A 55,168-nucleotide genomic window follows, 5' to 3' on the forward strand; every position below is an offset into this window, starting at 1 on the left:
GGATGAGACCGTGACCTGCGCCACCGCCTCGCCGCCGCACTCCACATCGAACGCCCTGGATAATCCAGCCGCCGAAACGAAGGCGAATGCCAACCCGATGAACCAGCGCGTCAGGCGACGCGGACGGTTCCCGGCCCGTGCTGACTTGGCACGTTTTTGCTTGCAGCGCGCATAGGTTGCACCTCCTATCTGACCTTAGCCTTTTTGGGCCTCGGGACAAGGGTGCCGCTCGCTCGCGCAGCGGGCCCGCCCGGCCCGTGAAATAAATGGGTCCAGCCGCCAAACAGGAACCTGAAACAGAGAGGGTTACGGCTAGCTTCATCTCATCGGAACGGTCGGGCCTGACCACTGCAGAGGTACGTTGCCGCCCATTCTGCGCGGATGAGACCGTGACCTGCGCCACCGCCTCGCCGCCGCACTCCACATCGAACGCCCTGGATAATCCAGCCGCCGAAATGAAGGCGAATGCTCAGACGCAACGTATCTCACAAGCCGCCGATGTTCTTCAAGTGTTCTTGTGGAGACATGGGTCACTATCCACAACCATAAGAGAACTCAGCTTCAACTCGCTACTTGGCGTTTCCGCCATGAGTCCCCCCGCTGTCGCATCTTTGTCGTTCCGGATCGCTGCGGTTTCGGACACGCGGATACCTCGAAGCTCACGATAAGACCCCTTTGGGGGAGTTCCAACGACCCTCGGAATGACCGCAATGGGGTCGGTTGCTGAACGGCGGCTATCTTCGCAGAGGCCCCAAGAGCCAATAGTTCTGGTCTGTGCGAGAATCCGTGGCGCTGTGTCGAACGCAATTTTCCCTTGTCAAGCATCAAGCCTCAAGCGCGCAGACGCCCTGCAAGAGACCCGCGCGATCAGGCCTTTGCCGTTGTCGGCGGCGGCGGCAGCAGCTTGCCGCGGGCCAGGAGATAGAGGCTGCCCACCGCCAGTAGGCCGATGACGATATTGGCGATGGCGAACAGGAAGGGCGCGAGCAATTGCGCCGGGGGGCTGGTGCCTTCCGCGGCCAGGCGGATCACGGCGGTCGGCAGGGCGGCGACGCCGAAGCTGAAGCCCCAATAGCCGGGCGAGAAGGGCTGCGCCATGATCCAGGGCAGCAGGCGCAGCAGGATCAGGCCCTGCAGGATGGCATAGCCGATCAGCGCCATCGCGAAGACATCGCCATGCCCGCCGCTGACGTTGAGATAGGCCACCGCGCCCACCGCCGGCGGCGCGAGCTGGATGCCGAGCGTGGGGCGCAGCCGTTCCGGCAGGGCCGGCCCGTGCAGCAGGCGGTTGATCAAGACCGATTCCAGCGCCAGCCAGGAGAACGCACCGCCGCCGAAGGCGAGCTGGCCCCATTCCGGCCAGCCGAGGGCCGACAGCGTCGAGGCTGATACGAAGCTGGCGGCGACGGTCGGCAGATAGAGCACGGCCGTCGCCGTGCCGATGTCCCGCTCGCCGCGCCACAGGCCTCCCGAGCGGTAGACGGCGAAGGCGATGGCGCCGAGGGTGCCGATGAGCGCCAGCACGAGGCCGCCCGTGCGGGAATAGGGCAGCAGGGCCTGGGCGGTCAGCATCGTCGTCACCGGCGCGAGGCCGATGAAGCAACACTGGATCGCATCGGCGAATTCGGCGCGCGCATCGCCCGGTGCAAACAGCCATTTGCCGGCGAACAGCACGATCAGCAGCGCCCAGACCAGGGCGCCGACGGCGAGGATCGCCTCGGAGATGCCGGCCGGCAGGAGCCAGAGGCGCTCCGCCCCGCGCCAGAGCAGCCCTAGCGCCAGCAGGCCGAGCGGAATGCCGAAGAAGGCGGCGGGCGGAAAGCGAAAACCGGAGGGCGTCATGGCCTGTGTCCCACGAGGTGGCGATTCAAAGGATGGGGGTCTGGTATCAACACAGAATAGGTGGCCCGTTATCCCCGGCCATATCCTCGCAAGCTCTGCCTGCGAGTGGTAGCGGGGGAAGGAGAACCAGGAGCTACAGCGTTTTGCGGCTGGGTGGAATCGCCAAAAATCGCAAGGACGTGCCGAACCAGAGAGCCGGAGAAAATCGGTGTTTGCGCCCAAACACGCTCTGCTTTTGCGGGCGCAGTTTCTGGCCCTGGATTCCCTTCCCGCCGCCTTCGGCGGAGGCCGTGCGGTGGCGGTGACAAGCGAGGCCATTGAAATCCCGTCACACTTGTAACTCTCGCAGGGCCCACCGGCCGGGATAACGTCTTCGCATCGCAACGCCGGAAACGGCAAATGTCGGAGGAGCGGAAATGACGATGTCTGCATCAGCAGGGATGGTCGCTTCGTTGCGAGGGCCCGCGACCGACATGGCCGGTTGGCTCGGGCTCGCCGCTGCCCCGACTTTCGCCTTGATGGCCGGGATTTCTGCCGCGGGCTCGCCGGCCATGGCGATGTGCTCCACCGTCTCGACCTTCGTGCCGATCAACGACATGGCCCTGATGTATCTGCTGATGAGCCTTTTTCACGGTTCGGCGTGGCTGAAATTCCTTTCCGCCCGTTTGCAGCGCCGCAACCTCCCCACCCCCCAAACCGAAGGAGACTGACGATGCAGAACGCTGTCGTTTCACACGGTGAATGGCTGACCGCCCGCCGGAATTTCCTGAAGGCCGAAAAGGAGCTCACCCATCTTCGCGACAAGGTCGCCAGGGAGCGGCTCGCCCTCCCATGGGTGCGCATCGACAAGGAATACGTGTTCGACACGCCGGATGGCCCGCGCACGCTGGCCGATCTCTTCGACGGCCGATCGCAGCTCCTGGTGCAGCATTTCATGTTCGCGCCGGGATGGAAGGAAGGCTGCCCGAGCTGTTCCTACATGGCCGATCACACCGACGGCATGAACAGGCATCTGGCGCATCACGACGTCACCATGATCGCCGTCTCGCGTGCGCCGCTCGCCGAGATCGAGCGCTACCGCACACGCATGGGCTGGCAGTTCAAATGGGTCTCGTCTTTCGGCAGCGACTTCAACCATGACTTCCGCGTCAGCTTCACACCCGAGGAGGTCGCCAGCGGACATATCGACTACAATTTCGGGGAATGGCGGGAAACCGGCGGGGAATGGCCCGGCGTCAGCGCCTTCTACAAGAACGAGGCGGGCGAGGTCTTCCGCACCTACTCCACCTATGGGCGCGGCGTCGAGGTGATGATGGGCACCTACGCCATGCTCGATCTCGCACCGAAAGGCCGTAACGAGGCCGAGGGAATGGACTGGGTGCGCCGCCACGATCGCTACGAGTAGCCTCCCCGGAGGGCCGCGGCACGATGACCCGCTAGAGAAAGTGCGATTTCTCTCAATCGCACTTTCTCACCAACTCCTTGTTGTGACGCGTTTTCTCAATCGAAAAGCCCGGTTCATTTCTGCACCGGCGTGCAGTCCATCACCTTCCTGCCATTGGCGGAATTCGTGACCTCCAGGCGCTGCTTTCCGCTTTTCTCGTCCTTGCCGAGATAATAGTGCAGCGTGACGGGTGCCTTGCGTTGTCCGCCGACCTGCTGGGCCGGAAAGAATTTCTCGTAGGCCTGCTTGTCCTTCCTGAGCCTGGCGACATTGTCCATCGAGACGAGCGCCAGGTAGGTTTCGAGATCCGAGGCGACGACGAGCTTGTCGCCCTTGGCGCCATAGAGCGCCACCAATTGCTGGGTGACCTTCATCGCCGGAAGATGGGTGCAGGAGAAGGTCATGTAGTCGTCCGGCCGGTCCTGGGCCATTGCCGGCCCGGCCACCAGGGCCGCCAGCGCTGCGGCTAGGATATGCCTCATTCCCCTCATACCGGATCGGCTGGCAGGAAGGCCCAGCTCATGGTGTGCTCGCCCTCCGGCAGGGTCATCACGATCTGCACGCTGCGGCGCGGCCCCTCGGGGTTGGCGAGATGCGCGGTTTCCGCCAGCGTGAACGGCACGTCGGCCAGGAACAGCCATTCCTTGCCGCTCGGCAGGGTGATGACGATCTGGGTGTCGCCATTGGCGGGCCGGGCGGCGACGGCGGGATGGAGGTGGAAGCGCAGCAGCACCGGCTCCTTGCCCTTCCAGGGCTCGGCCTTGTGGTCGAGGAAGCTGTCGCGGCCCTCCAGCGCGCCGGTGATCTGGCTCAGCGTCAGCTCGCGCTGGTGGATCAGGCCGAAGTCGTGGCGGTAGCCGTCATGGGAGGCGGTGATGGTGCTGGCCGCCGGCGAGTTCTCGCGCTGCACCGGCACATGCTTGGGGCCGGAGAGGATGGCCCGGCCGCCCAGGCTCGGGGCGGTCGCGCCGGGTTTTCGCGTGCCGCCGGCGAAATGGCTGGAGGAGGCGTCGGCCACGATGGCGGTGGAATGGGCGCCGGTGGAACGGGCGAGGTGGCGCCAGTTCTCGCGGCCCGGGGCGGGCGCGCCGCAATTGACCACGATGCGGAAATTGTCGGCCGAGAACTCGAAGGCCAGCGTGCCGGCATGGGCATCCTGCGAGACGTTCACCGGCGGCGGCTTGCCGGTGTCGACCAGCAGCACGGCGCCATTGGCCTCCAGGCGCTGATAGCCGCCATGGGGGGCGTTCTGCACCGGCTTGCCGCGGGCGTCGTCATAGGCGAGCAGCGTCGCGATCAGATGGCTCTGGGTGTAGCCCATGCCGTTGAAGGCGGCGAAGGCGCCGTCGGCATGGCGGAAGAAGCGCAGCATCGGCATCATGCGGTCGATGGCGCCGATCAGCTCGGGCGGGGCGACGGCATTGCGGGCGGCGAAGGATTGGCGCAGCGGCAAGAGGTCGAGCAGCAGCTCGATATTGGCCTGCGGGTTGCGGGAGACATGGATGCCGTCGGCCAGGATCTGGCGATTGAGCTCAGCCGTGAGCCAGCGCAAGGCAGGGCGGCGCAGGCCCGCCTTGTTGGAGAGGCACAGGCTCACCTGCATCACCGCGATGGCGCAGAGCAGGCGCGGCATGCCGTCGGTGGTGGAGCGGCCGGCATGCAGGAGATAGGAGGTCTGCCAGGCGACCGAGCGCAGGAAGGCGCGGTAGAAGCCGCGGTCGGCGCCGTCGAGGATCATCGGCGCCATCGAGACCCAGGCGAGCAGGCGCCGCGCCGTCAGCAGCGGGTCGAGGGCCTCGGGCTGGAAGCGCAGGTTCGAGCGCACGAAATCGCCGACCAGCCGGCGCGCCACCTGCTTGCCGGCGGTGCCGTCGGCGGCTCTGAGATGCCTCAGCCAGGTGAAGCCGAGCAGCGTCTCGCGCCAGGCCGGCGAGGGCGGGGCGATGGCGAAGGGGGAGACCTCGTTGAGCACGATCGTCTTGGCGACGAAGGTGAAGCGGCCGAGCACCAGCTCGGCGGCGCGGGTGGGGTCGGCGGCCCTGAGGTCCTGCGGGGCCAGCACCAGCTTTTCGGGATCGCCGCGGCCGAAGCGCCAGCGCATGAAGGGCAGGAGGTAAAGGCGCGTCAGCACGGCGCGGCCGGATTGGCCGGCAGCAGTGAGGGAGAGACGGAGCTTGGGGCCCAGAGTGCCTCGGCTCATTCCTGACGCAGACCTCCAGAGAAGGGAACGAAGGGACGGGCGCCCGAAGCGGCCATGCCGACGTCGACGCTAGGCTCCTTGTGGCCATTGCGTGAGCTTCGCGCAAGCCTCGGGCCGGTGTTTTCAGCGACATGGCCCCAGTTTTAAACGAGGGAGGGGCGGCGGATACGGATGTTGCGGGTTGTTTCGGCGTTTGGGCGTAGGGCGCGGGAATCCTTCCCCGGTTTCGGGGAAGGTGTCATTTCGCAGAAATGACGGAAGGGGCAGAGTGGCACAGCGTTGACAATCATACCGCAAAGTCGCGCCACCCGCCCCCATCCGGCCCGGCTTCGCCGGTCCACCTTCCCCGAAGCCGGGGAAGGATTCTGGTGCCCTATTCGGTGCCCGTTTCCTACCCCTTCCGCCGCATGCGTGCGGCGAAGAAGCCGTCCATGCCCGCCATTACCGGATCGGCATCGGGCAGCAGGCTCGGCAAGGTGCGCAGGAAGCCCTGCGGCGTGATCGCCCCCTCGATGCCGCCGACCTCCTCGGGCCGCACCGGCTCCAGGGCGAAATCCGCATTGCCCTGGAGGAAGCGGGTGATCTGCTCCTCGCCCTCTTCCCGCTCCAGCGAGCAGGTGCAGTAGACCAGCAGCCCGCCGGGCTTCACCAGCCCGGCCATGCGGCCGAGCAGGCGGCGCTGCAGGTCGGCCACCGCGCCGATGTCGCGGGCGGATTTGCTCCAGGCGACGTCGGGGTGGCGGCGGATGGTGCCGGTGGCGCTGCAGGGGGCGTCGAGGATGACGGCGTCGAAAGGCTCGGCCTTCCAAGCCTGCAAGTCAATGGCCAGGATGTCGGCCGTCACCACCTCTGCCTGGAGGCCGAGGCGCTTGAGGTTCTCGGTGAGGCGCTGCAGCCGCGCCGCCGAGCGGTCGACGGCGGTGACCGTGGCGCCGGCGGCGGCGACCTGGGCGGTCTTGCCGCCCGGGGCGGCGCAGAGATCGGCGACCCGGAGCCCCGCGACATCGCCGAGCAGGCGGGCAGGCAGGGCGGCGGCGGCATCCTGCACCCACCATGCCCCGGCCTCGTAGCCCTCCAGCGCCCTGATGGGGCCGTTATGGGCGAGGCGCACCGAACCGGTCGGCAGGAGGCGGCCGCCGAGGCGCTCGGCCCAGCCGGCGGCATCCGCCTTGACGGTGAGGTCGAGCGAGGGCTCGACGCGCTGGGCGGCGGCCATGGCCGCGGCGGTCGCCTCGCCATACTGGGCCGACCAGCGCTTGTAGAGCCAGGAGGGCGTATCCGCCTCGGGCGGGATGGCGGCGAGCAGCTCCTCCTTGCCGGCCGAGATCTTGCGCAGCACGGCATTGGCGAGGCCCGAAAAGGCCTGGGCGCGATCGTCCCCGCGCGCGAGGCGCACCGCAAGGTCGACGGCGGCGCGGTCGGGCACGTCGAGGAAGAGGATCTGGGCGGCCGCCGTGATCAGGATGGCTTCCAGCGGGCCGGATTTGCGCGGCATGCCCTTGGCGAGCAGCTTTTCGAGCAGGGTGCCGATGGTGCCGTAACGCCGCATCGATACGCCGGCGATCATGCGGGCAAGCGCGAGATCGCGGGCTTCAAGCGAGGCGTCGTCGAAGGCGTCTTCGAGCGCCTGGTCCTGGCCGAGGACGCCCGCCACGGCCTTCACCGCGAGGGCACGGGCGGCAAGGCCGGGAACGCCGGGCCCGGAAGACGGGCGGCGAGCGGGAGAGGGAGGCTTGTTCAAGGGGCTTTGATCCGATTTGCCGCCTCAATAGAGGATTTGGCCGCGGCGCGGAACCCCCGCCGGGCCATGGCAGCCCCGCAAAACCCTCCTATTCGGCCGTCCTTGCCGCCCGCCTTGCCTCATCCGGCAATCCGTATCATCAAGGGCGTGCCGGATGGGCAGGTCGGTGGGCGAGCAGGGAGGCGCTTTTGCGCAATATCGATTTCACCTCCTGGCAGAGCCTGCTGGCAACCGTGATCGGCCTTGCGCTCTTCACGTTGATCGGCGTTGCCATCCGCCTGCTGGCGATGTTCACCATCCAGCAGCGGCGCGAACGCCTGAACCGGCAGATCAACGAGCGGGTGCGCACGCTGATCGCCGCCTATCGCACGCTGGGCGGCTCCTTCACCGGCGATCTCACCGTGGATCCGATGCATCTGCGCGACCTGCGCCAGGCCGCCCCTCCCGCCGGAGGAGGGGCGGAAGGAGAGGTGCCGCCCCTGGACCTCAGCGCCGGCAAGGTGGCGCGTTCCGATCGGGCACGCCGCATCCGCGACGCTGTCGAAGCGGCGCTGTCGGACATCATCCTGCTCGGCACCGAGGAGCATGTCCGCCTCGCCAGCCGGGCCGCGCGCGAACTGGTCGCCGGTCATCCCGTCCACACGCAGGCGCTCGTGATCTCCCTGCGCGCCTTCATCCGCGAGGCCCTCGACCTCGCCCCGATCCCCGCCGACATCGAGCTGCCGGCGCAGGGGCCGGCCCGCCCCTCCGCCTCGGGTGGCGGCGGCAAGGGCGAGCGCGGCAAGGGGGAGCGCGGCAAGGAGGAGGGCCGCCAGGGCGGAGGTGGAGGAAGCGGCATGGGTGGCGGAATGGGAGCCGGCATGGGCGGAGGCATGGGAATGGGGCTGGGGTCCCTCGGACATGAGGACGACCCTTCGTCGGGCCATGGTGCCTGAAGGCGCGCTCGCAAAAGCGTGTTCTCACCAAAACACGCTTTGCCCTGGGGCCTGAAAGGCTATATCGCCTCACCATGCCTATCGAGATCTTCGTCGACGCCGATGCCTGCCCCGTCAAGGAGGAGGTGTTCCGCGTGGCTGGGCGGCACGGGCTCAAGACCCATGTCGTCGCCAACAGCTTCATGCGCCTGCCGCGCGACCCGCTGATCGACTTCGTGCTGGTGCAGACCGGTCCCGATGCGGCGGATGATTGGATCGCCGAGCGGGCGACGTCCGAGGCGGTGGTCGTCACCAACGACATCCCGCTCGCCAGCCGCTGCATCGCGGTCGGGGCCCAGGTGATCGGTGCCACCGGCAAGCCCTTCACCGAAGCCTCCATCGGCATGGCGCTCGCCACCCGCAATCTGATGGAGCATCTGCGCTCCACCGGCGAGATGACCGGAGGCCCAAGGCCCTTCTCCGCCAAGGATCGCTCGGCCTTCCTGCAGGCTCTGGACACGGCGATCATGCGGCTGAAGCGCAACGCTCGATAGCCCCTCTCCCTGGCGCAGGAGAGGAATTTGCGTCCTCTCCTGCGCCAGTCTGTCGCTTGGCGCTTCGACGGTGTGCGCCTATCTAGTGTGGGGCAGCCAGGAGACTTTCATGTCCGAGCATGATGACGAGGCGAACCGGCTTTCGGCCAGGGCCAGGCGCTATGCCAGGGTCGGCGTCAATGTCGGAGGGGTGGCGGCCCGAATGGCCGGATCGCGGCTGATGGGGGGCGGCGCTTCCTCGAGCTCCAATGCGGCGGCACTGGCCAAGGCGCTCGGCGGGCTGAAGGGGCCGCTGATGAAGGTCGGCCAGCTGCTCTCCACCATTCCCGATGCGCTGCCGCCCGATTATGCCGCCGAACTCTCCAAGCTGCAGAGCCAGGCCCCGCCCATGGGCTGGGCCTTCGTCAAGCGGCGCATGATGGCCGAGCTCGGACCGGACTGGGCCGGGCGCTTCGGCAGTTTCGAGCATGAGCCGGCGGCCGCCGCTTCGCTTGGCCAGGTGCATCGGGCCACCGCCAAGGACGGCACGGCGCTCGCCTGCAAGCTGCAATATGCTGACATGCAATCGGCCGTGGAGGCCGATCTTTCGCAACTGCAGGTGCTGTTCGCCCTGCACCGGCGCTTCGATCCGGCCATCGACACCCGCGAGATCTACCAGGAGATCGGCGAACGGGTGCGCGAGGAGCTCGACTATCGCCGCGAGGCCAAGCACACCGCGCTCTACCGCAACGCCTTCGCCACGCTCGGCATCTCCGACGTGCGGGCGCCGCGGGTGTGGCCCGAGCTTTCCACTGGTCGCTTGCTCACCATGGACTGGCTCACTGGCGAGCGCATCCTTGCCTTCAAGGAAGCCGAGCTGCCGGTTCGCAACCGGCTGGCGGCGGCGATGTTCGCGGCCTGGTGGCAGCCCTATGCCCATATCGGCATCATCCACGGCGATCCGCATCTGGGCAATTACACCGTGTTCAGCGAGGGGGGCGAGCCGGCGGGCATCAACCTGCTCGATTATGGCTGTATCCGCATCTTCCCGCCGGCCTTCGTCGGCGGGGTGGTCGAGCTCTATCGCGGCCTGCTGCAGGGCGAGGCCGAGCGCGTCGTTCACGCCTACGAGACCTGGGGCTTCAAAAAGCTGAGCAAGGACCTGATCGAGACGCTGAACCTGTGGGCGCGCTTCATTTTCGGGCCGCTGCTGGAGGACCGGGTGCGCACCATCGCCGATGGCGTCGCTCCGTCCGAATATGGCCGCAGGGAAGCCTATGCCGTGCACCAGGCGCTCAAGCAGAAGGGCCCGGTCACGGTGCCGCGCGAATTCGTGTTCATGGATCGCGCCGCCATCGGGCTCGGCGGCGTGTTCCTGCACCTGCGCGCCGAGCTGAATTTCCACCGCCTGTTTGAGGCGGCGATCGAGGATTTCTCGGTTGAGACGGTGGCGGCCCGCCAACAGGCCGCGCTCGCCGAGGTCGGCTTATAGGGCACAACGCCATGCCCGGGACAAGCCCGGGCATGGCAGAGTTGGAGCCTCTTTTGGCGAAGGCTGTCGAAAATATGGGCGGGCCTCGACTAGGAAGCGGGAGCCTCGGTCCGGTGATGCAGCGGATGCCGCACGGCGGCGTGATGCACCCGGCGCGGCGTCGTCGGGGCTGCGGGAGCCTCCGCGCCCGGCGCCGTCTCCACTGCCGGGTCGACACCCTGGCCGGCATTGGCGTTCCACAGGGGCATGGCCGCCGGTGCGACGGGGGACTTGGCTTCGTCATAGCCGAAACCGCGCTGGATTGAATAGAAGTCGGTGATGCCATCGGCCTGGGCGCAGGAAGCTGCTGCCGCCAGTCCACATGCGGCCAAGACGGAAGTGATCAAAACTCTCATCGTGTTTACCCTTTGGAATATTGCGGTGCTCTCATGTCATCGCGATGTCAGAAGTAGAGCATAGCATTGCCATAAGTATGGCCTAATCACAGTGTTCGCGGAGTTGTGACGTTTGTTTCTGCCGTGTTGCTGAAATCATTATCAATGATTGCCAGGTTTTGTTATCACAACTTTTCATTGAAGATTTGATACTATTTGTAGTTGTGTCGGTCTGTAAGGTTCAACATATCGGCGGTGGTGGCGTGTGCAAAGCCGATGCCTGTCGTCGGACGGGTGGTTGCCATCCCTGACCCATCCGCCTATGACAGTCCTCCCGCCTTCAATGCCCCGAATGCTACCATGACCCCGATGCAACCGGCCGCCGACCTCGCCGATCTCCGCAAAGAAATAGATCGCATCGATGCCGCCATGCATGGGCTGTTGATGGAGCGTGGCGAGATCATCGACCAGCTCATCGCCATCAAGCGCTCGCAGGCCTCCGGCTCGGCCTTCCGGCCCGGGCGGGAAGCCTCGATGATGCGTGAGATCGTCGGACGCCATCACGGCATCCTGCCGGTCGACATCGTCGAATCGATCTGGCGGGTGATCATCGCCACCTTCACCCATGTGCAGGCGCCCTATACGGTGCATGGCGACATTTCGCTGGGCAATGCGGCGATGCGCGACGTTGCCCGCTTTCATTTCGGTTTCGTGGTGCCCTATGAGACGCATGACGATGCCGGCGACGTCATCCACGCGCTGAGCCATTCGCGCGGCGATCTCGGCCTGGTGCCGGTGGCTGCTCCCGGGGCCTGGTGGCGAGCCCTAGAAGGCGAGACGGCGCCCAAGATCATCGCCAGGCTTCCCTTCGTCGAGCGGGCCGATCACCCGGCTGCGCTGCCGACCTATGTGCTGTCCAAGCCGATCGACGAGCCGCCGTCCTCCAGCGAGGTCAGGCTGGTCTCGGCCGTACTGCCATCAGCCCTGTCCAAGTTGCCTCAAGGCTGGACCATTCCCGCCCATGCCGGTGCGGCGCTGCTGGTTGCCCTGCATCCAGGACAGACTATCGTCGCGCTCGCCGAGGCCCTGCCGTCGGGCACCAGCTTCGAGACTGTCGGCTCCCATGCGCCGGCTTTCGTCCTGCCTCTCAAGTAACCTTCGGAATCCCTAGACATGAACGGTCCCGTTCCCCGGAAAGGCATCCTCGACATCGATGCCTATGTGCCCGGCAAGTCGGCGGCGCCCGCCGGCGTCAAGCTTTGGAAATTATCGTCCAACGAGACACCACTTGGTCCGAGCGCCCAGGCCAAGACAGCCTATGCCGCTGCCAGCGAGAAGCTCGAGTTCTATCCCGACGGCGCCTCTTCCGCCCTTCGTGCGGCCATCGCGGGGCGCTATGGCCTCGATCCCGCGCGGCTGATCTGCGGCGCCGGTTCGGACGAACTTCTCTCGCTACTGGCCTATACCTATCTCGGGCCGGGAGACGAGGCCGTTTACAGCGAGCACGGCTTCCTGGTCTACAAGATCGCCACGCTCGCGGCCGGCGCAACGCCGGTGGTGGCGCCCGAAAAGAACTATACCGCCGATGTCGATGCCCTGCTGGCACGGGTGACGGCCAAGACGAAGATCGTCTTCCTGGCCAATCCCAACAATCCGACCGGCACCTATCTGCCCTTCGACGAAGTCAAGCGCCTGCATGCCGGCCTGCGTTCCGACATTCTCCTGGTGCTCGATGCCGCCTATGCCGAATATGTGCGGGCGAACGACTATGAATCCGGCCTCGAACTGGTGGCCACCAGCCCCAATGTGGTGATGGCCCGCACTTTCTCGAAGATCTACGGCCTGGCCAATCTGCGCCTGGGCTGGATGGTGGGTCCGCCGGCGGTGATCGATGCTGTCAACCGCATCCGTGGTCCCTTCAACGTCTCCGGCCCTGCCATGGCGGCTGGCATCGCCGCCATCCAGGATGACGCGCATGTAGCCGATGCCATCGCCCATAACGACAAGTGGCTCGCCTTCCTCACGAAGGAACTCACCGGCCTCGGCCTCGGCGTGACGCCCTCGGTCGGCAATTTCCTGCTGGTGCATTTCCCCAAGGATGCCGGCAAGAGCGCCAGGGATGCCGACGCCTTCCTGACCGAGCGCGGCTTGATTCTGCGGCGTGTCGATGCCTATGGCCTGCCTGATGCCTTGCGCCTGACCATCGGCTCGGAGGAAGCCAATCGCCTGGTGGTCGAAACGCTGCGGGCGTTTCTGGGCCAGTAAAGCGGATTCCTCTTCACTCCACCCCCTTTCCCGAGCTGGGAAAGGGGAGCCAGTCTGGAGCCTTCATGTCCGATCTTTCCACCTTCCCGATCACCAAGCGCTGGCCCGCCCAGCATCCCGACCGCATCCAGCTCTATTCGCTGCCCACGCCCAATGGTGTGAAGGTATCGATCATGCTGGAGGAGACCGGGCTCGCCTATGAGCCGCATCTCATCGACATCGGCAAGAACGAGACCTGGGGTCCCGAATTCCTCTCGCTCAATCCCAATGGCAAGATCCCGGCTATCATCGATCCCGATGGCCCGGGCGGTAAGCCACTCGGCCTGTTCGAATCCGGCGCCATCCTGCTCTATCTCGCCGAGAAGACTGGAAAGTTCCTGCCCGTGAATGCCGTTGCCCGCTACGAGACCATCCAATGGGTGTTCTTCCAGATGGCGGCGATCGGACCGATGTTCGGCCAGGTCGGCTTTTTCCACAAATTTGCTGGCCGTGAGATCGAGGACAAGCGTCCGCTCGAACGCTACCGGGTCGAATCCAAGCGCCTGCTCGGCGTGCTCGAAACACGCCTGGAGGGCCGCGACTGGCTGATGGGCGCCGACTACACCATCGCCGACATCGCCACGCTCGGCTGGGTACGCAACCTCGTCGGCTTCTATGGCGCGGGCGAACTGGTCGATTATGCCAGCCTGAAGCGCGTGCCGGCTTGGCTCGAGCGCGGCCTTGCCCGCCCGGCCATGCAGCGCGGGTTGGAGATCCCGAAGAGAGGCTGAAGTCTCCGACTGGGGTGGTCTTCCGCCGTCTCTTCGCAGCCGATGATACGAAAAATGCGACGCGGCCGCTTCCGGCCGCGTCGCATTTCTTTTTGGACGTCCAGCTTGGAGGCTCAGTGAGGAGCGCAGTGCCAGGTAGGATTTGCCTTCCCCCGCCTCATCGTGCACAGAAGGCGAAAATTTCCAGGGTTCCCATGTCTGACGCTCCCTTCCTCTTCGATCGGCTCTGCGTGATCGGAATCGGCCTGATCGGCTCCTCCATCCTGCGGGCGGCGCTCAGCTACGGGCTTGCTCGTACGTTGGTGGCGGCGGACCTTTCGCAGAAGGTGATCGGTCGCGTCGAGGAGCTTGGCATCGCCGATGTCGCCACGACGGATTTCGCCGTCGCCGTCGCAGACGCCGATTGCGTCATTCTCTGCGTGCCCTCGGGCGCGTTCGGCGTGGTGACCGAGATCATTGCTCCGCATCTCAAACAAGGCGCCATCATCTCCGACTCCGGTTCGGTGAAGGGTGCCGTGGTGGCGCAGATGTCGCCCTTCCTGCCGGCAGGCGTGCATTTCATTCCCGCCCATCCCGTGGCCGGCACCGAGCATTCGGGTCCCGATGCCGGCTTTGCCGAATTGTTTGACAACCGCTGGTGCATCTTCACGCCGGCCGAGGACATCGATACCGCGGCGCTGGCGCGCTACCGTGCCTTCTGGGAGAGGTTGGGTTCCAAGGTGGAGTGCATGACGCCCGAGCACCACGACCTCGTGCTCGCCGTCACCAGTCATGTCCCGCACCTCATCGCCTATAACATCGTCGGCACCGCCGACGATCTGGAGGCGGTGACGCAGTCGGAGGTGATCAAGTTCTCCGCTGGTGGCTTCCGCGATTTCACGCGCATCGCCGCCTCCGATCCCACCATGTGGCGCGACGTCTTCCTCAACAACAAGAAGGCGGTGCTGGAAGTGCTCGGCCGCTTTTCTGAGGATCTGGCCTATCTGCAGCGGGCGATCCGCTGGGGAGAAGGCGACAAATTGTTCGAGCTGTTCACCCGCACCCGGGCGGTGCGCCGCTCGATCATTGACCAAGGGCAGGAGACCGCTGCTCCCGATTTCGGTCGTCCGCACGGCAAGCAGTGAAGCCCGTCGCTGACTAGGCCTGTCGTATGGCCGCCATCAGCCTCGTCAGGGCCGCCAAATCCTGTCGTTTGCAGGCTAGCGGCTGGCCCCGTTGCGACCTTAATTAGCAGCGACTTCTCTCCAAGGCGGAACGGAAAGACCATGACCGAAACGGTTATTACTTCGGAAAAGCAAAAGGTCGTGCTGGGCTTCGACAAGCGCTTCGTCATGATCGGCGAACGCATCAACCCGACGGGCCGCAAGCTGCTCGCCGCGGAGATGGCGGCCGGCGACTATTCGCGTGTCGTCTCCGACGCGATCGCGCAGGTCGAGGCCGGCGCTCAGATGTTGGACGTGAATGCGGGCATCCCGCTTGCCGATGAGCCGAAGATCCTGGCCGAATGCGTCAAGCTGGTGCAGGACACCGTGCCGGTGCCGCTCTCGATCGACTCGTCTATCGTGGAAGCGCTGGAAGCCGGCCTTTCCGTCTACAAGGGCAAGCCGCTGGTTAATTCCGTCACCGGCGAGGAAGAGCGCCTCGAACGCGTATTGCCGCTGGTGAAGAAATACAATGCAGCCGTCGTTGCCATTTCGAACGACGAGACCGGTATCTCCGAAGATCCCGACGTGCGCTATGAGGTCGCCAAGAAGATCGTCGAGCGTGCCGCCGATTATGGCATCCCGCGCGAGGATATCGTGGTCGACCCGCTGGTGATGCCGGTGGGCGCCATCAACGATGCCGGCCGTAAGCTGATGCATCTGTTGCGCCGCCTGCAGACCGAGCTGAAGGTCAACACCACCTGCGGGGCCTCCAACTTCTCCTTCGGCCTGCCGAACCGCCGCGGCCTCAATGCCTCCTTCCTGCCGATGATGATCGGTGCCGGCATGACCTCGGCGATCATGAACCCGCTGCATCTGGAGGACATCCAGGCCATTCTCGGCGCTGACGTCGTGATGGGCCATGACCCCAACTGCATGAGCTGGATCAAGAAGTTCCGGGAGCCGCAGCCGGAAGCCGCGGAAGGCGCTGGTGCAGGCCGTCGCGAGCGCCGCCGCGCGCGCGGTTAAAGACTATACCCTCTCCCGCAAGGGGAGAGGGTGCCCCGATAGGGGCGGATGAGGGGTGGACGCGCCTATCGGTTAGTTGCCAAGAGACGAAAAGCAAGACTAGAAGGTCGCGAAGCTCCCCTCATCCGACCTCGCTTCGCTCGGCCGCCTTCTCCCGCAGGGTAGAAGGATGATCGGCCGTCGCGGCAGACATTCAAGGCCCCGCCGATGACCAATCCGCTCGTCTTTTTTGCACCCTCCGGCAAACGTGGCCGGTTTCCCGAGGGCACGTCCGTTCTTGAGGCGGCGCGCAAGCTCGGTGTTGACCTCGATTCGGTCTGCGGCGGGCGCGGCATTTGCGGGCGCTGCCAGGTCGAGGTTGGTGACGGCAAGTTCCCCAAGCTCGGCATCACCTCGGCATCCGACCACGTCACCGAATGGAACGCGGTAGAGGAGCGCTACGTTTCCAAGCGTGGCCCGCTCGCCGAGGGCCGTCGGCTCGGCTGCCAGGCCAAATTGTGCAGCGACGTTGTCATCGACGTGCCGCCCGACAGTCAGGTCCATCGCCAGGTCGTGCGCAAGAGCGCGGCGATCCGCGACATCGCCATCGAGCCGGTGGTGGCGTTGCATTATGTCGAGGTGCGCGAGCCCGACATGCACGAGCCTTCCTCGGATTTCCGCCGCCTGCAGGAAGCGCTGGAACAGCAATGGGGGCTCAAGGACATCACGGCCCCCCTGGAATCGCTGCGCCTTCTGCAATGGTCTCTGCGCCAGGGCCAGTGGTCGGTGACGGTGGCAATCCGGCACAAGCGCGAGATCGTCGGCATCTGGCCTGGCCTGCACGAGCAGGGGGTGGGCCTGGCCGTCGACATCGGCTCCACCACCATCGCCGCGCATCTGTGCGATCTTGCCAGCGGCGAGGTACTGGCCTCCTCCGGCGTCATGAACCCGCAGATCCGCTTCGGCGAGGACGTGATGAGCCGCGTCTCCTATGTGATGATGAATCCGGGCGGTGATGTCGAGCTGACCACGGCGGTGCGCGAGGCGATCGCCGAGCTGGCCGTGTCCGTCACCAAGGAAGTCGGCCTCAATTCCAATGACATTCTTGAGATGACCGTGGTCGCCAACCCGATCATGCATCATCTCTTCCTCGGCCTGGACCCGACCGAACTCGGCGGTGCTCCCTTCGCGCTCACCATCGACGGTGCGTACCAGACGCGGGCGGCCCATCTCAACCTGCCGCTCTCCAGCGGCGCCTATGTCTATGTGCTGCCCTGCATTGCCGGTCATGTCGGTGCCGATACCGCCGGCGTGGTGCTTTCGGAAGGGCCCTATCTGAGGCCGGAAGTGTCGCTGGTGGTTGATGTCGGCACCAATGCCGAGATCGTGCTGGGCAATCGCGAGCGCCTGCTCGCCTGTTCCTCGCCCACTGGTCCTGCCTTCGAGGGCGGCCAGATCTCCTCGGGCCAGCGCGCTGCGCCTGGCGCCATCGAGCGCGTGCGCATCGATCCCGTCACGCTGGAGCCGCGCTACAAGGTGATCGGCTCGGATCTGTGGTCGGACGAGCCGGGCTTCGACAAGGCGGTGGTTCGCACCGGCGTCACCGGTATCTGCGGCTCGGGCATTATCGAGACGATCGCCGAGATGCTGTTGGCGGGCCTGATCACGCCGGACGGTGTCGTCGACGGCGCCATGGCGGCCCGCTCGCCGCGTGTCGAGGAAGATGGGCGCACCTTCAAATATCTCATCCGTGAGGGCGAGCCACGCATCGCCATCACCCAGAATGACGTGCGTGCGATCCAGCTCGGCAAGGCCGCGCTCTATGCTGGCGTACGCCTCCTGATGGACCGTTACGGCATCACCGCGGTCGACCGTATCACGCTGGCCGGCGCCTTCGGCAGCCATATTGACGTCAAGCACGCCATGATCCTCGGCCTGGTGCCCGATTGCGAGCTCGACAAGGTCGGCTCTGCCGGCAACGCCGCTGGTACCGGCGCCCGCATCGCTTTGCTCAACGCCTCGGCCCGTACGGAGATCGAGGACGTGGTGCGGCGCATCGAGAAGGTGGAGACGGCGATCGAGCCCTCCTTCCAGGCCCATTTCGTCGGCGCGATGGCGATCCCGCACAAATCCGACCCGTTCCCCCATCTGGAGGCGGCGCTGGGCGTCACCTTCAAGCGCGGCGGTAGTGGTGAAGGCGAGGGCGGCGGTGGCCGAGAGAGGCGACGCCGACGGGGCTGACCAGCAGGGAACGCGGACATTGCGACATGCCGTGTTATCGCGATGTCCGCTCCTCTCTTGGAAACATCATCCCTTCCACGATAGGAAGGGATGATGTCAGGACTCCAAGGATTGCCCATGCCCGCTTCCTTCACCGGCTTTGGCGAGAAGGCGCTGCCCTTCTTCAAGGCGCTCGAATTCCACATGAATCGCGACTGGTTCCAGGAGAATCGCGGCCTTTATGACAGCGATGTACTGGCACCCTTTTCGGCCCTGATCGAGGCCGTCAATGCCGCCTGCATCGCCAAGGGGTTGCCGATGCGCGGCACGCCAAGGAGCGCGCTCTTTCGTATCCATCGCGATGTGCGCTTCGCCAAGGACAAGCGCCCCTACAAGACCCATGCCGGTGCGGTGATGACCCGCTCGGGGGCCAAGAACGACCCGGGCCTCACCTATATCCACATCTCGCCTGAGGGATGTTTTGCCGCTGTCGGCTTCTATGACCTCGAGCCCAAGCAGCTTGCGGCCTTCCGCCAGGCGATCATCACCGCTCCCGAGCGTTTCCGTGCGATGAGCGCAAAGCTTGCCGCCGCCGGGCTCACCTTCGATCCGCAATGGAGCCTCAAGCGTCCGCCGCGCGAAGCCGCAGGCATCGAGGATGCCGACCTCGTCGCCGCCCTGAAGTTGAAATCGATCGTGGTGAAGAGGCCTCTGTCGGACGCGCTGATCCGCACCCCCGAGCTCGTCGATGCCTGCACGGGCTTGGTCGAAGACGCTTTGCCGCTGCTCGATTTCGGCTGGTCGGCCCTGGCGGTACTGGGGCCGGAACGCGGTTGAAAGGTCGGCGAGAGACTCGGTCGCGGGCGGCCTGCCTTCGCCCTGGACGCCCTGATCGGGCTCTCTTCGAGCACAAATAAGACCGAATGACACGGAAAGGGCTTGACCTTTTCCGTGCGAACGGGTTTTCGTGGCGCCCAGGCTGTCCCGGTAGCTCAGCAGGATAGAGCAACGGTTTCCTAAACCGTAGGTCAGGGGTTCGAATCCCTTCCGGGACGCCATTCTTTCCACTAAAATCGATGGCGCACCTTATGCGAGCACCCATAGACGCAGTTTTTAATTTAGCGTTACCGTCTGTTGAATTTTCTTTTGATGATATCTTTAAGTAATGGTTTGATTCGAACAATCTTCTTGTCGATGAATCGAACAAACAGAACATATAGTATCAATCTGTCGATTGGATTAGCGCGTACTTTTTTCAGCGAAGGCAGAAGGTGATCTCGCGCCAATTTAAGAGATTTTACTCTATTTTCGATGCTGTGATAGTTTTCACCGAGATCACGAGATATGAATCTTTGCAGGTGTACCTTACTTCCAGATTGTGCGACTACGGCTTCGTCCACCACTAGTTTTGCAATCGTAATAATATCGCTATTGTGTCCATGAAATCCGATGTTATCTCTAACGTATTCCCAATGCGGTATGAGTTTTTCTCTTCGATAGAGTCCATAAAACCACGGACCGGCGCATCTTATTAGTAATTTTTTTAACGAAGATATTCGTGCGTCTCCGATGGTTGAATTAACCTTAAATGTTTTTTCATAGTTATTTTCGAAGTCATACCAAACAGACTCCGACACTGCGAGAGTCGCTTGCGGAGTATTGTCCAGAATTTTTGTTAAGAATTCGATGTAATCAAGATCTGCATAATCATCATATGATCGCCAACAGAAATATTCAGATTTTGATTCCCTCAGCACAAATTCAAAATTTCTGACCATTCCGATATTTTCAGATTGGCGAATGTATCGAAATCGAGAGTCTTTTTCACAAAACTCACGACAAATCTCAGGGGTATCATCCTCTGAGGAATTGTCCGATATAATGACTTCAAAATCCTGGAAGGTCTGATTTGCCAGATTTTGAAGACTGGCGCGTATATAAGGAGAACCATTGTAAACCGGCACTCCGATGGAAACCTTAGCCATTATATCTAAACCATTCAGGAATTTGCGTTGGAGCGGTTTAAGCCTAAAATTTGTCGAAACGCAAAAAGAGTCTCCTAGGGCGATCCGGATGCCCGGCCGGGCTGCTTGTCATCGATGAGGCGATCGAGTTTGGCCTCGATGCGCCGGGTGGTCTCGACGAAGGCCTGCATCGTGGTCTCTGCCTTGGCGAAACGTTCGCGGGCATCGGAGCTGCTGTCTTTCAGCTTGCCGATTTCGAGCTCGAGCTTGAAGCTGCGCTCCTCCATGACGGTGACGCGGCTGTTGAGCTGGCTCGACCACCAGACGACGCCCGCCGTCTGGACCAGGAGTGTGATCACCAGAGCAACGGGAATTTTTTTGTCCACGGCCCAATGTTCCGTCTCGCTTGGCATGGTCATGACCAGCACCCCGCCGCTCTGCCGCCCTCGTAATGGACCGCGAGGCGGCGGTTGCCATCGCGCGAAGTGGCCTGCACGTCCCGCAAGCTATCGGTGATGACGCCGCACGGTCTATCCACCGGAACGCTTGCACACCCGCTCAAAGCGATCCCAATCGCCGCCAGCGGCATAACAGCGATTGACCTGGTCGCTCGCATCGTTGAAACGATCTTTGGCTGCATCGTTCGCCCTTTCGATCTTGGCGGCGGCGTCAATGGCGCCCTGGTTGATGAAGTGCTGGCGGAAGTAGAGGGCACCGGCCAACGCAGCGGCGATTGCTGCGATGGTCAACCAGCCGCGGCCGGGGATGACGCGGAACAGGGTGAGGGCGGTGGCGATCATATTGCTACCTCGCGATATTTCGCCTGCCGATAGGCGATGATGGCAAGGCCCGCGATCGCTGCGACGCTGCCGCCGGCGACCAGCAGGGCGAAGATGACATCGACCACGCCGCCATTGCCGGTAATCGGCTGCAATGCATCCTTGGCCGCGCCGATCGTGGCACTGGCCGTGCCGATCGTGGCCGCAATGGTACCCTTGCCGATGACGGTCGAGGAGACCCTGGCATCTGCTGGCGTGGCGGTCTCCAGGCCGATTGGCGGCGGAGGAATAGCGGTGGCGACTCCATTGGCCATAAGGAGAGCGGTTTCCCGCACATGGGTCGTGCGGGCGCTCCAGCCTTTGCCGAAGGTCGGCCAGGTCTTGAGGCCGCGCAGGAACCGCAGGCGCGCATCCTGTAGTTCGTCGATGAGGTCTGTCACCTCATGCCTGCGGATCGCCTCAAGCGTCTTCACGCCCAGAATGCCGTCGGCCTCGACGGCGAGAAGGCGCTGGAGCGTCTTCACGGCCTGGGCCGGGCCGGAATTCACGGCATAGTCGAACAAGGCATAGTCCAGGCCGGCCGGCAGTTCCCGATAGCGTAAGGGTTGCGCATACTGCCTGTCCAGGATCCCGGCCGCCTCCGCCAGCGTCAGACGCTTGACCTCGTCCGGCGTGGCTTTGCGGCCAAGCCGGCGCGCAGCGCCCAGGGTGGCTGCCGTAATCCCATATTTCGTGGCGCCACCCGGATCGCGCGGATGGTTCGCATAGCCGCCTTCGGAGCCAAAGACGAGCTTGATGGTTTGGGCGAGGGTGTCGCTCATGTGCTTGCTCCAAAAAAGAAAGGCACCCCAGACGGCGCCTGCGTTCAGTTCAGCGATAGAAATTCACTTGGTTGTCCCTGCCTCTGCGCTGTAAAGAGTTCTCTAGATTCCAAGGAGCTAGTAAGGCGTGGCAGAGGTTACGATTGGCATCCCGGTCTACAACGGACAGGACCAACTGGTGGAATGTCTGGATTGCCTGGTTAATCAGACTTTTTCGGATTTCGAGATACTGCTTTTCGACAACGCGTCGACGGACGAGACCGAGGCAATTGCAAAGCGTTTTGCTGCGCTTGACAGTCGTATTAGATATACCCGTAGGTCTGAGAATATAGGTGCCGTAAAGAATTTCATTACCCCGCTTGAGCAGGCGAAATCGCCATTTTTTATGTGGCGGGCACACGATGATGTCTCGTCACTCGACTATATTGAAAAACTCGTTGCGGCGCTGAAGCGAGCGCCTTCTGCTGCGCTGGCGACAGGAACAATTCAGTTCGAGCGCCCGAACGGACGGCCAACTAGGGACTACGTCCCGGCCATCCCAATCGAACGTGGGCTTTCAGCAATCCTGAAACTGATGTTTGGCTCGCACGCCGGATGGTATTATGGGATCTGGAGAACAAAAACCCTGCAATTTCTAATTGGTAGGGTCTGGACGGAATTTCCGTATGCCTGGGCCTCGGATCATCTGACTCTCTATTCTTTGCTTCTCGATCAGCAGGTCACCGCAGCGCCAGATACAAAATTTATACAGAGAGTGACTCCTAAGGCACACGGCCCTCGAACCGGTCAACGGCAGCCTATTCCGGAACTTTTGGAGCTACGACGTGAATTCCTGAAATGCTGTAACGCTATGGTCGATGAGCGCGCCTTCGATCCATTCACGAAACTGGCGATCAAGACCGCCAACCACTTCTATGTTGGCAAGAGGGTCTATCCGATGAAGAAGATCATAAAACGCACGCTGTTTCGCTATTGAACCTAGCGGGTACCCCTACAACGGTTACTCCTGGTGGCACGTCCTTGGTCACCACGGCACCTGCGCCAACAGTAGCATCGGGGCCGATTTTAATACGCGGCAGGATCGTAGCGCCAGCTCCGACGAACACGCCATCACCGACTTCGATCTGACCACATAGCGTTGCCCCAGGGCCGATGTGGACTCCGTTGCCGATGATGCAATCGTGGTCGATACTGGCACGGCTGTTGATGATCGAGCACGCACCTACTCGAACGCACGTTGCCACCACCGTTCCGATCAGAACTTGCGAACCCTCTGAGAGAACCGCATCAGACGCAACCATTGCGGTTGGGTGTACTAGCGAGGCGTGCTTGAGCCCGAGGGCATCGAGATCCCTCGCGATAGCTAGGCGATCCCGTCCGTAGCCGCCGCCAATCGCCAGGGCATAGCTGAGAGTGCCGGGCCCGTCGGATCGCCGAGCTAGCCATGTCTCAAGGCCCCCAATTCCGCGGAGAGTTTCAACGCCAGCAAAAGGAGGCGCGATTTCACGGTTGTCGATGACCGCAGTTACCGCAATGCCGAGATGGCTTAGCAACTCACGAAGTACACGGGCATGCCCGGTACCGCCCCACAAAACGATTTCGGTCATCGAATCTGTAAGTTCTCTGTTTCCTGAATACGATAACAGTGGTTATCCCCTTGCGCTAGTTGGAAATCGAGGCAATGGACTCGGAAGACTTGATAGCCCCCAACCGTGCCGAAGACCTATTCCGAGGCTGCAGGTATGACGGGATAGGTTTCGTCATCGATTGATGGCGTCTGGATGCCCTGCCACATTCGGCGCAAATGGGCAGGCTGGGTGTTTAACTGAGTGTCGATAGTGGCAGCTTGTCTCAGTAGCCCGCTGCCAGATATCTGCCTTGAAAATTATTGCGAGAATGGAGACGGCGGAGCATCTTCACGGTCATGTTCGGTGATGATGCTTCACCGACGAGGGAGGCCCTGTATCTGGAAGGGCCAACGGTCACCTTTTCAGGTGAAACTTCTAACGGAGCTGGAACCGCAAGTCTGTTTGAGGCAAGTTCGCCAGCACCCTACAGTTCATCAATGTAGAGTGATATAGGATATCATTGCGAGCATCACTGGCACAGGTTTGAAGAATATCAAAACCGAATGTGCATTATATAACTCCCTGATATGTGATGACGATAAGGCCGCTGCCGCCGTTGCCACCTGAGAACGTTCCGGCTGAGCGGGCGCCACCGCCGCCGCCGCCATAAACGCCACCATTTGCGCCAACGGCGTTGATTGGCGCATTGTATCCGCCAGCCCCACCACCAGAACCGTGAGTGGCGTCCCATTCAGCTCCATTACCGCCTGTACCAGGAGTCGAACCTGTCGCGCCGCCTACCCCGCCGAAACCTGCGTCACCTGACCCGCCCACACCGGACGCGCCGTTGTTACCTGCACCATTGACGCCAGCAGCGCCACCACCAGCGCCTGAATATGGGTTTGCGCCGCTAGAGCCACTACCACCGCTGTACTTAACTGTACCTAAACCAAGAGCTGCATCGCCACCCGAACCAGCCTGGGCGCTGTTTGCAGAGGCCCCGCCACCCATACCGCCCCTGGCCCCAACCGTTGATGCAGCGACCGTGGTTGCTCCGAAACAGGTATCGCCACCAGCACCGGCAATGTTACCTGACGACGTGGCAACTCCTCCTGTGCCCACGGAGAAATCTATAAGCGCACCAGCGGTTAGATTAAGGTTTTCGATACGAGAATAGGCCCCGCCCCCGCCCCCACCGCCATATGAGTTGCTGGCACGAGCGCCAGCGCCTCCTCCGCCAATACACTCAATCCTGCTGCCGTTCGACTGCCAGTCGTATGGAACTGTCCATGTACCTGCGCCTGGAGTGGCCAGATATACGCGCTTATTGACATAGGAACGTGGAACAATAGTTGCGAGACCCGGCAACATATCAAATCCCCCTGACAATGCCGGTGTAGACAAACTTGTTCGCCCCACGGCAGACGAAGCAAACGAGATCAGCGGCGCCAGCCGTCGTCGAGAGGGCGGGAGCGCCCCCCGCGCCGAAGGAGAAGTTCGCTCCCCATGACAGCGTGCGGTTGCCCGTGCTGTCCTGGGCTACCTCGATATTGAGCGGCCATCCCGGCTTGGCGTTGGTCGGGTTCGAGATGGTTCGGTTGCCAGCAATGGTGACTGTACGGTTTACGCCTCCGGCATGGTCGATGGCGATCGTCGCGCTATCGGCCAGAACTGCCCATCCCATTGCGGAAAGTACGACATCCATCGTCGGTATGAAGGCCGCGCCGGACTGGACGTTAGCCGTCGTTGCCAGCGTGGTTGTCCCGGTGCCGCCATTGGCAACCGGCAGAGTGCCGCTGACATGGGTTGTCAGGCCGACCTTGCCCCATGAAGGAGCGCTACCGATGCCACCGGAGCGCAGAACATTGCCGCCTGCCACACTGGCCAATGCGGCCAGAGTGGCGGCGCTATCGGCATAAATCAAATCACCGATCGTGTAGGAGACAGGAATGCCAGGTATCCGTTTGTTTTCGAGGATATACCAATCCCAACTGGCGGCATTGACCAGAATTGCTCCGTAGGGGGCGAGTGTGTAGGCTCCACCCGAGCTGGAAATGCCATCCCTGGTGTAGAGATAATTGCCGGATGCCGCTGTGATGGTGATCGCAACGTTGGTCGCATTGAAAATCGCATATTCGATCGACTTGGGAGACGCGCTGTTGTCCGGTAGATTGTAGGCAGTTCCGCCCTCAAGGCGAATAATGGAGTGCGTATCAGAGGGTGAAAATGTTGCGTTTGCTGAGTAGGTTTTCAGTCTTGGTCGAGTGTTGATTTCTCCCTGCACAAAAGCCGACGTAGCAATGCTGGTATCGTTACTGCCCGCCGCAGGCGTAGGAGCCGTTGGATTGCCGGTCAGAATGGGGCTGTTTTGCGGAACGATCGCACCATTGGCATTCAAATAAACAAAGAAGTCATAGAGATATTTAGTACTGGCCGCCTGGTCATCGCCGGGTAAGTTGACGCCTGCCGTGAGTGATTTGACCTTGGTGATCGTGCCCGAGAAATCTTGTGTCGCGGTCCAAGTCTGCGCAACATTGACCTTGGCCACATTGGCCGATTGAACACCGCCACCCTTGATCAGCTTTCCTGTGGTGCCGTCGAAAAGTACCACCTCGTTCGAGACGACCCCACCAGCGGGGCCGGCGACATCACCGCCAACAGCAGAGCCAACTGCCGTGACCTTTGGACGTAGCGGGTCGGTATTGTCGATCTCGATATTCAGGCCCGCCTGTAAGCCTTGTAGGGCGGTGTCTGCCTTGGCTCCCTGAGCTGCCGTGGCGAATGCCGTTGACGGCTGGAACGCTGCCGTGCCGAGGGACGAAATATTCGCTTTCAGATCCAGAGCAGCTTGTGTTGCATTGCTGACCGGTTTGTTGAGATCGGAGGTGTTGTCCACGTTTGCCAGACCGACGCTGGCCTTGTTCGCTTTGCTGTCGGTGTAGGTCTTCGCGCTGTTCAGTGTTGTCGCATCGGCTGCCGCCTGCGCCGCCGATACCGGCTTATTAGCGTCCGACGTGTTCTCGACATTGCCAAGGCCCACATCAGCCTTGGCGCCCGAGAAGGCCACAGCCGCCAGAGCGGAGGTATTCGCTTTCGCGTTGAGGGCAGTCTGCGTTGCCGTAGAAATCGGCTTGTTGAGGTCGCCGGTATTGTCGACGTTACCGAGGGCGACGTCGCTCTTGACCAGTGTCACGGCGCCGGTCTTGCCGGCAACAGAGGTCACGATATTGACCTGGGCACCTGGCTGGATGCCATCGAGCTTCGTCTTGTCTGCCGGAGACATCAAGCCTGCCGCCACCTGGCTGGCCAGAGCGCCCAAGTCAACGACTTGCTCCTTTAGGCGCTGGCCCCACATGGTGATACGGTCGAGTGCACGATTGATCGTATTTGCCGGCAAAGGGCCGCCGTCCTGCAGGTCGACTGATTGGGTGAGCGGCACGTCCCGGTAGATGATCAGTGTCGCGCCCGTTTCCGGCGCAGCCGTCATGGTTACATTGCCGCCGGCGGGAGAGCCGGCGCCGGTGACCACATAATCCACGCCGAGCGTTTTGATGGCAGTCGTCCCGTCTGCCGCCCGAACCTGCACCACCAGATCCGTGTTGACGGTAAAGGGGGGAGGGAAGGCGAAAGTGGTCGTGCTGCCGTCGCCCGCATAGGAACGGCGGTTGTCATAGCTTGGAATGGTCATGTGGGGCTCCGGCAAACGGAATGCTGCCTTCGAGGCGGGGCTTTGGGGGCGGAGGTGGAGTTGGGGAGCGCAAGAAGGGGAATACCTCTCGGCGAGAGGCGAAACCGGCGGGCCGATCCCCGGCACCGCTCCGTGCGGCCGATATTTGCGAAGCTCGGGCACGCCTAAGGTGGGATCAGGCGAGGCTCGCTGGCGCCCTGAGTGCGCAAGGCCGTGTTGCCATTGTCGTGTGCAGAGTCGTGAAACTCTGCCTTCCGATCGTTCGGGCGACGGCAGCCATCTATGGGGATGACGAGGTCGGCTTCGTTGGCGCGGTTAAGCTGTTTTTCCTAGCCGCCCCAGCCCGCCGAACAGGCTCCCGGTCGCATTGAGATAGCCGCCGGTCTGGGCATTCCGGCCGGCGATGTTGGCGAGCCTGGCCTGGTAGTTCAGGTTATTGGCCTGGTTCCTGGCGTTCCAGCGAATGGCGGCGACGTCGAGCGCGCCCTCGCTGGCGGTGGAGCCGATGACATCGGAAGGCGAGCCGTCGAGGTTGACGCCGGAGCCGCCTGTGAGTGCGGTTTGCGTGCCGATGGTGCTATCCACCTGGTCCTGCTTGCGGCCGGCCTGGTACTCGCCGGTCATCGTCTCGATCTGGGCCTGGCGGCGATAGGCCTCGGCCTGGGCGTCCGACTGGGCCTTGGCGGCGTTGCCTTGCTGGATGGCGCCGATAGCCGACAGGCCGGTGCCGGCGATCGAGGCCGCCGTGCCGAGGCCGATGCCGGATATGGCGGAGCCGGCGGCGGAGGCCGCGGAAGCCAGTCCGGCTCCAATGGCTGCAAAAAGCGGTGGGCACATGATCAGGGCTCCGGATCGGTGTTGAGGGTGATGGAACGGATCGTCGCCGGCAGCGGACCGTCGGCGGTCAGCACGAGTTCGCCCTTGTCGCCCCAGCTCGTTTGGGGGCGGGCGTCGTAAAAGCCGGTGACGAGCGGGGCTGCCGTGCCGAGATCATCGCTGGTATGGCGCGCTACGATCTCTTCGGCGGTGGCTTCGTCCCGGCCGATGCGCAATGAACCGGTGGCCAGGAAGTCGACCTTGGCCGAGACGATCTTCTTGCGCCGTCCCAGGCCTGACCCGTCACCGGCCGAAGCAGGCGAGGGCAGCAGGTGGGCGCGTGAGATGTAAGGCAGGCCGACGGTGATCGTGGTAGCCGGCCGACCTGAGGCGAGCGAGATGGCGCCGCCCGTGACGATCTGATCGGCCTCGCGCGCACCATCCGCCAGGATTCCGACGCGCCGGCCCTCGAGGTGGCCAAGACCGGTGATACTGGTGGCGGGGGGGCCGCGATATTGCAGGGCGCAGTCGAGATACCAGGCTTTTTCGGGCGTAGCGGTGGCTGCTTCGAAGGCGGCGGCCATGCGCTCGACATAGCGCCGGCTTACGCCGCCGATCGTGCGCCGGACGATCAGCCACACTTCGTTCCTGCCCTGGCCCGGCATCGTGGCGCAGCTCTCGACGAATCCCTCGCCGCCCATGAGATGGCGATGCATGCCCGCTATGGACTGGTCCTTTTCATAGGTCAGTCCGATCAGATCGCCCCTGCCGTTGGGCAGCCAAATCACGCTGTCGGGCTCCTGGGCGTAGGTAACTTCCACGATGCCGGAGGCGAAGAGATGATCCGAGAGTACCGAGATATCGGGTGTCGCATAGCCCACTCCGGTCTCACCCTGGACAAACTCCCGTAGCGCCTTGCCGAAGCTGGAAACGAAGATCGTCGAGTTCCCGACCTTGGCTGGCCGGATGGCCTGCGAGGCATGGGTCGAAGCCAGGGACTGACGGAAGTTGTTGGCCGAGAAGGGCAGGTTGGGGCTGTCGCGACCCATGGTGCGGGCGGCACCGGCGGTACCGATCAGGAGGTCCGGGCCCTCGGCAATCCACTGGATTTCGTTGACATCGGTAAGGGTGAAGGAAATCGCGTCATCGTCCTTCACCGGAACGGAAACGGAGAAATCCAGGAAGGAGCCGTAACCGCCGGTCTTAGTCGCCCAAATAGCGGAGGGCTGGGCATTGGAGCGAGCATAGACCTTGCGCTGTTCGAAGGTTGCGACGTGTGCTGGCCAGCCTGGCGTGTTCCCCCAGGCGCCGAGGCGCCATTGCAAGGTGCCTTGTGCGATTGGTAGCGGGGCGTCGTCAAGCTTAGCCTGCACGGCGGTCGGTGACATAATTGTAGTGACAACAAATGCGCTATAAACTGCGTTGCCACCTAAAAGTGCAATAATACGGCCAACGTCGCTTGTGGTGAAGCCGGCGCCGTTGTTAATGCCCGCGGTTGAACTGGCGGTAATTGTAATTGTGGGCGCGGTTGAAATGTCTTCAGTAAATGCTAATTCTCCTATGACAATGTATTGACCGCCATTATTGGTCGATATGTTAATTCTGTATCCAGTATAGGAGGTCGTGTTTGTAAATCGAAAATATCTTCTCTCACCGGCTGACCAGTTGCTTTGCCCATATTGACTATCAAGAACCGTCCAGTTGGTTCCATCATTGGATCCTTCGAAGGTCCATGACTTCGGCGCGCGGTCGGTGATCGGCAGGCCGGTTACGAGTGCAGTTGTCGTTTGAACGGAATAGCCTACGATGATGCGAGCGGAGGGGAAGGTATAGGAAAGCCAGCCCTGCGCTCCGGACCCACTGTTCCACAAAGTCCCTGCGTCACGGTCGAAGGCCTGCCATGGAGCACCCGCAACTGTAGCGTCAGCAGCAGCTGTGCCACTCGGTGCCGTATTGCTGGTCATCTTTGGGATTGGATTGCCGGTTCCGTTGGGGGTCAATGTGGTGGACGTGTCGTTGACGGGAAGGAATGGGCCGAACCGGAAATTGACCGCCTCAATCGTCCAGCTTGTGTCACTCTGACGCTTCACCCGCCGCGGCTGGTAGCTCTTGTGCGTGATATCCAGCACATCATTGGTCTGGTCGAAATCGAGCTGGAACAGGTCCGCATCGGCATAGGGATGGGCGATTTCCACGCTGCCGACCCGTCCGCCCAGCGTGTAGACCCGGAACGCCCCGGCGTTGAACACCAGCATGTAGGCTTGGCTCGCCGAGAAGATGAAGGGGATGAAGCGGGCCGGGCGGCTCGAATCCTTCACCTCCTGCACGAATTGCGTGCCCGGGCGGCGGGTGAGGCCCCCCTGGCGCATCACCATGAAGTTCTGGCATTCCTTCAGCCCGGTCTTGAAATGCTCGAGATCGGCGCGGCTGTGCAGCTTGGGGGACAACTCGCCGCGCGAGAAGACCGGCTTGAGTTCATGAGCACCCATCAGGAACGAGCCTCGATCCAAAAATCGTCTTCGGGGTCATCCGGCGTGCCTTCCAGGGCGTCGATCGCCTGTGCCTCGGAAAGGGCGGCCTGCGTCTTCTGCCCGAGGGACTCGGCATAGGAGGCCTTGCCGGTGATGAAATGCGCCGCCTTCTGCGCCAGGGCCAAGGCGAGCACGTCGGTGAATTGCTGGTCGAACAGGCCGGTATTCTCGACGCGCCTGACATAGCGCACGGGGCGCGGCGCCAGCTCATCAGCCAAGACCTGGCTGCCCTCGACCTTGTGTGGAATGGTCTTGGCGTTCTCGGTGCCATCCACGGTCAGCGGCATGACACGCAGGCAGTCCACCGGCAGGTCATAGGCATAGGTCCAGCCAAATGCCGGCGCGGTGGCCGAGGCCGGCAGCAGGGTGCGCGCTATGGCGAAGTTCCAGGGGTGGCGGCGCATCAAGCTCCAGGCCATCGGCCAGAAATTGCGCCGGAACCAGCGTGCCACGGCCGAATTGTCGTCGATGGAGGCCAACGGCGCCTCGTCGAGATAATCGAGCGCGAGATTGCAAATCTCGGTGATCGAGAGATTTACGGACATGAGGGCCTCCAGGCCGCGAAAAACGATCTCGTCGGGGCGGCGCGTCGATGAAGCATCGCGCGCCGCCCGGTCTGGTTTGAAGGCTCGGGCTTACCGGAAGGCGTTGGCCTGCTTGTATTCGGCGAGCCGGCGGCTCACGACCTCGATCGGCGTCGCCTCGTCGATCGCGGCGCCGGCATCGTCGACGAGCTTGGCCTTGACCGCCTCGGCGCGGAGGGCGGCATCGACGTCCTCGGCCTCCTTCCGCGCCTCGCGCTCATTGGCCTTGTCCGGGACGAGCTCGAGATGCTCGTCCTCCTCGCGGACCTTGCCGACGAGTTCCACCTCCTCGCCGGCCTCGATGATGCGGCCGTCGACATAGGCCTTGGCCTTGACGAGATAGCGCGCCATTTCAGAAGCCTCCGACATTCAGGCCGGAGGGATAGTTGACGATCGCCTCGCGGTCGGCGACGAGGCCCGCCGTCACCGTGCCGGCGGCGAAGGTGCCTGCCACGGTGTACTGCACGCCGAGATAGCGCTGGCGCTGGGCGTCGAGCGAGAGCGCCGGCACCTGCACGCGCAGCCATTCCGAGCCGGCGGTGAGGCTGGCGGCCGGGATCGCCGGCGTCTGCACGATGACGTTGGGGGACGACAGGTCCGCATTGGCCGAGGTGACATAGGCGAACTGCAGCGAGGTGCCGCCGGTGAGCGCGGTGTTGACGCGGATCACCAGTTCCAGGCTGTCTCCAGGGCCGGGATCGCGGGCCTGGGTGAGGTCGATGGTATTGGTCGAGACGGCGCTGGCGGTGATCGCCTGCTTGTCCGACAGCAGAAGTTGCTGGTCCAGGATCATGGACATGGCTCCGATGATGGGAAGGAAAGGAAAAGACGCGTGAAGCGCGGTAATCCCTCCCCGGTTTCGGGGAGGGTGGCCCGAAGGGCCTGGGGGGGAGCGTGGCGCCACTCTCCCCCTTCCGTCGCTGCCGTGCAGCGACACCTTCCCCGCAGCCGGGGGAGGATCTCGCGCCTCATTCTGGAAAGTCCGCGGATCTCAGACCACGCGGGCCTCGGTGTTGAGGAGCTGGTCGGTCAGCCGCACCGGGATGCCGCGGAACGAGAGGAAGGGCTGGCCCTGAGCGTCCGTCACGGTCTGGAAGGCGAGGGTGGATTTCTCCATGGCCTGGATGTCGCCCCAGGTCTTCACCGCCCGGTTCACATAGAAGGCGGGCTTGCCCATCTTGAGGGAGGGGATCTTGTTGATGGCGCGAACCATCAGCCGGTAGAGGTTGGGCGGCGTCGCCGACTGCAGGCCGCCGGCCGCCGTGGTGGTGTCGATATTGGCGATGCGCACGGCATAGCGCCAGTCGCGCACGGTCAGGCCGCATTTCCACTGATACTTGGTCTGGTAGGCCTGGTAGCGCCCGCCATTGGGGTCGAGGATCGGCGCCGAGGTGGTGACGTCCTGGTGGGTGAGGCCGGCCGTGGTGCCCTTGGGATAGATGCCGTGCAGGGTGTTCGGGCCCCACACCACCAGCCAGATCGAGGTGTTGGAGGCGCCGGTGCTGCCGGCATCTATGACGTTGACGCCGTTGCCGGCGGTGAGGCTGGAATAGCGCGGCGACAGGCCGGTGATGCGGTCGGGGTTGACGCCCACCGATTCATAGAACAGCGCCTGGGCGAATTGCTGGTTCATCGCCTCGATGAAGGCGGTGTCCTCGGTCAGGCGGAAGGCGGCGGTGTTGCCGTTGAGATCGGCGAGGTCCTTGTCGATCACCGAATAGGTTTCCAGCATGCCGCAGACATCGGTGATCTGGGCGGTGGTGCTCTTGGCCGGCGGCACGCCGTAATTGAGGCGGCGCCAGGTCGCCTGCGGCAGGCCGGTGCGGATCGTGGTCTTGTGCCCGGTGGGCAGGTTGCCCTCGATCCAGGGAATGTCCTGCAGGGGCTCGTTGAGCTGGGACAGGAGCTCGGCCACCACGGCGGGCTTGCCGTTGGGGTCGAGGCGCTTGGTGACATCCACCAGCGTGGGATAGGAATTGCCGATCACGGCCATGGTCTGCTTCCTTGAAAAAAGGTCTCACCGCCGGAACGGATCGACCGGATAAAGGGTCTCGGCTGCCGATCTCGACTGAGCCGCCACACCGCCGGTTGCGAACTGGTCTTCCGCGTAGAGCGCCCGGCCCGCCCGCGCCATGGCCTGGGCCAGAGCGGGGGAGAGCACATAGCCGTCGGGCGACAACAGGCCGTTCGACTTGAGCTCGCCGATCAACGCCTCGCCGCCGTTCTGGCGGATGAAGCGGTCGGCGAACTCGACATTCTGGCGGAAGGCCGGTGAATTCCTGTCGCCCCAGGCCTTGGTCAGGGCTGCCTGCGCGGCCTCGCCGCGCTCCACGATGGCCTGCACATAGGTCGATTGCTGGCCGGCCTGGTGCTGCACGAAGCGATCGTGGAGGGACTGGGCCTGCCTCGGCGTGAGGCCGGCTTCATGTGCCCAGCTCCGATAGGCGCTGGCGCTTTCGCTGTCATAGGCGAACCCCTCGGGCAGGCCCTGGGGCATGCGGAATTCATAGCCTTCGGCCGTCTCGGGCCGGCCGAGCCTAGCATGGAAGGCCTGCCATTCCTCGGGCCCGGCATCGGCGGCCGGCGGTGTGAGGGCCTTGGCCTTGAGTTCGTTGTATTCCGTCTGGAGCCGGTCGGCGTGGCGCGCCGATTCGACCAGGGGATCAAGCGCCTTGTAGCCTTTGCTTTCGACCCATTGCCGGCTTTCTGCATTGCGCAGGCCCGCAAGGAAGTCCGTCGCGCCGCCGGCCGGCGACCCGTCATTGGCCGGAGGAACGGTGGCGTCTGCCGAGGTTCCCGCCATGGCGGCCCCAGGGTTTGCCGGATCCATCATCAGATGATGCCCTCGTTGGAACTGGCGATGGCCTCGGTGCGCGCGGCTTGCACCAGCGCGGCCTTCTCCTCGTCAGTCAGGTTGAGAAAACGAAAAAGCCGCCCGAAGGCGGCTCGCTTGCCATCCGAAAACGCGCGGTCGTCGGCTGGGATGCCTTCCCCGTTCACCCGGTAGAAGCCGGTGTAGTCGGCGAGGTCGGCGAGGACGATCTGCACGTCCTCGTTCCTGATATCGAAGACGTTGTGATAGGCGAGCGCCAGCTTGAGCGCGGCCTCGCCGCCGCGGGCGCGCCGGAACAGCCGGGCGAGCGCCAGCCAGTTGATCGCAAGGGCGGCGCGCGCTGGGCCGCCGGAAGGATTGGGCATGCTGAGCGTCCGATGTGGGCAACAAAAAATCCCCCGCCGGAGGCGGGGGGAATGTTCAAGGATGAGGGATGGGGGCTTGCAGCTGCGCCCCCCGGAACCATTGCATGCGCCGGAAGCGGAATGGGTCTCGCGACAGGCTCGCATGTCGCCGTGATCGGCGTGCCGGGAGGGGGCCGTCAGCCTCCGGCGGGGCCGCGGATCGGTGCGTCACAGTGTTGCGGGATTGGGCGCGTCGGCTTCGGCGCAGCGTGATGTCGCGTGGTGTGGCGCTCTGCCGTTGTGCGGAGACAAGCGAGACACCAATTTTCGTCATGCCCGGCAATGACAAAGGCAGCTGCGAAGGCGTGCGCAGGGCACAAAAAAGCGCCCGAACCTTTCGGTCGGGCGCTTTTTCTCAGGGTCTTAATTTGCCATATCGGCTGGGCGGCGTCAACCCCATAGTCGGCAAAGAATATTCAATCCGCAGCGCAGATCGCCGAGTTCGGCGTGCTGGTCCTGCAAGATGCAAGTCTTGAGGGCCTTGAGATAACGCTTGCCCTCGGGGGCGTCGTTGAGGGCGGTGAACATGTCCTCGTAGCGCCGGCGCGCCTTGGCGATCGCCTCGGGATCGCCAGCCTCCTCGCCATGACTACCGCTGCCCAGCATCAGCATGTCGAGCGAGCGCGGGTTGGGCGAGGCAAAGCCCATGACCTTGGCGTAGCGGATGACGGCGACGCCGAAGCGGCAGCCCGCCTCATATTGCCGGGCATTGATTTCCTGCTGCAGGCTGAGGCGCCCGAACACAGAGCCGGCGAGCTGGCTGCGCGCGTCCCCGGGCCGGACGCCCATGCGAATACGGTTCCTTGTGGCCGTGGCGGTGATTTCGGCGACGCTCTCGCGCTGGAGCCGGCCCGAAGGTTCGCGTTGGCGGATCTTCAAGAAAGGAGAGGGGCGCATCTCAGGCGACCTCCTGGCTAGGGGAGAAAGGAAAAGGGTGCAGATCGCGGTGCAAGCCAGGCGCTCTGGAGTGGAATTACCGAGCCGGCTTATGATTGGGCGGGGCACTTTGAACCCGTTTCCAGTTTTTAGTGTTCGATCTGACCGGCACACATCTCGGCGGGCGAGCCGGTGGGAGAGAAGTCGAGGAAGCGCCAGCTGTCGAGAGGCAGCGCCTTCTCCGGCCGCAGGGCGTAGCTTTCCCAGCGCTTGTCGAAGCCGTGTTCGCGCCGGATATCGTTAAGATGCTGCAGGGTGGCCCGGCGATGCGCTTGCGCCTGGCGATCCTGCTCGGCCGTCTCCTCGCTCTCGCCTTGGGAAGGGCCGAGCTGGGCCAGGAGGGCTGTTACGGCACGATGGTTGCGGCCGAGGGCCTGGGCGATCTGGCGCAGATTGGCACCCTTGGCGCGCAGGGTACGTGCGGCTTCGAGCTGGTCCGCCGCGCGATAGTGCCGGGGCTTGGTGTTCGGCATCGCCATGTCGATCTCCGATGAAAGGGGGTAGGAAGGAGAGGGGCCGGAAGGACGGGTGCTCATCGCAGCCAGGCGGTGATGAGGCTGACGCTCGCGGCCAGGAACCCGCCGGAGAGGGCGCACAAAGCGAGGGCGAGGAGGCGGGAGCCGCCGTCACGATCGGCTTCTGGCCGTGCGTCGGGTGTGATGTCGTGGCGGGCGATGCCCGGATCGTCGGGCTGCTGCATGAGACGGCCTCCTTTTCCTGTCGTCAGGCAATGGGCGGTCACGGCACCGCGGGCTGCCTTCCGGATTGCCCGGGGGCTGCGCGGGGCGCGCAAAGCGTTTGCCTGATCTGTTTTTCCGCACGGCCTGCCGGGAGATGCCCGGCCCGAGATCATTGTCTTATGGCCTTGTAGATCCGGAACGGACCTGCAACGGCTATGGTGTTAATGTACCCATTATGGGTTCATTAAGCAAGGGGGGTGTTCCCGAAATTAATGCTAGCCAAGGTTCGATTTTTGGAGCATTGTTCCCGTATGGGGAACAATTTGAAGATATTACGCAACGCCAAGGGCCTGTCGCAGCAAGCGCTGGCCGAGGCAATGGGTACAACCAGAACCCAGCTCGTGAAGCTGGAGCGGGGCGAGCGGCGCCTGTCGGACATATGGATCGTGCGGGCCGCCGCGGCGCTGAAGGTCGATCCCGGCGATCTGATGTCGAACCGCCTGCAGCTCACTTCCTTCGATCCCGACGAGCACCAGCCCGACGGCTTCTTCGAGCCGGAAGCGCCCGAGCCGCTCGATCCCGATGCGCCGCCCCGCATTCCCGGCAACGGCATCGTCGAGGTCGATGCCCGTGCCGGCATGGGCGGCGGCGGGCAGGTGGCGCATGCCTATTACCGCGACGGAGACAAGATCGAGACGCGGGATGCGGTGAAGCCCGATCCCTGGGTGTTCCCGCCCTGGTTCCTGCGCGGCATCGGCGCCAAGCCGGGGGAGTTGCTGATCATCGAGGCCAAGGGCGATTCCATGCGCCCGACCATCGCGCCGGGAACACCGCTGATCATCGACACCCGCCACCGGATTCCCTCGCCCGACGGCATCTATGCCATCCGCGACCGCTGGGGCGACATCCAGGCCAAGCGTATCGAAACCTCCAAGATCCTCGGCGACAACGCCATCCGGGTGATCAGCGACAATGGAGGCCATGTCCAGATCGCCCGCAGCGAGGACGAGTTGCAGATCGTCGGCAAGGTCGTCGCCGGCTGGCATTTTTTCTGATTTGGTCTCGGCTTGGCTTGACAAAATGTACCCATATTGGGAACATTGTTTCCATGAGCTGCGGGGTTTGTCCGTGATGGGAGCTGTCAGCTATGTCCGACTATACCCTGGCCTTCGAGGAGCTTCATCTCGTCCAGATCGGCGGCCTGCTGGCCGGCCCCCTCGATGGCGCCGCTCACGTCTGCTTCGGTCTTTCCCGCACCGCAATGCGCTTCGACAGCGTGAAGCTCAATGTCTGGAACCGGCAGGAGCGCAAGGCATCCTTCGCGACGCTGCGGGAGGGCGATCCCTGGTTTGACGAAATCTGCAATGCCCTCATCGTCGATGCCGTCTATGGTGCCCTGATCGCCGAAGCCGTGGAAGGGCACTGGCGCCAGAAGCCGAGTGCCTATGATCGTGCCCGTGATCGCCGGGAAGCCGCGTGAAAGTGGCGCAAGCGGAACGAATACCGGGGGAGGTGATTTCCGATCGAACCGCCTATCGACTTTTCCAGAAAATGCGCCAGGAGTGGGCCTTCGTGTGAGGGGCGCGGCATGAAGCCCTTGCATCTGATCCTGAAGGGGGCACGCTCGGATGTATCGCTATCTGACCATTCGTCCGTCTTCCCTGGCAGGCCCACCGTCGGATACGCGATGGCTGGTCGCATTCCTGCAAACCTTGCCGGATTTGCAGCAAAAGCATCCGGTGTCGTTCGGCAATGCGCCCGGAAAGCCCTGGGTCGACGTGACTATCGTCAAGACCACCGGCTCCGGCGGGTGGGGCAGCAATGGAGCGTTCATTCCGTTGTTCGATCGCGTGGTGCTGGTCGGCACCGAAAGCCCGCCAAACTATGGCTGGTATTCGGCCCTTGCTGCGCAAATCGCGGAATTTCTCGGCTGGGAGGCGATAGAAGATGGTGAGGACAGGCTGATTTACCTGCATAGGGACTATCCGGAGTGGGTCCGCCAATCCTGCTGATACTATCGTCCGGGTATCGCTGCCGGCGGCAGCATGCCCGAACTAAGCGCCCACCGCGTCGAGCCGTGCCTTGAGGTCGGCAACCTGCTCTTCCAGGGTGCGCACGCGCTCCTCGAGCTCGGCGATGGCCGATGCTGCCGCGGGGCGCGGAGCAGGGGCGGCGATCATGGAGACCTCGACATCGCCCGACAGCAGATGGGCGAAACGGTCCTCGCGCTGGCCGGGCGCCCGCCCGATTTCCTTGACCAGCGGCGGCCGGGCGCTGGCGAGCAGGTCCAGTTCCTGCTTGAGGTCGTCGAGCGAGCCGAAGCTCGCCATGCGGTCGGTCCGGGTCTGCAATTCATTCAGGGTCTGGGGCCCGCGCAGCAGCATCACCGCCAGCAGGGCGGATTGCTGCTTGGTCAGGTTGAAGCGCTGGCCGGCGAGATGCTCGTAGCGCTCGACGCGCGAGCCGAAGGCGCGGCGCACCAGCCCCTGTTGTTCCAGCGTTGCCAGCGTGTGGCCGATCTCCCCCGCTTCCAGGGCCATGACCGGCTCGCGCGACGTCTTCTGGTTGGCCGCGGCCTGCAGCGTGTTCAGCGTCAGCGGATAGGTGTCGGGCGTCAGCAACTGCTTTTCGATCAGGCAGCCGAAGATGCGAGCTTCCATGGCATTGAGAAAGGGCGGTTCCTGGGACATGGGAAAAGCGGCCTGTTTGCGCAAGGGGGATCAGCTTCGAGTGCTAGCCGCTCACCGGCCATAACTCAACTGGCCGGTGAGCATTCCTTCTCCGGCTTGCCGGGGCGTGCGCCCTGATCCATACCGGTGGGCACAAGTCGGCAGCCTCTTCGATGGGAGCAATGCCGGCAGGGGAGGCGGCATGAACGGCAGGGATTTGAGCAGCAAGACGGCGCTCATCACGGGCATGACGGGCCAGGACGGCTATTACCTCGCCAGATTGCTGCTGGAGAAAGGCTATCAGGTGCACGGCATCAAACGGCCATCCTCCTCCTTCAACACGGCGCGGCTCGATGCGATCTATCAGGACCCGCATGTCGAGGGACGGCGCCTGCATATCCATTATGCCGACATGCAGGATGGGCAGAGCCTGGTACGGGTCGTCGATGCCGTTCAGCCCGACGAGATCTACAATCTGGCGGCGCAGAGTCATGTGCGCGTCAGCTTCGACATGCCGGAATATACCGCCGACATCGACGCCGTCGGGCCGCTGCGCCTGCTGCAGGCGATCCGCACCCTCAAGCTGGAAGGTCGCTGCCGCTTCTACCAGGCTTCCACCTCCGAGCTCTATGGCGGCCAGAGCGATCAGCTGCAGGACGAGAGTTCGCCCTTCAATCCGCGCAGCCCCTATGCCATCGCCAAACTCTATGCCCACTGGACCACGGTGAACCATCGCGAGGCCTATGGCATGCACGCCTCGAACGGCATCCTGTTCAACCATGAAAGCCCGGTGCGCGGCGAGACCTTCGTCAGCCGCAAGATCACCCGGGCTGTGGCGGCGATCGAGGCTGGCCGGCAAAACAGACTCTATCTCGGCAATCTCCAAGCCCGGCGCGACTGGGGCCATGCCCGCGACTATGTGGAGGGCATGTGGCGCATGCTGCAGCAGGACCAACCTGGTGACTATGTACTGGCGACGGGCAGGGCCCATTCGGTGCGCGATTTCGTCGAACGGGCCTTCGCCCATGTCGGCCGCTCGCTCGACTGGGTCGGCGAGGGGGTGGAGGAGAGGGGGCTCGAACGGGCCAGCGGACGCGAACTCGTCATCATCGACCCGCGTTACTTCCGGCCGACCGAGGTTGATTGTCTCATCGGCAATGCCGCCAAGGCGCACGCCGCACTGGGATGGCAACATTATACCTCCTTCGAGGCGCTTGTAGCGGAAATGATGACTGCCGACCTCCAGGCGATACGAGGCGGTATTGCGGCAGGATGAAGGCGAGGCCGACGTGCTATGCAGGCTTGTCTTCCTGGGCAATATACCAGGCATAGGTCTGGGCGAGGCCTTCCTCGAGCCCGATGCGCGGGCGCCAGCCAAGCGCGGCGATGCGTGAGGAATCCATCAGCTTGCGCGGCGTGCCGTCGGGCTTGCTGCGATCATGCATGGTGGCGCCGGCGTAGCCGACGACATGCTTCACCGCTTCCAGCAATTCCAGGATGGTGATGTCCTCGCCAGCCCCGATATTGATGGGCCTTTCATCGGAGTAGTCCCTGGCGAGGCGCACCAAAGCGTCGGCACAGTCGTCGACATGCAGGAATTCGCGCCGGGGCGTGCCGCTGCCCCAGATCTCGATGGCAGGGGCGTCGCGCAATTTGGCTTCGTGCACCCGCCGGATGAAGGCGGCGAGGACATGGCCCGACGCCAGGTCGAAATTGTCGTGCGGGCCGTAGAGATTGCAGGGCATGGCGGCGATGAAGTCGCAGCCATGCTGGCGCCGATAGGCTTGGACCAGCTTGAGGCCGGCGATCTTGGCGATTGCATACCACTCATTGGTCGGTTCGAGCGGGCCTGACAGTAACTGGTCCTCGCCGATCGGCTGGGCTGCATTGCGTGGATAGATACAGCTCGAGCCGAGCAGCACCAGTTTGCCTACGCCGGTGCGGGCGCCCGCATGCACGACATTGGTCTCGATGGCGAGATTGTCATAGAGGAAATCGGCCGGGAAGCTGGCATTGGCCAGGATGCCCCCCACCTTGGCGGCGGCGAGGAAGATCACTTCAGGGCGCATCCGCTCGATCCAGGCTTCGGTATCGGCCTGCCGCCGGAGGTCGAGTTCGGTCCGGTCCACCGTCAGCAAGGTGCAGTCCTCGCTTTGCAGCCGCCGCACCAGGGCGGCGCCGACCATGCCACGATGGCCGGCGACCCAGACGCGCTTGCCTTGCAGCGACATCATCGAGATCCCACTCCGGTTCGGTTGCCGTCGTTTCCTTTATAGCAGGCCTGCAAAAACAAAAACCCGGCACGAGGCCGGGCTTTCGTCGAAATCTGACGGAAGGATCAGAACTTGTAGCTGACGCCGGCCGTGGCCGTGGTCTGGTTCCAGCCGGCCTTGACGCGGCCATTGGCTGTTTCGTAGCCCTTCTTCTGGAAGTCGGAGTAGCGCACCTCGACGCGGCCGATCCAGTTCTGCGTGAATGCATATTCGGCGCCCAGGCCCACGGTCCAGCCGATATGGGTGTTGGTGTCGCTCGAGGCATAGGCGGTACGGAACTGGCCAACATCGGACAATTTGCCGTTGGCGAAGGCAACACCACCGGTGGCGTAGACCAGAAGATTGTCGAAGGCGTAGCCGGCGCGCAGGCGCAGCGAACCCTGCCACTCACTCTTCATACGCAGCACGCCTGTCACCTGGCCACCATTGTAGCTGTAGCGATGGCTGCCCTTGAGATCAGTATAGTCGATGTCGGCTTCCCCGCCGATGACGAACTGGTCGATCTGGTAGTTGTAGCCGGCATGGGCACCGCCGACGAAGCCGTTCATGTCGAACTTATCGGCGGCGACCCGAGCCTGAATGTTTGGGAACAGGCGGCTCTGGTTGTCGTCCTCGCGGCCCCAGCCATAGCCGGCATGCACGCCGACATAGGGGCCGGACCAATCATAGGGCGTATAGGCCGGAGCGACTGGCTCGACCGCCTGCGGTGCGAGGTCGGCAGCGCTGGCGGCGCCTGCAAACAGGGCCACTGCCATCACGGTCGATAGGAATACTGCCTTGAACATGGACGCCCCTCACTCCACCCGATGCCGCCAACGGCTGGCACCGAACCATCTGTCTGATTGAATCAATGAGAGAGCCGTGATTCCAAGTCAAAGACATTGCCGGGAATTGAGGTTGGCGGCCATATTTTCGCCATATGATGTGGCAGATCGGCAACAGTAACTGGGTACCGAGAGGGAATAGCCACTTTCTTGTCGTGGCCGGCCACCACTCAGACCAAAAAACGCAGCTTTTGCGGAGTGTTTGGTTGGAGGAGCAGGCCAGGCCTTCGATCAGAGTTTGTTCGACGCCAGTCTGGTAACCGGCGCTGCCCCGCGGCGCCCTTGCGAGGAAGACGGAAAGGCCTGTCTCGTTCCCTTTTACCGATCTTCTAGGCTTCTTTCTCTCCCAGTGTGGGGCGCACGCGCAGCCAGTGCAGCAGGAGGGCCACTCCGAGGAAGGCGGTTCCGCCGAGATCGGCCCAGGCGTCGGCCGCCAGCAGCAGGGCTCCGCCAATGGTGGCCAGGATCCGTTCGAGCGCACTGGCATGGCGCAGGGCATAACCGGTGGCGCCCATGGCGAGGCCGACGAGGGCGAGGCAGGAGGTGGCCGTGGTCAGCAGCACCTGCAGCCATTCGCCGAGATCGGCGGGCCAGCCGCCGCCAGGGGCGAGCATGAGCAGGCGCAGGCCGTCCGGTGTCAGGCAGAACATGAAGGGCACCAGAAAGGCCGGCAGCGTATATTTCCAGGCCTGGATCATGGTGCGGAAGGGGGTGCCGCCGGTGATTGCCGCGGCGGCGAAGGGGGCCAGTGCCGTGGGCGGGGAGACGTCTGCCAGCACGGCGTAGTAGAACATGAACATGTGGGCGGCTGGCTCCGGCACGCCGACGCCGGTGAGCGCCGGCACCAGCATCACCGCCGCGATGATATAGCTCGCCGTCACCGGCACGGCGGTGCCGAGGATCCACATGGCAATGGCGGCGAGGATGATCACCACCACCCGCTCGCCGCCGCCAAGCGTGACGATGATCGAGGAAATGGTGAGGCCAAGGCCGGTGAGATTGACCACGGAGACGATGATGCCGGCGCAGGCGCAGATCGAGGCGATGCCGAGCACCGAGCGCGAACCGTCGATCAGGGCCTCGATCATGCGCGTGGCGGCAGGATCGGGCGTGCGCCCGGCGCGCAACGCCAGCCACGCTTCAAGGCCGGAGGCGAGCGTGGCGGCTGCCATGCCCCAGAACACGCAGACCGAAATGCGCCCGTCGAAGAGATTGATCAGGCCGAGATTCGCCGACAGGCCGGATTTGCCGAAGCCATAGGCGGCGAGGCCGGCCACCACGCCGATGGCGAAGGCGCGCGGCGTCACCAGGCGGGAATGGCTGCGGATCATCGACAGGCCGAAGGCGATGGCGATCGACCAGAACACCGCCAGGAAGGAGGTGAAGCCGAGGATCAGGAAGACGGCGATCGCGCCGAGCGAGAGGAAATGATAGCCCTCGCTCACCGTCAATTGCCACAGCGAAGCGTCGGAGGTCTTCACCGGCGTAACCTTGAGGCGGCGGGCATCGGCCTCCGTCATCAGCCAGCAGGAGAGGTAATAGAGCAAGGTCGGGATGGTGGCGTAGATCAGGATGTCGAGATAATCGACATTGAGATATTCGGCGATGATGAAGGCGGCTGCCCCCAACGTCGGCGGCGACAGGGTAGCGCCGATGCCGGCGGCCGAGAGCATGCCGCCGGCGACGTTGGGCGTGTAGCCCGAGCGCCGCAGCATCGGCCAGGCGAGCGAGGCGATGGTCACCGTTGTGGCGACGCCGGAGCCTGACACGGTGCCGAGCAGGAAGCCCGAGGTCACCACGGCGCGGCCGGGCGCGGAGGGCGAGGGTGTCTTGCCGAACAGCGCGAAAGCCCAGTCGATGAAGAATTTGCCGGCCCCGCCGCGTTCCAGCACCGCGCCATAGATGGTGAACAGGATGATGAAGGTGGCAGCGACGTCGAGCGGCGTCGAGAACAGGCCCTCCAGCGTCAGGGCATTCTGGCCGATGATGCGCTGCAGGGAGAAGCCGCGGTGGTCGAAGGGCTCGGGGATATAGGGCCCGAAATAGCAATAGAACAGGAAGAGGATGGCGATAGCCGGCAGGATCCACCCGACGGTGCGGCGGGTCGCCTCCAGCACCAGAAGGATCAAGGCGCCGCCGAGCACCAGTTCCTCCGGCGTCGGGCGGGTGGGCCGGGCCTTGTAATCCTCGATGGTCAGGCAGAGCACCAGGGCCGTGCCGACGCAGAGCGCGACAAGGATCCAGTCGAGCACGCGGGTGGTGATCAGGAACCGGCTGCGCGTCGCCAACGGCATCAGGGCGAAGGTGAGGCTCACAACCACCAGTTGCAGCGCCGCCAGCAGGCTGCGGGCGAAGATGCCGCTCTGTAGCGCCAAGGCAAGGCAGGCGAGGGCGCCCATAAATCCGGCAAGCCATTCCTCGATCGAGGCGGCGCGCGGCGTGCGGTCGCGCACCAGCGGAAAGAGAGCGAAGACCAGAGCCAGCACAATGGCGAGGAAGCTGACGCGGTAGATCGTGGTGTTGACAGCGAACTGCGTCCAATAAAGCACATAGGCCGAGAGGCCGAACAGCGACAGGCCGGTCACCCGCCCGAGCCAGCCGGACAGATGCGCCGCCGGGCCGCCCTCATTGTCGGAGGCGAGCCGCTCGAATTCCTCTTCGGTCAGCTCGACCCTGGTTTCGGTTTCACGCATGCTGGTTGCTTTGTGATTGGGCGCGATGCCGGCGAAGCCTGCTCCTCGCTGAAGGGTCGAGGGTGATTAAAGGCTCCAACCTTTGTCATGCACGGCTTGACCCGGGCATCCAACTCTCCGCAGGCATCACGTTGAAAGAAACACCGGATTGCCGGGTCAAGCCCGGCAACGACAAAGGTTGCGTATTGGCGTCAGCGCCAACCCCTCACTTCAGCACGCCCTTGGCCTTGTAATAAGCCTCCGCTGCGGGATGGAAGGCCACGGCTGTCTTGGTCGCGGCCGTTGCGAGCGAGAGCTTGCGGGCTTCGGGATGGACCTTGTGGATCTCATCGAGATTGTTGAACAGGCCATCCAGCATGGTTGTGACCAGACTGTCCTCGGCTTTGGCCGAGACGATCAGCACATTGGCGATGCCTAGGCCTGCAACATCGCCGCTGAGGCCGGCATAGGCCTCCTTCTTGAGGAGGAAGGGGCGGTAGAGACCGGGATATTTCTGCTCGACCACGGCCAGTTCGGCATCGGCCGGGACGAAGCTGATCGGAGGCTGACCGGTGGTGGCGAGGTCGCGTACCGCCGAAGTCGGCACGCCGCCGATCCAGAAGAAGGCGGAGACCTTGCCGTCCTTGAGCGCGCCGACCGATTCGGCCACGCCGAGATTATCGCGCGTCACGTCGGTCTTGGGATCGAGCCCGGCGGCAGCGAGGACGCGGTCAGCGATCGACTCGGTGGAGGAGCCGGCCGAACCGATGGAAACGCGCTTGCCCCTGAGATCTGCGATGCGGGTGATGCCGGCATCCTTGCTGGCCACCACATGCAGGAAGGAATCATAGAGCACGGCGAGCACCGCGACATCCTGCTTGCCGTCTTGCTCGTAGGCGGCCAAGCCCTGGACCGCATCATAGGTGGAATCGAGCGTGGAAAAGCCGAGCTCGGCCTCGCCGGCATGCAGCAGCTTTGCGTTGTCGACCGACCCGCCGGTGACCTGGGCCGTTGCTTGCAGATTGGGGACCTTTTCAGAGAAGATTTTGGCGAGGCCCCCGCCATAGGGATAAAAAACTCCGCCCGTACCGCCGGTGGCAACCACCATGCGGATACGCTTTTGCGCTAATGCGGGCGCCGAGAAGGCTGTCAAGGCAAGTCCGGCGCCGGCGGAAAGCAGGCCGCGACGGTTGAGGAGCATGGCGGACATGTGGATCTCCCTGGATGATATTCGTTATGGTTGCAGGAGATCATAGGGAGCAATCGCCGATCTGCAAGCATGCTCCGCCGGTCTGCCGAAACGCTACGGCAATCGGAGAACTTTTCATGCGGGGAGGGCTGAGGCCCGATAGATTTGCCTCACGAAGGCCGGCCGCCCTCCCGGGCGATCGATTCGTGATTGCGTAGTATCAGCTGGCCCAAGCCGTGCTTGGCGGACAGGCGACCGAGGTTGGCCTGGCGGGCGGCGAGATTGGCGGCGGCCGAGACGCTATCGTCCCGGGCGGAGATGCGCACCGCATCACCCTGCGGGCCGGAGAACGGCACGCCGGCGGCAAACAGGCGCAGATACCAGTCCCAATCCCAGTAATAGGGCAGCTTGTCGTCAAAGGGGCCGAGGTTCTGGTGCAGGCTGCGCGGGTAGATCACGCCTGATACCAGCAGGCGATTGTCGCGGCGAATGGCCTCGGCATCGGCATGGGCATCGAAGGTGAGCTCGCTGCCGGCGTCGGCGCGATTGCCCTCGGTGACAATGCGGCCGGAGGCATAGAGAAGGCCACGGCTGTCGGCCTTGGCGAGCATTTGATCGAGATGACCCGGCTCAGCCCACCAGTCGTCATCGTCCAGGAAGGCGATGCGCCGGCCGCGCGCCGCGGCAACACCGAGATTGCGGGCCGGGACCTGGCCGCTGCCACCGGTCAGCAAGGCCTGGAGGCGATCGAGACCGAGCTCCTCGGCCAACCTCGCCCCGCTTCCGTCGCCATCATCCACCACGACGAGCTCGAAATCCCGGAAGGATTGAGCTTGCGTAGAGGCCAGCGCCCGCCGCAGGAGATCGGGGCGGTCCTTGGTGGGGATGATGATGCTGAGTTCAGGCTGGGACATGTCGGATTTGCGATGCGGCGCGGAAGATCGAAAACCCCCGACGCGCGAAGGCTTGTTCTCTCCTCAGCGGCCCGGCTTGCCCTTGATCATATGCGGCAGCATGCCCTTGCGCTTGGCCTCGTAATAGTAGCCGCTGGAATAGAGTCGCACCGCGCGATCCGGACTGCCGCCGGAGACGCGCCAGGCATTGGCGAGATAGGCGGCGCCATAGGTGAGGTTGGTATCGGCATCGAACAGACCGGCGGCGCCGCCCTGGTAGCCCATGCCACGGGCGGTATCGAGGCGCATCTGCATCAGGCCGAGATAGGGGCCGTTGCGCGCCCCGGGGTTGAAGCCGCTTTCACGCTTGACCACCCGACGCAGCAGGCTCTCGGGCACATTGTAACGAGCGGCGTGCTTGGTGATCAGGGAATCGACATTGCCGATGGGCTTGAGATCCAAGGGCTCGGCCGCTGCCTTCTGCACGGCTACCGGTGCCGCCGTGGGGATGCTGGCGGTCTGGATTTCGGCCTCGTGCGGGGCCGGAGCCGCTGGGCTCGCCTCCGCGATATCACGCGGGCGGGCAGGCGGCAGGGGGATGGCGGCGAGCGTGGCTTCGCCGGCTTTCATCGTCTCGGGTGCCGCGGCAGCGGAAGCGGCCGCCGCGCCGGAACGCTTGGCGCGCTTTTCGAGCTTGGCCTTGGCCTTGAGGACCGGGCCGGGCGCTTCGACCGCCACGGCCTGGGAGGGAGCCTGTTGTGCCTGTGTCTGCGCCTGTGCCAGACCGGGAAGGGTAAGGATACCGGCTGTCACACAGCTGGCCAGCGCAAATCCAAGGTTTCTCAAGCGTCTCGTCTCCGCCATCCTCAAGGGCTCGTCCCTCCGTCGTCGACATCGAATTTTACGCCCTGCGCCAGTGGCAGGGTCCGGCCGTAATTGATGGCGCTGGTCTGGCGTCGCATATAGGCCTTCCAGGCGTCCGAGCCGCTCTCGCGGCCGCCGCCGGTTTCCTTCTCGCCGCCAAACGCGCCGCCGATCTCGGCACCCGAAGGGCCCATATTGACATTGGCGATGCCGCAATCGGAACCCTGGGCGGAGACGAAGCGCTCGACCTCGCGCATGTCGGTGGCGAAGATCGAGGAGGACAGGCCCTGTGGCACGCCGTTCTGAAGCGCCAGGGCCTCGTCGAACTCGCTATATTTCAGCACATAGAGAATCGGGGCGAAGGTTTCGTTAACGACGGGGCCGGCCTGGGTGGGCATCTCGACCAGGGCCGGACGGGCGTAATAGGCCTCGTCCGGGCCTGCTTCCGCGACACGGGCGCCGCCATGCACGGTGCCGCCGGCCTTGCGGGCTTCGTCGAGCGCCTTCTGCATGCCCTCGAAAGCGGCCTTGTCAATGAGCGGGCCGACCAGCGATTCGGTGGTGAGAGGATTGCCGACGCTGATGGAGGCATAGACCTTCTTGAGCTTGCCGATGAGCTCGTCATAGACGCTGTCATGCACGATCAGGCGGCGCAGCGAGGTGCAGCGCTGGCCGGCCGTGCCCATGGCGGCGAAGGCAATGGCGCGCAAGGCCAGATCCAGATCGGCCGAGGGCGTGACGATCGAGGCATTGTTGCCGCCGAGTTCGAGGATCGAGCGGCCGAAGCGGCGGGCGACGCGCTCGCCGACGATGCGGCCCATCGCGGTGGAGCCGGTAGCCGAGACGACCGGTACGCGCGGATCCTCCACCAGCGCTTCTCCGACGTCGCGGGCGCCGAGGATGAGAGTGAGCAGGCCGTCCGGCACACCGCCGAAGCGCTTGGCGGCGCGGTTGAAGATGGCTTCCACGGCCAGTGCCGTCAGCGGTGTCTTCTCGGAGGGCTTCCATACCACGCTGTCGCCACAGACGAAGGCCAGCGCCGCGTTCCAGCTCCACACCGCGACGGGGAAGTTGAAGGCCGAGATCACCCCGACCACGCCGGCCGGGTGCCACTGCTCCATCATGCGGTGGTCGCCGCGCTCGGTGGCGATGGTGAGCCCGTAGAGCTGGCGCGACAGGCCGGTGGCGAAGTCGCAGATGTCGATCATCTCCTGCACTTCACCCAGGCCCTCGGAGGCGATCTTGCCGACTTCAAGGCTGACTAGGCGGCCGAGCTCGGTCTTGGCGGTCCGCAGTTCCTCACCGAGCAGGCGCACCAGTTCGCCGCGCTGCGGGCCGGGCACCTTGCGCCAGGCTTCGAAAGCGGCCTGCGCCTTGCCGATGGCGGTCTTGGCTTCGGCCGGGCTGTTATCCTGAACGGCGCCGATGATCTCGCCGGTGAGGGGGCTGCGAACGGTGCGGGAGCCGCCGGTGTAGCGGCTGGCCGGAACCCCGAGAGCCTCGAGAAGCTGGCGGGTTTCGGCGGCAGGACTGGTCATGATGACTCGCTCAATTCAACGCGATATGGCGACGCTCATACCTTTTTTGGCGGTCATGGGGAACCCCCGCGACGTCGCGCGGATTCTCAGCTGCTTTCCACTGCGGCATAGACCCTGGAAAAATCCAGTTTTTCGAGGTCGTTCTGGTGCTGGAGAAACTGCAGGTAGCCGGCATCCCAGATGCCGAGGCCGAGGGTCATGCAGGAATCGATGGTGAGCAGATGGCGCCAGTTGCGCGCCGGTGCGAGATCGAGCTTGGCGCGCTCGCGGGCGTTATAGAGCCATTTCGGATTGACCTCCCGCACCACATAGGCGTCCTCGCGCGGGTCGGAGCCGATGCCGGCGGCGTGGCCGAACAGTTTGCCGAGGATGGGGCTCGCCGTGTTCGGCTCGAGCGACCACATGAATTCCTCGTTGTAGGTGTCGTGCTCGTCCTCGCTCATGTCGCGTGTGACCGCCGAGAAATCCCGGGTGGCCCAACGCGGGAAGTCGCGGATTTCCGTAAATTCGAGCCGATGGGGCTCGACATCGGCGAACATGTCGTTGGCGAAGGCAATGTCGGCGGGCAGCGCAGCCGGATGCAGGGGAGCCGTGCCAGTGTAAAGCAGGATGCGGTGCTCGATATTGGTCGCCGGTTCGTCGAGGCCCACGAAGACATAGAGCATGCCGGCGGGCGGCAACTCGCTGGCGGCGGGTGGAAGCTCGGCCAGGTCGAGCTGGAGTGCGAACTCCATGGCCTCCCCCTTGGCCGTGTGCGGCCAGGCGAGAGTGGGCGGCAGGTCCGGCAGTCCCCCGATCCGGCTCTGGCCGGTATCTCCGGTGCCGGTCCCAAGCAAGATTGCAATGGCGGGCAACTCATGGGGCAGGATGCGATCGGCATGGGCGCCGAGCCCGACATTTTCGAGCAGCTGGCGGGGAGAGGGGACGGGATCGATCATGATGGCTCGTAGGGGAGAAGCAATTGAAAAGACGTCCTATCTCGTTTGGCAAAGATAGAGAACCTCCGGACACGCACCCCTCTTCCCGGCGGGGAGAGGGGCAGGGGAGAGAGAAAACCGCGTGTTTACATGCTCCTACCCTCACACCAATCCCTCTCCAGGCTCGGGTGAGGGGCTCTCCAACTCGTCGAGAAAGGCCTTAATCCTGTCGCGGTCTTCCGGTGTCGGGTTGTAGACCAGCATGCTCAGATCGGGGCGGCCGTCGACGGCGAAGGCCGAATATTCCAGCGTGATCGGGCCGAGCACCGGGTGGCGCAGGCGCTTGACGCCGTCGCCATGGGCCCGGACATCGTTATCGCGCCACATCGCCTCGAATTCGGGGCTGAGACGGCAGAGTTCCTCGATGAGAGGCTCCACCTCCGCCGCCGCTCCCGCGCGCGCTGTGTCGGCCCTGAAAGTCGCCACCACAAAGCGGGCTACGCTCTCCCAGTCATATTGCGCGGCGCGGACATTGGGGTCGAGAAACATGAAGCGCAGGACGTTGCGCTGGTGGGGCGGCAGCGCGCCATAATCGGTCAGGATCGCGGCGGCGGCCTTGTTCCAGGCCACGATGCACCAGGTCGCAGTCTTGACCAGGGCCGGGCTCGGATGAAGCGCATCGAGCACGCGCTGCAGCCGAGGCGTGACGTCCTCGCCCTTGCGGTAGCGTATTTCCGGCGGACGGCCGAGGCCGATGAGGAAGAGGTGCTCGCGCTCGACCTCGGTCAGCAGGAGGGCGCGGGCGATACGGTCGAGCACGTCGGCCGAGGGCGCGCCGCCGCGCCCCTGTTCGAGCCAGGTATACCAGGTTGGGCTGATATTGGCCCGTTGAGCGACCTCCTCCCGACGCAAGCCGGGTGTGCGGCGGCGGGCAGGGCCGAAGCCGAAGGCGGCCGGATCGAGTTTGGCGCGGCGATCTCTCAGATAGCTGCCGAGCCGGGTTTCCTGCGTAAGCTGTCCGCTCATCCTGTTAGCCATTATAATACGATAATATCACTACTTTACCAGGATACGCCAAGGGTCGATGCTTGTCGCCTATCTTGCTAGGAGACTTGCTCATGCGCGTATTCGTGACCGGCGCGACCGGATTCATCGGCTCGGCCGTCGTGAAGGAATTGGTCGGAGCGGGCCATCAGGTGCTTGGCCTGGTCCGTTCCGAAGAGAAGGTGGCGGCCCTGGCCGCGGCGGGTGCCGAGGCCCATCGCGGCTCGCTGGGGGACCTCGACAGTCTGAAAGCCGGAGCCGCCCGTTCGGACGGCGTCATTCATCTCGCCTTCAACCATGATTTCTCGACCTTCGCCGCCAATTGCGAGGATGATCGCCGCGTAATCGCGGCGCTCGGCTCGGCACTTGCCGGCTCTGGCAGGCCCCTGATCGTGACCTCGGGCACCGCCATGGCCAGCACGGTGCCCGGCGAGTTGGCCAGGGAAGATGGCGCGGTGATCAGTTCGAAGGTGATCCCGCGCGCCGCCTCTGAGGAAGCTGCTGAGGCCGTGGCTGCCGAGGGCGGCAATGTCTCGGTGGTGCGCCTGCCCCAGGTTCACGATACCGCCAGGCAGGGCCTCGTCACCTATGCGATCGCGGTGGCGCGCGAGAAGGGCGTGTCGGCCTATATAGAGGAGGGCCGGAACCGCTGGCCGGCAGCTCATATCCTCGACGTCGCTCGTCTCTACCGCCTGGTGCTGGAAAAGGCCGAGCCGGGCGCGAAATACCACGCGGTGGCTGAAGAGGGTGTGTCCCAGCGGGAGATCGCGGAGGTGGTCGGCCGGGGCCTGGGAGTGCCGATCAGATCCATCCCCCTCTGCGAGGCGGGGGCTCATTTCGGCTGGCTCGGCCTGTTTGCCGGCCACGACATGCCGGCCTCGGGCGAGCAGACCCAAAGGAAGCTGGGATGGCAGCCTGGCGGCCCCAGCCTGATCGCCGATCTCCGGGCGATGAACTACGGGGCCTGAGGCAAAAGCCTCTCTCCCGTTGGGGAGAGAGGTGAAGGCCGATAGGAGGGCGCATCGCGCCCGAGATTATTTCCCGTAAGCTTCGATCGAAGCCTTGACGCGTTCCTTGGCAGCTTCGGCACTGTCGAAGCCGCCGACTTCGACGACCTTGCTGCCGGCTGGAATCTGCTTGTAGACGCGGAAGAAGGCGGCAAGGCGCTCCTGCTCGATCTTGGGCAGGTCGCCGATCGCCTTGACGTCCTCATAGGTGGGATCGACCTTGGTAACCGGCACGGCGATGACCTTGTCGTCGACGTCGCCGCCATCGATCATCTTGATGAGGCCGATCGGCCGCACACGGATCAGCGCTCCGGGAGCGATGGGCGCGCGAGTATAGACGAGCACGTCGAGAGGGTCGCCGTCGGCGGCCTTGGTGCGGGTGATCGAGCCGTAATTGGCCGGGTAGGCCATCGGCATGGCGATGAAGCGGTCGACGACGATATGGCCGGTATCCGTGTCGGTCTCGTATTTCACCATGCTGCCGGCGGGAATCTCGACGACGATGTTGAGTTCCTCGGGCGCATTCTTGGGTTGCTTGAAGGCCAGCACGTTTTCCGCCTCGGCCAGGGCCGGCAAGGCAGGAAGGACGAACAGGGCAGCGGCGAGCAGGGACTTCAGCGATGTCATTTCAACCTCCGGTAAGGGAACGCGGAGAGGTAGGGAGCGCAGGCGACAGGCATATGACGCCAGCCGATCATCGGCGGTGAAGCGAAGGTGGAGATCTCTACGCGAAATTCATGGGGTCGATGTCGATGTCGACCACGAGTTGGCCCGTCACCTTCGGCCCTGCGGCGAGCCAGGCTCGGATATAGTCCTGCAAGGCAAAGTCGCGCGGGGCCTGCAGGATCAGGCGCATGCGGTGGCGGCCACGGATCACCGCGATCGGGGCCTCGGCCGGGCCGAGCACGCGCAGGGCGGAATCGAAGGGCGCTTGCTTGGCGAGTTGGCGGGCAAAGCCCTCCGCCTTGCCGCGGTCCTCGTCGGAAATGGTGAGGGCGGCCATGCGGCCATAGGGCGGCAGGCCAGCCTTGGCGCGCACGGCGATCTCGCGCGCATAGAAGCTCTCCTTGTCGCCGGAGACGAGAGCTTGCATCACCGGATGCGAGGGATCGTAGCTCTGCAGCAGCGCCCGCCCCGGGCGTTCGCCGCGTCCGGCCCGGCCGGTGACCTGGCCGAGGAGCTGGAAGGTGCGTTCGGCTGCGCGCGGGTCGCCGGTGCCCAGGCCGAGATCGGCATCGACCACGCCGACCAGCGTCAAATGCGGGAAATTGTGTCCCTTGGCGACGAGCTGCGTGCCGATGACGAGATTGGCCTCGCCCTTGGCAACCGTGTCGAGTTCCTGGCGCAGCCGCTCGGCGCTGCCATGGATGTCGGAGGAGAGGATCACGGTGTGGGCGTCGGGAAACAACCCCGAGACTTCCTCCGCGATACGCTCCACCCCCGGACCGCAGGGAGTGAGTGTGTCCTCGCCCTCGCAGCTCGGACAATGGCGCGGTACGGGGGCGGTATGGCCGCAATGGTGGCAGACCAGGCTTTTGCGGAAACGATGCTCGACCAGCCAGGCCGTGCAGTTCGGGCACTGGAAGCGATGCCCGCATTTGCGGCAGAGCGTGAGCGGGGCGTAACCGCGCCGGTTGAGGAAGAGCAGGGCCTGCTCCCCGGCCGCCAGCGTTTCCTTGACCGCCGTGACCAGGCCGGGAGCGATGAACTTGCCACGCTCGGGCCCGCCTTCGCGCATGTCGACGGTGGCAATCGCCGGCAGTGCCCGCCCGCCGAAGCGCTGCGGCAAGGTGATATGGCCGTAGCGGCCGCGATCGGCATTGACACGGGACTCGATCGAGGGCGTGGCCGAGGCCAGCACCACCGGCGCGTCGATCAGCCGTGCCCTGACCACCGCCATGTCGCGGGCATTATAGCGCGGCCCATCCTCCTGCTTGTAGGCGCTGTCATGTTCCTCGTCGACGATGATGAGCCTGAGGTCGACGAAGGGCAGGAACAGGGCCGAGCGGGCGCCGGCCACCACCGCGACCTCCCCCTTGGCGATACCGTGCCAGAGCCTAGCCCGCTTATTGGCCGATACGCCCGAATGCCATTCGGCCGGGCGCACGCCGAACCGCTCGGCGAAGCGGTCGAGGAACTGGTTGGTCAGCGCGATCTCCGGCAGCATGATCAGCGCCTGGCCGCCCTGCCTGACGGCTTCGGCCACCGCCTCGAAATAGACCTCGGTCTTGCCCGATCCGGTGACGCCTTCGAGCAGGGTCGCCGAAAAGCGCCGGGCCGCCACGGCCTGGCCGAGGCTGGCGGCCGCCAGCGCCTGGGCTTCGTTCAGGCTGGCGCTGCCGAAGGTGAGATCCGGGGTGCCCGCTACCGGTTCTGGCGGCAGGGCCAGGGGCTCGACGGCACCGGCATCGACCAGCCCGTCGACTACGCTGGGCGACACGCCCGTGGCCTCGATCAGCACACGCTTTTCATGCACGAAACCATCGGACAGGTGGTCGAGCACGCGCCGGCGCGCCGCCGTGAGCCGCTCGGGCTCATGCTTGCCCAGGCGATAGCCGAGCCTCTGTTTCTCCGGCGGCAATTCCGGCGCGCGCAGCGCCATGCGCATGATCATGCCGCGCGGCGTCAGCGTCCAATTCGCTACCCATTCGATGAAGCGGCGCATCTCGGCCCCGAGCGGGGGAATTTCGAGGCGTTCCTCGACATATTTCAGCCGGTTGGAGGAGGCGGGCAGCACGCCGTCGCCATCCCAGACCACGCCGACCACCTCGCGTGGGCCGAGCGTGACGCGCACGACATCGCCCGGCATCAGCGTGTTGCCGAAGGGCACGCGGTAGCTGTAGGTGCGCTCCAGCGCCACCGGCAGCAGCACCTCGACGACTTCGCCCGGATTAGCCATGGGCCCCCGCGCTCCGGGAGGCTTGGCTCGATGGGATATGCGCCACGATCATCCCCGACAGGTCGGGGAGGGGGCTGAGTCTGTCAAGGGTGGCACATGCCGGCCGTGCCTCCTGCAGCCGCTACTTCGTCTTGAGCAGCATGATCGATTGCACGCCTTCCTCCTCGCTGGCGTCAAAACGGACTGTGACGTCGTCTGGCAGGGGATAGAAATAGGCGCGGTTTTCATCGAGGGGGAAGAGCTCTTTCGTCGGCTTGCCCATCAGGCGTTTCAGGGTGATCAAGGGATCACCGATCCTGACGCTGCCCACGCTGCCGTTGAACGGTTTGGTGAGTTTGATGCTCGCGACCTGCTTGTCGGTCGACAGGTAAAGTGCAAAGCCGTCGGCGGGATAGAGTGCGAGGCGTTCGCCCATCGCGCTGGTATAGGGCTCTGGCTGGCGGGTGGAGCCAAAAATGCGTTGAGCCTCTGCAACGCTGGCTCCCAATCCGACAGGAACACCTTCAATAGCGGGTACGGTCGTGGAGGCGGCGGGTGGAGGTTCCGAGCCGAAACGGCCGTCGTAGCCGGCGAGTTGAATCGCCAGGATGTCCTTGTCGCGGGCATAATAGTCGGAGAGCTCTGTGATGTTGGCCTTGGCATTCTTTTCCGTGCAGGGCGCCGGCCGCTCGGCCGCTAGCTTGCGCTCGCTTTCGGCGATCGCATCGCGTCCTGCTTCGCTAAGTGAGGCGGGTAGGGCCACCGCCTCCAATTGCCATTTGCCGCGATGGCAGGCGTCCGCATAAGCGTTGTGCCTGATGCGCGCTTCAGTCAGGCGTAACAGGGAGTTG

Annotated in this window: 54 protein-coding genes and 1 tRNA gene (1 of these 55 only partly in view); 19 read left to right on the forward strand and 36 right to left on the reverse strand. The window is 64.0% G+C overall.

The window, feature by feature from the left end:
• Positions 1–867: 867 nt before the first annotated feature.
• Positions 868–1,842, reverse strand: coding sequence for a dicarboxylate transporter/tellurite-resistance protein TehA (gene tehA / locus U1R88_RS26495; protein WP_322433951.1), 975 nt, complete (start codon positions 1,840–1,842; stop codon positions 868–870).
• A gap of 422 nt (positions 1,843–2,264) precedes the next feature.
• Here tehA and U1R88_RS26500 point away from each other — a divergent pair, with 422 nt between their 5' ends.
• Together U1R88_RS26500 and U1R88_RS26505 are read left to right on the forward strand one after the other, a co-directional pair.
• Positions 2,265–2,552: a hypothetical protein gene (locus tag U1R88_RS26500; RefSeq protein WP_322433952.1), complete on the forward strand. Its 288-nt coding sequence runs from the start codon at positions 2,265–2,267 to the stop codon at positions 2,550–2,552.
• A gap of 2 nt (positions 2,553–2,554) precedes the next feature.
• Complete coding sequence (locus U1R88_RS26505; RefSeq protein WP_322433953.1) at positions 2,555–3,247, forward strand: DUF899 domain-containing protein; 693 nt, start codon at positions 2,555–2,557, stop codon at positions 3,245–3,247.
• A 113-nt stretch (positions 3,248–3,360) separates the two neighbouring features.
• Here the strand turns inward: U1R88_RS26505 and U1R88_RS26510 are convergent, their stop codons facing one another.
• From U1R88_RS26510 to U1R88_RS26520, 3 genes are all read right to left on the reverse strand, one after another.
• Positions 3,361–3,768 (reverse strand): hypothetical protein, encoded by a 408-nt coding sequence (locus U1R88_RS26510; RefSeq protein ID WP_322433954.1) that lies wholly within the window; start codon positions 3,766–3,768, stop codon positions 3,361–3,363.
• Between the two features lie 5 nt (positions 3,769–3,773).
• Positions 3,774–5,486 (reverse strand): heparinase II/III family protein, encoded by a 1,713-nt coding sequence (locus tag U1R88_RS26515; RefSeq protein ID WP_322433955.1) that lies wholly within the window; start codon positions 5,484–5,486, stop codon positions 3,774–3,776.
• A gap of 391 nt (positions 5,487–5,877) precedes the next feature.
• The gene (locus U1R88_RS26520) at positions 5,878–7,227 is read right to left on the reverse strand and encodes an RsmB/NOP family class I SAM-dependent RNA methyltransferase (protein WP_322433956.1); all 1,350 of its coding nucleotides are present in this window, start codon (positions 7,225–7,227) and stop codon (positions 5,878–5,880) included.
• A gap of 188 nt (positions 7,228–7,415) precedes the next feature.
• Between U1R88_RS26520 and U1R88_RS26525 the strand changes: the two genes are divergently transcribed.
• The 3 genes from U1R88_RS26525 (at position 7,416) to U1R88_RS26535 (ending at position 10,166) form a co-directional block, all read left to right on the forward strand.
• Entirely contained in the window at positions 7,416–8,162 is a 747-nt protein-coding gene (locus tag U1R88_RS26525) for a hypothetical protein (RefSeq protein WP_322433958.1), read from the forward strand.
• Between the two features lie 74 nt (positions 8,163–8,236).
• Positions 8,237–8,695, forward strand: a complete 459-nt coding sequence (locus tag U1R88_RS26530; protein ID WP_322433959.1) for a YaiI/YqxD family protein — start codon at positions 8,237–8,239, stop codon at positions 8,693–8,695.
• A gap of 109 nt (positions 8,696–8,804) precedes the next feature.
• Positions 8,805–10,166: an ABC1 kinase family protein gene (locus U1R88_RS26535; RefSeq protein ID WP_322433960.1), complete on the forward strand. Its 1,362-nt coding sequence runs from the start codon at positions 8,805–8,807 to the stop codon at positions 10,164–10,166.
• An 89-nt stretch (positions 10,167–10,255) separates the two neighbouring features.
• Here U1R88_RS26535 and U1R88_RS26540 read toward each other — a convergent pair whose 3' ends face one another.
• Positions 10,256–10,561 carry a hypothetical protein gene (locus U1R88_RS26540; protein WP_322433961.1) on the reverse strand — a complete coding sequence of 102 codons (306 nt, stop codon included), beginning with the start codon at positions 10,559–10,561 and terminating at the stop codon, positions 10,256–10,258.
• Between the two features lie 339 nt (positions 10,562–10,900).
• Here U1R88_RS26540 and U1R88_RS26545 point away from each other — a divergent pair, with 339 nt between their 5' ends.
• From U1R88_RS26545 to U1R88_RS26580, 8 genes are all read left to right on the forward strand, one after another.
• Positions 10,901–11,695: a chorismate mutase gene (locus U1R88_RS26545; protein WP_322433962.1), complete on the forward strand. Its 795-nt coding sequence runs from the start codon at positions 10,901–10,903 to the stop codon at positions 11,693–11,695.
• An 18-nt stretch (positions 11,696–11,713) separates the two neighbouring features.
• Positions 11,714–12,805: a histidinol-phosphate transaminase gene (gene hisC / locus U1R88_RS26550; RefSeq protein WP_322433963.1), complete on the forward strand. Its 1,092-nt coding sequence runs from the start codon at positions 11,714–11,716 to the stop codon at positions 12,803–12,805.
• A 65-nt stretch (positions 12,806–12,870) separates the two neighbouring features.
• A complete protein-coding gene (locus U1R88_RS26555; protein ID WP_322433964.1) occupies positions 12,871–13,575 on the forward strand; it encodes a glutathione S-transferase N-terminal domain-containing protein in 705 nt (234 codons plus the stop codon).
• Positions 13,576–13,769: 194 nt separating this feature from the next.
• Positions 13,770–14,699 (forward strand): prephenate/arogenate dehydrogenase family protein, encoded by a 930-nt coding sequence (locus U1R88_RS26560; RefSeq protein WP_322433965.1) that lies wholly within the window; start codon positions 13,770–13,772, stop codon positions 14,697–14,699.
• Positions 14,700–14,840: 141 nt separating this feature from the next.
• Positions 14,841–15,746 carry a methyltetrahydrofolate cobalamin methyltransferase gene (locus U1R88_RS26565; protein WP_068299579.1) on the forward strand — a complete coding sequence of 302 codons (906 nt, stop codon included), beginning with the start codon at positions 14,841–14,843 and terminating at the stop codon, positions 15,744–15,746.
• Between the two features lie 207 nt (positions 15,747–15,953).
• A complete protein-coding gene (locus tag U1R88_RS26570; RefSeq protein WP_322433966.1) occupies positions 15,954–17,966 on the forward strand; it encodes an ASKHA domain-containing protein in 2,013 nt (670 codons plus the stop codon).
• A gap of 117 nt (positions 17,967–18,083) precedes the next feature.
• Positions 18,084–18,782, forward strand: a complete 699-nt coding sequence (locus U1R88_RS26575) for a DUF2461 domain-containing protein (RefSeq protein ID WP_322433967.1) — start codon at positions 18,084–18,086, stop codon at positions 18,780–18,782.
• Between the two features lie 144 nt (positions 18,783–18,926).
• Positions 18,927–19,003, forward strand: a tRNA-Arg gene (locus U1R88_RS26580).
• Between the two features lie 66 nt (positions 19,004–19,069).
• Here the strand turns inward: U1R88_RS26580 and U1R88_RS26585 are convergent.
• The 4 genes from U1R88_RS26585 to U1R88_RS26600 all read right to left on the reverse strand — a co-directional run bounded on the left by U1R88_RS26585 (position 19,070) and on the right by U1R88_RS26600 (position 21,509).
• The gene (locus U1R88_RS26585) at positions 19,070–19,930 is read right to left on the reverse strand and encodes a glycosyltransferase family 2 protein (protein ID WP_322433968.1); all 861 of its coding nucleotides are present in this window, start codon (positions 19,928–19,930) and stop codon (positions 19,070–19,072) included.
• A 74-nt stretch (positions 19,931–20,004) separates the two neighbouring features.
• On the reverse strand, positions 20,005–20,295 hold the full coding sequence (locus U1R88_RS26590) for a hypothetical protein (protein WP_322433969.1): 291 nt from the start codon (positions 20,293–20,295) through the stop codon (positions 20,005–20,007).
• Positions 20,296–20,439: 144 nt separating this feature from the next.
• Positions 20,440–20,709, reverse strand: a complete 270-nt coding sequence (locus U1R88_RS26595) for a hypothetical protein (protein WP_322433970.1) — start codon at positions 20,707–20,709, stop codon at positions 20,440–20,442.
• Entirely contained in the window at positions 20,706–21,509 is an 804-nt protein-coding gene (locus tag U1R88_RS26600) for a glycoside hydrolase family 108 protein (protein ID WP_322433971.1), read from the reverse strand. Before U1R88_RS26600 ends, U1R88_RS26595 begins: the two co-directional genes overlap by 4 nt.
• Before the next feature lie 127 nt (positions 21,510–21,636).
• Between U1R88_RS26600 and U1R88_RS26605 the strand changes: the two genes are divergently transcribed.
• The gene (locus U1R88_RS26605) at positions 21,637–22,485 is read left to right on the forward strand and encodes a glycosyltransferase family 2 protein (protein WP_322433972.1); all 849 of its coding nucleotides are present in this window, start codon (positions 21,637–21,639) and stop codon (positions 22,483–22,485) included.
• On the opposite strand, the gene U1R88_RS26610 is transcribed toward U1R88_RS26605, so the two are convergent.
• From U1R88_RS26610 to U1R88_RS26670, 14 genes are all read right to left on the reverse strand, one after another.
• Positions 22,457–23,116: a NeuD/PglB/VioB family sugar acetyltransferase gene (locus tag U1R88_RS26610; protein ID WP_322433973.1), complete on the reverse strand. Its 660-nt coding sequence runs from the start codon at positions 23,114–23,116 to the stop codon at positions 22,457–22,459. The genes U1R88_RS26605 and U1R88_RS26610 overlap by 29 nt on opposite strands.
• Positions 23,117–23,647: 531 nt before the next feature.
• On the reverse strand, positions 23,648–24,448 hold the full coding sequence (locus U1R88_RS35720; RefSeq protein WP_425545486.1) for a glycine-rich domain-containing protein: 801 nt from the start codon (positions 24,446–24,448) through the stop codon (positions 23,648–23,650).
• 1 nt (position 24,449) lies between these two features.
• Positions 24,450–26,765: a hypothetical protein gene (locus tag U1R88_RS26615; protein WP_322433974.1), complete on the reverse strand. Its 2,316-nt coding sequence runs from the start codon at positions 26,763–26,765 to the stop codon at positions 24,450–24,452.
• 315 nt (positions 26,766–27,080) lie between these two features.
• The gene (locus tag U1R88_RS26620; protein ID WP_068298072.1) at positions 27,081–27,602 is read right to left on the reverse strand and encodes a hypothetical protein; all 522 of its coding nucleotides are present in this window, start codon (positions 27,600–27,602) and stop codon (positions 27,081–27,083) included.
• 2 nt (positions 27,603–27,604) lie between these two features.
• Entirely contained in the window at positions 27,605–30,070 is a 2,466-nt protein-coding gene (locus U1R88_RS26625) for a phage tail protein (protein WP_322433975.1), read from the reverse strand.
• A complete protein-coding gene (locus U1R88_RS26630) occupies positions 30,070–30,657 on the reverse strand; it encodes a phage connector family protein (RefSeq protein WP_322433976.1) in 588 nt (195 codons plus the stop codon). The genes U1R88_RS26625 and U1R88_RS26630 overlap by 1 nt, the downstream gene beginning before the upstream one ends.
• A 90-nt stretch (positions 30,658–30,747) precedes the next feature.
• A complete protein-coding gene (locus U1R88_RS26635; protein WP_322433977.1) occupies positions 30,748–31,047 on the reverse strand; it encodes a hypothetical protein in 300 nt (99 codons plus the stop codon).
• Position 31,048: 1 nt separating this feature from the next.
• A complete protein-coding gene (locus U1R88_RS26640) occupies positions 31,049–31,489 on the reverse strand; it encodes a Bbp16 family capsid cement protein (RefSeq protein WP_068298086.1) in 441 nt (146 codons plus the stop codon).
• Between the two features lie 198 nt (positions 31,490–31,687).
• A complete protein-coding gene (locus U1R88_RS26645) occupies positions 31,688–32,689 on the reverse strand; it encodes a major capsid protein (RefSeq protein WP_068298090.1) in 1,002 nt (333 codons plus the stop codon).
• Positions 32,690–32,713: 24 nt separating this feature from the next.
• On the reverse strand, positions 32,714–33,529 hold the full coding sequence (locus tag U1R88_RS26650; protein WP_322433978.1) for a hypothetical protein: 816 nt from the start codon (positions 33,527–33,529) through the stop codon (positions 32,714–32,716).
• A complete protein-coding gene (locus U1R88_RS26655) occupies positions 33,529–33,894 on the reverse strand; it encodes a Bbp19 family protein (protein WP_322433979.1) in 366 nt (121 codons plus the stop codon). The genes U1R88_RS26650 and U1R88_RS26655 overlap by 1 nt, the downstream gene beginning before the upstream one ends.
• A 429-nt stretch (positions 33,895–34,323) precedes the next feature.
• Positions 34,324–34,830, reverse strand: a complete 507-nt coding sequence (locus tag U1R88_RS26660; RefSeq protein ID WP_322433980.1) for a hypothetical protein — start codon at positions 34,828–34,830, stop codon at positions 34,324–34,326.
• 128 nt (positions 34,831–34,958) lie between these two features.
• On the reverse strand, positions 34,959–35,348 hold the full coding sequence (locus U1R88_RS26665; protein WP_322433981.1) for a hypothetical protein: 390 nt from the start codon (positions 35,346–35,348) through the stop codon (positions 34,959–34,961).
• Between the two features lie 53 nt (positions 35,349–35,401).
• The gene (locus U1R88_RS26670; protein WP_322433982.1) at positions 35,402–35,569 is read right to left on the reverse strand and encodes a hypothetical protein; all 168 of its coding nucleotides are present in this window, start codon (positions 35,567–35,569) and stop codon (positions 35,402–35,404) included.
• A gap of 303 nt (positions 35,570–35,872) precedes the next feature.
• On the opposite strand from U1R88_RS26670, the gene U1R88_RS26675 reads away from it, so the two are divergent.
• The 3 genes from U1R88_RS26675 to U1R88_RS26685 all read left to right on the forward strand — a co-directional run bounded on the left by U1R88_RS26675 (position 35,873) and on the right by U1R88_RS26685 (position 37,561).
• Complete coding sequence (locus U1R88_RS26675) at positions 35,873–36,604, forward strand: XRE family transcriptional regulator (protein WP_322433983.1); 732 nt, start codon at positions 35,873–35,875, stop codon at positions 36,602–36,604.
• 92 nt (positions 36,605–36,696) lie between these two features.
• Entirely contained in the window at positions 36,697–37,029 is a 333-nt protein-coding gene (locus tag U1R88_RS26680) for a hypothetical protein (protein WP_322433984.1), read from the forward strand.
• A gap of 148 nt (positions 37,030–37,177) precedes the next feature.
• Entirely contained in the window at positions 37,178–37,561 is a 384-nt protein-coding gene (locus U1R88_RS26685; RefSeq protein ID WP_322433985.1) for a hypothetical protein, read from the forward strand.
• 42 nt (positions 37,562–37,603) lie between these two features.
• On the opposite strand, the gene U1R88_RS26690 is transcribed toward U1R88_RS26685, so the two are convergent.
• Positions 37,604–38,239: a YceH family protein gene (locus tag U1R88_RS26690; RefSeq protein WP_322433986.1), complete on the reverse strand. Its 636-nt coding sequence runs from the start codon at positions 38,237–38,239 to the stop codon at positions 37,604–37,606.
• Between the two features lie 181 nt (positions 38,240–38,420).
• On the opposite strand from U1R88_RS26690, the gene gmd reads away from it, so the two are divergent.
• On the forward strand, positions 38,421–39,494 hold the full coding sequence (gene gmd / locus U1R88_RS26695; protein ID WP_322433987.1) for a GDP-mannose 4,6-dehydratase: 1,074 nt from the start codon (positions 38,421–38,423) through the stop codon (positions 39,492–39,494).
• Between the two features lie 16 nt (positions 39,495–39,510).
• On the opposite strand, the gene U1R88_RS26700 is transcribed toward gmd, so the two are convergent.
• The 9 genes from U1R88_RS26700 to U1R88_RS26740 form a co-directional block, all read right to left on the reverse strand.
• On the reverse strand, positions 39,511–40,452 hold the full coding sequence (locus U1R88_RS26700; RefSeq protein ID WP_322433988.1) for a GDP-L-fucose synthase family protein: 942 nt from the start codon (positions 40,450–40,452) through the stop codon (positions 39,511–39,513).
• Between the two features lie 104 nt (positions 40,453–40,556).
• A complete protein-coding gene (locus tag U1R88_RS26705) occupies positions 40,557–41,276 on the reverse strand; it encodes an outer membrane protein (RefSeq protein WP_322433989.1) in 720 nt (239 codons plus the stop codon).
• A 368-nt stretch (positions 41,277–41,644) separates the two neighbouring features.
• Entirely contained in the window at positions 41,645–44,008 is a 2,364-nt protein-coding gene (locus tag U1R88_RS26710) for a TRAP transporter permease (RefSeq protein WP_322433990.1), read from the reverse strand.
• A gap of 205 nt (positions 44,009–44,213) precedes the next feature.
• Positions 44,214–45,197, reverse strand: coding sequence for a TAXI family TRAP transporter solute-binding subunit (locus U1R88_RS26715; protein WP_322433991.1), 984 nt, complete (start codon positions 45,195–45,197; stop codon positions 44,214–44,216).
• A 149-nt stretch (positions 45,198–45,346) separates the two neighbouring features.
• Positions 45,347–46,090: a glycosyltransferase family 2 protein gene (locus U1R88_RS26720; RefSeq protein ID WP_322433992.1), complete on the reverse strand. Its 744-nt coding sequence runs from the start codon at positions 46,088–46,090 to the stop codon at positions 45,347–45,349.
• Positions 46,091–46,153: 63 nt separating this feature from the next.
• Positions 46,154–46,915 carry a lytic transglycosylase domain-containing protein gene (locus U1R88_RS26725; RefSeq protein ID WP_322433993.1) on the reverse strand — a complete coding sequence of 254 codons (762 nt, stop codon included), beginning with the start codon at positions 46,913–46,915 and terminating at the stop codon, positions 46,154–46,156.
• Positions 46,916–46,935: 20 nt separating this feature from the next.
• Positions 46,936–48,471 (reverse strand): L-piperidine-6-carboxylate dehydrogenase, encoded by a 1,536-nt coding sequence (gene amaB, locus U1R88_RS26730; RefSeq protein ID WP_322433994.1) that lies wholly within the window; start codon positions 48,469–48,471, stop codon positions 46,936–46,938.
• Between the two features lie 86 nt (positions 48,472–48,557).
• Positions 48,558–49,409 (reverse strand): YwqG family protein, encoded by an 852-nt coding sequence (locus U1R88_RS26735; protein WP_322433995.1) that lies wholly within the window; start codon positions 49,407–49,409, stop codon positions 48,558–48,560.
• 141 nt (positions 49,410–49,550) lie between these two features.
• Complete coding sequence (locus U1R88_RS26740) at positions 49,551–50,414, reverse strand: helix-turn-helix transcriptional regulator (protein ID WP_322433996.1); 864 nt, start codon at positions 50,412–50,414, stop codon at positions 49,551–49,553.
• A gap of 92 nt (positions 50,415–50,506) precedes the next feature.
• On the opposite strand from U1R88_RS26740, the gene U1R88_RS26745 reads away from it, so the two are divergent.
• A complete protein-coding gene (locus U1R88_RS26745) occupies positions 50,507–51,400 on the forward strand; it encodes an SDR family oxidoreductase (protein ID WP_322433997.1) in 894 nt (297 codons plus the stop codon).
• A 66-nt stretch (positions 51,401–51,466) separates the two neighbouring features.
• Here the strand turns inward: U1R88_RS26745 and U1R88_RS26750 are convergent, their stop codons facing one another.
• The 3 genes from U1R88_RS26750 to U1R88_RS26760 all read right to left on the reverse strand — a co-directional run.
• Positions 51,467–52,066, reverse strand: a complete 600-nt coding sequence (locus U1R88_RS26750) for an inorganic diphosphatase (RefSeq protein WP_322433998.1) — start codon at positions 52,064–52,066, stop codon at positions 51,467–51,469.
• Between the two features lie 97 nt (positions 52,067–52,163).
• On the reverse strand, positions 52,164–54,338 hold the full coding sequence (locus tag U1R88_RS26755) for a primosomal protein N' (RefSeq protein ID WP_322433999.1): 2,175 nt from the start codon (positions 54,336–54,338) through the stop codon (positions 52,164–52,166).
• A 121-nt stretch (positions 54,339–54,459) separates the two neighbouring features.
• Positions 54,460–55,168 carry the 3' portion of a hypothetical protein gene (locus U1R88_RS26760; RefSeq protein ID WP_322434000.1) on the reverse strand. The gene runs 455 nt beyond the window's last position, so the window shows 709 of its 1,164 coding nt (coding positions 456–1,164); its start codon lies off the right edge, out of view; it ends in the stop codon at positions 54,460–54,462.

Source organism: Labrys sedimenti, from assembly GCF_034424805.1.
Lineage (GTDB): Bacteria > Pseudomonadota > Alphaproteobacteria > Rhizobiales > Labraceae > Labrys > Labrys sedimenti.

What these genes read in the sequence shown, in the direction of transcription:
- U1R88_RS26680 (WP_322433984.1), top strand. Translation starts at nt 36,697, where the DNA reads ATGTCCGACTATACCCTGGCCTTCGAGGAGCTTCATCTCGTCCAGATC.
- U1R88_RS26570 (WP_322433966.1), top strand. Translation starts at nt 15,954, where the DNA reads ATGACCAATCCGCTCGTCTTTTTTGCACCCTCCGGCAAACGTGGCCGG.
- U1R88_RS26600 (WP_322433971.1), bottom strand. Translation starts at nt 21,509, where the DNA reads ATGAGCGACACCCTCGCCCAAACCATCAAGCTCGTCTTTGGCTCCGAA.
- U1R88_RS26640 (WP_068298086.1), bottom strand. Translation starts at nt 31,489, where the DNA reads ATGATCCTGGACCAGCAACTTCTGCTGTCGGACAAGCAGGCGATCACC.
- U1R88_RS26515 (WP_322433955.1), bottom strand. Translation starts at nt 5,486, where the DNA reads ATGAGCCGAGGCACTCTGGGCCCCAAGCTCCGTCTCTCCCTCACTGCT.
- U1R88_RS26595 (WP_322433970.1), bottom strand. Translation starts at nt 20,709, where the DNA reads ATGATCGCCACCGCCCTCACCCTGTTCCGCGTCATCCCCGGCCGCGGC.
- U1R88_RS26635 (WP_322433977.1), bottom strand. Translation starts at nt 31,047, where the DNA reads ATGGCGCGCTATCTCGTCAAGGCCAAGGCCTATGTCGACGGCCGCATC.
- U1R88_RS26745 (WP_322433997.1), top strand. Translation starts at nt 50,507, where the DNA reads ATGCGCGTATTCGTGACCGGCGCGACCGGATTCATCGGCTCGGCCGTC.
- U1R88_RS26645 (WP_068298090.1), bottom strand. Translation starts at nt 32,689, where the DNA reads ATGGCCGTGATCGGCAATTCCTATCCCACGCTGGTGGATGTCACCAAG.
- U1R88_RS26655 (WP_322433979.1), bottom strand. Translation starts at nt 33,894, where the DNA reads ATGCCCAATCCTTCCGGCGGCCCAGCGCGCGCCGCCCTTGCGATCAAC.
- U1R88_RS26585 (WP_322433968.1), bottom strand. Translation starts at nt 19,930, where the DNA reads ATGGCTAAGGTTTCCATCGGAGTGCCGGTTTACAATGGTTCTCCTTAT.
- U1R88_RS26505 (WP_322433953.1), top strand. Translation starts at nt 2,555, where the DNA reads ATGCAGAACGCTGTCGTTTCACACGGTGAATGGCTGACCGCCCGCCGG.
- U1R88_RS26630 (WP_322433976.1), bottom strand. Translation starts at nt 30,657, where the DNA reads ATGTCCGTAAATCTCTCGATCACCGAGATTTGCAATCTCGCGCTCGAT.
- U1R88_RS26530 (WP_322433959.1), top strand. Translation starts at nt 8,237, where the DNA reads ATGCCTATCGAGATCTTCGTCGACGCCGATGCCTGCCCCGTCAAGGAG.
- U1R88_RS26670 (WP_322433982.1), bottom strand. Translation starts at nt 35,569, where the DNA reads ATGCAGCAGCCCGACGATCCGGGCATCGCCCGCCACGACATCACACCC.
- U1R88_RS26555 (WP_322433964.1), top strand. Translation starts at nt 12,871, where the DNA reads ATGTCCGATCTTTCCACCTTCCCGATCACCAAGCGCTGGCCCGCCCAG.
- amaB (WP_322433994.1), bottom strand. Translation starts at nt 48,471, where the DNA reads ATGACCAGTCCTGCCGCCGAAACCCGCCAGCTTCTCGAGGCTCTCGGG.
- U1R88_RS26740 (WP_322433996.1), bottom strand. Translation starts at nt 50,414, where the DNA reads ATGAGCGGACAGCTTACGCAGGAAACCCGGCTCGGCAGCTATCTGAGA.
- U1R88_RS26690 (WP_322433986.1), bottom strand. Translation starts at nt 38,239, where the DNA reads ATGTCCCAGGAACCGCCCTTTCTCAATGCCATGGAAGCTCGCATCTTC.
- U1R88_RS26540 (WP_322433961.1), bottom strand. Translation starts at nt 10,561, where the DNA reads ATGAGAGTTTTGATCACTTCCGTCTTGGCCGCATGTGGACTGGCGGCA.
- U1R88_RS26545 (WP_322433962.1), top strand. Translation starts at nt 10,901, where the DNA reads ATGACCCCGATGCAACCGGCCGCCGACCTCGCCGATCTCCGCAAAGAA.
- U1R88_RS26625 (WP_322433975.1), bottom strand. Translation starts at nt 30,070, where the DNA reads ATGGGTGCTCATGAACTCAAGCCGGTCTTCTCGCGCGGCGAGTTGTCC.
- U1R88_RS26615 (WP_322433974.1), bottom strand. Translation starts at nt 26,765, where the DNA reads ATGACCATTCCAAGCTATGACAACCGCCGTTCCTATGCGGGCGACGGC.
- U1R88_RS26700 (WP_322433988.1), bottom strand. Translation starts at nt 40,452, where the DNA reads ATGATGTCGCTGCAAGGCAAGCGCGTCTGGGTCGCCGGCCATCGTGGC.
- U1R88_RS26710 (WP_322433990.1), bottom strand. Translation starts at nt 44,008, where the DNA reads ATGCGTGAAACCGAAACCAGGGTCGAGCTGACCGAAGAGGAATTCGAG.
- U1R88_RS26575 (WP_322433967.1), top strand. Translation starts at nt 18,084, where the DNA reads ATGCCCGCTTCCTTCACCGGCTTTGGCGAGAAGGCGCTGCCCTTCTTC.
- U1R88_RS26715 (WP_322433991.1), bottom strand. Translation starts at nt 45,197, where the DNA reads ATGTCCGCCATGCTCCTCAACCGTCGCGGCCTGCTTTCCGCCGGCGCC.
- U1R88_RS26650 (WP_322433978.1), bottom strand. Translation starts at nt 33,529, where the DNA reads ATGATGGATCCGGCAAACCCTGGGGCCGCCATGGCGGGAACCTCGGCA.
- U1R88_RS26500 (WP_322433952.1), top strand. Translation starts at nt 2,265, where the DNA reads ATGTCTGCATCAGCAGGGATGGTCGCTTCGTTGCGAGGGCCCGCGACC.
- U1R88_RS26610 (WP_322433973.1), bottom strand. Translation starts at nt 23,116, where the DNA reads ATGACCGAAATCGTTTTGTGGGGCGGTACCGGGCATGCCCGTGTACTT.
- U1R88_RS26750 (WP_322433998.1), bottom strand. Translation starts at nt 52,066, where the DNA reads ATGACATCGCTGAAGTCCCTGCTCGCCGCTGCCCTGTTCGTCCTTCCT.
- tehA (WP_322433951.1), bottom strand. Translation starts at nt 1,842, where the DNA reads ATGACGCCCTCCGGTTTTCGCTTTCCGCCCGCCGCCTTCTTCGGCATT.
- U1R88_RS26565 (WP_068299579.1), top strand. Translation starts at nt 14,841, where the DNA reads ATGACCGAAACGGTTATTACTTCGGAAAAGCAAAAGGTCGTGCTGGGC.
- U1R88_RS26735 (WP_322433995.1), bottom strand. Translation starts at nt 49,409, where the DNA reads ATGATCGATCCCGTCCCCTCTCCCCGCCAGCTGCTCGAAAATGTCGGG.
- U1R88_RS26720 (WP_322433992.1), bottom strand. Translation starts at nt 46,090, where the DNA reads ATGTCCCAGCCTGAACTCAGCATCATCATCCCCACCAAGGACCGCCCC.
- U1R88_RS35720 (WP_425545486.1), bottom strand. Translation starts at nt 24,448, where the DNA reads ATGTTGCCGGGTCTCGCAACTATTGTTCCACGTTCCTATGTCAATAAG.
- U1R88_RS26535 (WP_322433960.1), top strand. Translation starts at nt 8,805, where the DNA reads ATGTCCGAGCATGATGACGAGGCGAACCGGCTTTCGGCCAGGGCCAGG.
- U1R88_RS26510 (WP_322433954.1), bottom strand. Translation starts at nt 3,768, where the DNA reads ATGAGGCATATCCTAGCCGCAGCGCTGGCGGCCCTGGTGGCCGGGCCG.
- gmd (WP_322433987.1), top strand. Translation starts at nt 38,421, where the DNA reads ATGAACGGCAGGGATTTGAGCAGCAAGACGGCGCTCATCACGGGCATG.
- U1R88_RS26620 (WP_068298072.1), bottom strand. Translation starts at nt 27,602, where the DNA reads ATGTGCCCACCGCTTTTTGCAGCCATTGGAGCCGGACTGGCTTCCGCG.
- U1R88_RS26665 (WP_322433981.1), bottom strand. Translation starts at nt 35,348, where the DNA reads ATGGCGATGCCGAACACCAAGCCCCGGCACTATCGCGCGGCGGACCAG.
- hisC (WP_322433963.1), top strand. Translation starts at nt 11,714, where the DNA reads ATGAACGGTCCCGTTCCCCGGAAAGGCATCCTCGACATCGATGCCTAT.
- U1R88_RS26560 (WP_322433965.1), top strand. Translation starts at nt 13,770, where the DNA reads ATGTCTGACGCTCCCTTCCTCTTCGATCGGCTCTGCGTGATCGGAATC.
- U1R88_RS26705 (WP_322433989.1), bottom strand. Translation starts at nt 41,276, where the DNA reads ATGTTCAAGGCAGTATTCCTATCGACCGTGATGGCAGTGGCCCTGTTT.
- U1R88_RS26755 (WP_322433999.1), bottom strand. Translation starts at nt 54,338, where the DNA reads ATGGCTAATCCGGGCGAAGTCGTCGAGGTGCTGCTGCCGGTGGCGCTG.
- U1R88_RS26660 (WP_322433980.1), bottom strand. Translation starts at nt 34,830, where the DNA reads ATGCGCCCCTCTCCTTTCTTGAAGATCCGCCAACGCGAACCTTCGGGC.
- U1R88_RS26685 (WP_322433985.1), top strand. Translation starts at nt 37,178, where the DNA reads ATGTATCGCTATCTGACCATTCGTCCGTCTTCCCTGGCAGGCCCACCG.